The sequence below is a fragment of the Blautia hydrogenotrophica DSM 10507 genome (assembly GCF_034356035.1).
In the GTDB taxonomy this organism is placed as follows: Bacteria; Bacillota; Clostridia; order Lachnospirales; family Lachnospiraceae; genus Blautia_A; species Blautia_A hydrogenotrophica.
The window spans coordinates 2,524,378-2,581,762 of the sequence record NZ_CP136423.1 but is presented as its reverse complement, the minus strand read 5'-3'; the positions used below and the strand labels follow the sequence as shown (position 1 = coordinate 2,581,762).

Annotated in this window: 54 protein-coding genes, 1 tRNA gene and 1 riboswitch (1 of these 56 cut by a window edge); of the genes, 43 read left to right on the top strand and 12 right to left on the bottom strand. The window is 45.2% G+C overall.

What is annotated here, in order from left to right:
- Nucleotides 1-106 precede the first annotated feature (106 nt).
- From BLHYD_RS12340 to thiI, 5 genes are all read left to right on the top strand, one after another.
- Nucleotides 107-1,033 (top strand): AEC family transporter, encoded by a 927-nt coding sequence (locus tag BLHYD_RS12340; protein WP_021845550.1) that lies wholly within the window; start codon nt 107-109, stop codon nt 1,031-1,033.
- An 82-nt stretch (nt 1,034-1,115) separates the two neighbouring features.
- The gene (prmA, locus tag BLHYD_RS12335; protein WP_021845551.1) at nt 1,116-2,069 is read left to right on the top strand and encodes a 50S ribosomal protein L11 methyltransferase; all 954 of its coding nucleotides are present in this window, start codon (nt 1,116-1,118) and stop codon (nt 2,067-2,069) included.
- A gap of 4 nt (nt 2,070-2,073) precedes the next feature.
- Nucleotides 2,074-2,814 carry a 16S rRNA (uracil(1498)-N(3))-methyltransferase gene (locus BLHYD_RS12330; protein WP_005950711.1) on the top strand — a complete coding sequence of 247 codons (741 nt, stop codon included), beginning with the start codon at nt 2,074-2,076 and terminating at the stop codon, nt 2,812-2,814.
- A gap of 1 nt (nt 2,815) precedes the next feature.
- Nucleotides 2,816-3,970, top strand: a complete 1,155-nt coding sequence (locus tag BLHYD_RS12325; protein ID WP_005950713.1) for a cysteine desulfurase family protein — start codon at nt 2,816-2,818, stop codon at nt 3,968-3,970.
- Nucleotides 3,971-4,004: 34 nt separating this feature from the next.
- Nucleotides 4,005-5,183, top strand: a complete 1,179-nt coding sequence (gene thiI, locus BLHYD_RS12320; protein WP_021845554.1) for a tRNA uracil 4-sulfurtransferase ThiI — start codon at nt 4,005-4,007, stop codon at nt 5,181-5,183.
- A gap of 121 nt (nt 5,184-5,304) precedes the next feature.
- Here thiI and BLHYD_RS12315 read toward each other — a convergent pair whose 3' ends face one another.
- A complete protein-coding gene (locus BLHYD_RS12315) occupies nt 5,305-5,538 on the bottom strand; it encodes an HPr family phosphocarrier protein (RefSeq protein ID WP_005950717.1) in 234 nt (77 codons plus the stop codon).
- A gap of 155 nt (nt 5,539-5,693) precedes the next feature.
- Between BLHYD_RS12315 and mtaB the strand changes: the two genes are divergently transcribed.
- From mtaB to BLHYD_RS12270, 9 genes are all read left to right on the top strand, one after another.
- On the top strand, nt 5,694-7,019 hold the full coding sequence (gene mtaB, locus BLHYD_RS12310; protein WP_021845555.1) for a tRNA (N(6)-L-threonylcarbamoyladenosine(37)-C(2))-methylthiotransferase MtaB: 1,326 nt from the start codon (nt 5,694-5,696) through the stop codon (nt 7,017-7,019).
- Nucleotides 7,020-7,123: 104 nt separating this feature from the next.
- Nucleotides 7,124-7,393: an IreB family regulatory phosphoprotein gene (locus BLHYD_RS12305; RefSeq protein ID WP_005950721.1), complete on the top strand. Its 270-nt coding sequence runs from the start codon at nt 7,124-7,126 to the stop codon at nt 7,391-7,393.
- A gap of 3 nt (nt 7,394-7,396) precedes the next feature.
- Nucleotides 7,397-7,855: a Holliday junction resolvase RuvX gene (ruvX, locus tag BLHYD_RS12300; protein ID WP_005950723.1), complete on the top strand. Its 459-nt coding sequence runs from the start codon at nt 7,397-7,399 to the stop codon at nt 7,853-7,855.
- 30 nt (nt 7,856-7,885) lie between these two features.
- Complete coding sequence (locus tag BLHYD_RS12295) at nt 7,886-8,143, top strand: DUF1292 domain-containing protein (RefSeq protein WP_005950725.1); 258 nt, start codon at nt 7,886-7,888, stop codon at nt 8,141-8,143.
- A 599-nt stretch (nt 8,144-8,742) separates the two neighbouring features.
- Nucleotides 8,743-10,413, top strand: coding sequence for a ribonuclease J (locus BLHYD_RS12290; protein ID WP_040350840.1), 1,671 nt, complete (start codon nt 8,743-8,745; stop codon nt 10,411-10,413).
- A 6-nt stretch (nt 10,414-10,419) separates the two neighbouring features.
- A complete protein-coding gene (locus tag BLHYD_RS12285; RefSeq protein ID WP_005950730.1) occupies nt 10,420-10,758 on the top strand; it encodes a YlbF/YmcA family competence regulator in 339 nt (112 codons plus the stop codon).
- 19 nt (nt 10,759-10,777) lie between these two features.
- On the top strand, nt 10,778-11,191 hold the full coding sequence (locus BLHYD_RS12280) for an endolytic transglycosylase MltG (RefSeq protein ID WP_005950732.1): 414 nt from the start codon (nt 10,778-10,780) through the stop codon (nt 11,189-11,191).
- Nucleotides 11,188-11,829: an O-methyltransferase gene (locus BLHYD_RS12275; protein ID WP_005950733.1), complete on the top strand. Its 642-nt coding sequence runs from the start codon at nt 11,188-11,190 to the stop codon at nt 11,827-11,829. The genes BLHYD_RS12280 and BLHYD_RS12275 overlap by 4 nt, the downstream gene beginning before the upstream one ends.
- Before the next feature lie 9 nt (nt 11,830-11,838).
- Nucleotides 11,839-13,071 (top strand): peptidase U32 family protein, encoded by a 1,233-nt coding sequence (locus BLHYD_RS12270; protein WP_260784703.1) that lies wholly within the window; start codon nt 11,839-11,841, stop codon nt 13,069-13,071.
- Here BLHYD_RS12270 and sigK read toward each other — a convergent pair.
- Entirely contained in the window at nt 13,045-13,671 is a 627-nt protein-coding gene (sigK, locus tag BLHYD_RS12265) for an RNA polymerase sporulation sigma factor SigK (protein ID WP_040350763.1), read from the bottom strand. The genes BLHYD_RS12270 and sigK overlap by 27 nt on opposite strands.
- A gap of 293 nt (nt 13,672-13,964) precedes the next feature.
- Here sigK and BLHYD_RS12260 point away from each other — a divergent pair, with 293 nt between their 5' ends.
- The 3 genes from BLHYD_RS12260 to BLHYD_RS12250 all read left to right on the top strand — a co-directional run bounded on the left by BLHYD_RS12260 (nt 13,965) and on the right by BLHYD_RS12250 (nt 16,579).
- Entirely contained in the window at nt 13,965-14,453 is a 489-nt protein-coding gene (locus BLHYD_RS12260; protein WP_021845557.1) for an N-acetyltransferase, read from the top strand.
- 11 nt (nt 14,454-14,464) lie between these two features.
- On the top strand, nt 14,465-15,676 hold the full coding sequence (locus BLHYD_RS12255; protein ID WP_021845558.1) for a class I SAM-dependent rRNA methyltransferase: 1,212 nt from the start codon (nt 14,465-14,467) through the stop codon (nt 15,674-15,676).
- Nucleotides 15,677-16,060: 384 nt separating this feature from the next.
- Nucleotides 16,061-16,579, top strand: coding sequence for a CarD family transcriptional regulator (locus BLHYD_RS12250; RefSeq protein WP_005950743.1), 519 nt, complete (start codon nt 16,061-16,063; stop codon nt 16,577-16,579).
- 295 nt (nt 16,580-16,874) lie between these two features.
- Here BLHYD_RS12250 and BLHYD_RS12245 read toward each other — a convergent pair whose 3' ends face one another.
- Nucleotides 16,875-17,762 carry a LysR family transcriptional regulator gene (locus BLHYD_RS12245; protein ID WP_005950747.1) on the bottom strand — a complete coding sequence of 296 codons (888 nt, stop codon included), beginning with the start codon at nt 17,760-17,762 and terminating at the stop codon, nt 16,875-16,877.
- 257 nt (nt 17,763-18,019) lie between these two features.
- Here BLHYD_RS12245 and iorA point away from each other — a divergent pair, with 257 nt between their 5' ends.
- The 5 genes from iorA (at nt 18,020) to BLHYD_RS12220 (ending at nt 27,697) form a co-directional block, all read left to right on the top strand.
- Nucleotides 18,020-19,792, top strand: coding sequence for an indolepyruvate ferredoxin oxidoreductase subunit alpha (gene iorA, locus BLHYD_RS12240; protein ID WP_040350765.1), 1,773 nt, complete (start codon nt 18,020-18,022; stop codon nt 19,790-19,792).
- 1 nt (nt 19,793) lies between these two features.
- Complete coding sequence (locus BLHYD_RS12235) at nt 19,794-20,372, top strand: indolepyruvate oxidoreductase subunit beta (RefSeq protein WP_005950751.1); 579 nt, start codon at nt 19,794-19,796, stop codon at nt 20,370-20,372.
- Between the two features lie 192 nt (nt 20,373-20,564).
- On the top strand, nt 20,565-25,400 hold the full coding sequence (locus BLHYD_RS12230) for a nicotinate-nicotinamide nucleotide adenylyltransferase (RefSeq protein ID WP_021845562.1): 4,836 nt from the start codon (nt 20,565-20,567) through the stop codon (nt 25,398-25,400).
- 45 nt (nt 25,401-25,445) lie between these two features.
- Nucleotides 25,446-26,627, top strand: coding sequence for a Rossmann-fold NAD(P)-binding domain-containing protein (locus tag BLHYD_RS12225; protein ID WP_005950756.1), 1,182 nt, complete (start codon nt 25,446-25,448; stop codon nt 26,625-26,627).
- The gene (locus BLHYD_RS12220; protein WP_005950758.1) at nt 26,624-27,697 is read left to right on the top strand and encodes a flavodoxin family protein; all 1,074 of its coding nucleotides are present in this window, start codon (nt 26,624-26,626) and stop codon (nt 27,695-27,697) included. Before BLHYD_RS12225 ends, BLHYD_RS12220 begins: the two co-directional genes overlap by 4 nt.
- Nucleotides 27,698-27,714: 17 nt before the next feature.
- On the opposite strand, the gene nudC is transcribed toward BLHYD_RS12220, so the two are convergent.
- Nucleotides 27,715-28,557, bottom strand: a complete 843-nt coding sequence (nudC, locus tag BLHYD_RS12215; protein WP_021845563.1) for an NAD(+) diphosphatase — start codon at nt 28,555-28,557, stop codon at nt 27,715-27,717.
- Nucleotides 28,558-28,691: 134 nt separating this feature from the next.
- On the bottom strand, nt 28,692-28,916 hold the full coding sequence (locus tag BLHYD_RS12210) for a helix-turn-helix domain-containing protein (RefSeq protein ID WP_021845564.1): 225 nt from the start codon (nt 28,914-28,916) through the stop codon (nt 28,692-28,694).
- A gap of 103 nt (nt 28,917-29,019) precedes the next feature.
- Between BLHYD_RS12210 and BLHYD_RS12205 the strand changes: the two genes are divergently transcribed.
- From BLHYD_RS12205 to BLHYD_RS12150, 12 genes are all read left to right on the top strand, one after another.
- Complete coding sequence (locus BLHYD_RS12205; protein WP_005950765.1) at nt 29,020-29,187, top strand: hypothetical protein; 168 nt, start codon at nt 29,020-29,022, stop codon at nt 29,185-29,187.
- Between the two features lie 284 nt (nt 29,188-29,471).
- Nucleotides 29,472-30,995 (top strand): YifB family Mg chelatase-like AAA ATPase, encoded by a 1,524-nt coding sequence (locus BLHYD_RS12200; protein WP_172676845.1) that lies wholly within the window; start codon nt 29,472-29,474, stop codon nt 30,993-30,995.
- Nucleotides 30,996-31,010: 15 nt separating this feature from the next.
- Nucleotides 31,011-31,901, top strand: coding sequence for a DNA-processing protein DprA (gene dprA, locus BLHYD_RS12195; protein WP_005950770.1), 891 nt, complete (start codon nt 31,011-31,013; stop codon nt 31,899-31,901).
- Nucleotides 31,902-31,990: 89 nt separating this feature from the next.
- A complete protein-coding gene (gene topA / locus BLHYD_RS12190) occupies nt 31,991-34,075 on the top strand; it encodes a type I DNA topoisomerase (RefSeq protein ID WP_021845568.1) in 2,085 nt (694 codons plus the stop codon).
- 198 nt (nt 34,076-34,273) lie between these two features.
- Complete coding sequence (gene codY / locus BLHYD_RS12185; protein WP_005950775.1) at nt 34,274-35,062, top strand: GTP-sensing pleiotropic transcriptional regulator CodY; 789 nt, start codon at nt 34,274-34,276, stop codon at nt 35,060-35,062.
- Between the two features lie 406 nt (nt 35,063-35,468).
- On the top strand, nt 35,469-35,753 hold the full coding sequence (gene groES / locus BLHYD_RS12180) for a co-chaperone GroES (RefSeq protein WP_005950778.1): 285 nt from the start codon (nt 35,469-35,471) through the stop codon (nt 35,751-35,753).
- A 50-nt stretch (nt 35,754-35,803) separates the two neighbouring features.
- On the top strand, nt 35,804-37,426 hold the full coding sequence (gene groL, locus BLHYD_RS12175) for a chaperonin GroEL (RefSeq protein WP_005950780.1): 1,623 nt from the start codon (nt 35,804-35,806) through the stop codon (nt 37,424-37,426).
- Nucleotides 37,427-37,540: 114 nt separating this feature from the next.
- Nucleotides 37,541-38,047, top strand: a complete 507-nt coding sequence (locus BLHYD_RS12170; protein WP_005950782.1) for a DUF6106 family protein — start codon at nt 37,541-37,543, stop codon at nt 38,045-38,047.
- Between the two features lie 66 nt (nt 38,048-38,113).
- Nucleotides 38,114-39,568: an IMP dehydrogenase gene (gene guaB, locus BLHYD_RS12165; protein WP_005950784.1), complete on the top strand. Its 1,455-nt coding sequence runs from the start codon at nt 38,114-38,116 to the stop codon at nt 39,566-39,568.
- A 114-nt stretch (nt 39,569-39,682) separates the two neighbouring features.
- Complete coding sequence (locus BLHYD_RS12160) at nt 39,683-40,444, top strand: peptidoglycan recognition protein family protein (RefSeq protein ID WP_081447154.1); 762 nt, start codon at nt 39,683-39,685, stop codon at nt 40,442-40,444.
- Nucleotides 40,445-40,485: 41 nt separating this feature from the next.
- Nucleotides 40,486-40,565: riboswitch (ZMP/ZTP riboswitch) on the top strand.
- 40 nt (nt 40,566-40,605) lie between these two features.
- Nucleotides 40,606-41,319, top strand: a complete 714-nt coding sequence (locus BLHYD_RS12155) for an IMP cyclohydrolase (RefSeq protein WP_005950787.1) — start codon at nt 40,606-40,608, stop codon at nt 41,317-41,319.
- Nucleotides 41,320-41,331: 12 nt separating this feature from the next.
- Complete coding sequence (locus tag BLHYD_RS12150; RefSeq protein ID WP_005950789.1) at nt 41,332-42,510, top strand: phosphoribosylaminoimidazolecarboxamide formyltransferase; 1,179 nt, start codon at nt 41,332-41,334, stop codon at nt 42,508-42,510.
- A gap of 81 nt (nt 42,511-42,591) precedes the next feature.
- On the opposite strand, the gene BLHYD_RS12145 is transcribed toward BLHYD_RS12150, so the two are convergent.
- Genes BLHYD_RS12145 through BLHYD_RS12130 form a run of 4 tightly spaced genes read right to left on the bottom strand, consistent with a single transcriptional unit; the run spans nt 42,592 to nt 44,776 of the window.
- Nucleotides 42,592-42,912: a YbjQ family protein gene (locus tag BLHYD_RS12145; RefSeq protein WP_005950791.1), complete on the bottom strand. Its 321-nt coding sequence runs from the start codon at nt 42,910-42,912 to the stop codon at nt 42,592-42,594.
- Between the two features lie 18 nt (nt 42,913-42,930).
- The gene (locus BLHYD_RS12140) at nt 42,931-43,716 is read right to left on the bottom strand and encodes a hypothetical protein (RefSeq protein WP_005950793.1); all 786 of its coding nucleotides are present in this window, start codon (nt 43,714-43,716) and stop codon (nt 42,931-42,933) included.
- Complete coding sequence (locus tag BLHYD_RS12135; protein WP_005950794.1) at nt 43,710-44,408, bottom strand: ABC transporter ATP-binding protein; 699 nt, start codon at nt 44,406-44,408, stop codon at nt 43,710-43,712. Before BLHYD_RS12135 ends, BLHYD_RS12140 begins: the two co-directional genes overlap by 7 nt.
- The gene (locus tag BLHYD_RS12130; protein WP_005950795.1) at nt 44,405-44,776 is read right to left on the bottom strand and encodes a GntR family transcriptional regulator; all 372 of its coding nucleotides are present in this window, start codon (nt 44,774-44,776) and stop codon (nt 44,405-44,407) included. The genes BLHYD_RS12135 and BLHYD_RS12130 overlap by 4 nt, the downstream gene beginning before the upstream one ends.
- 213 nt (nt 44,777-44,989) lie before the next feature.
- On the opposite strand from BLHYD_RS12130, the gene pepF reads away from it, so the two are divergent.
- The 3 genes from pepF to BLHYD_RS12115 all read left to right on the top strand — a co-directional run bounded on the left by pepF (nt 44,990) and on the right by BLHYD_RS12115 (nt 47,886).
- Nucleotides 44,990-46,798: an oligoendopeptidase F gene (pepF, locus tag BLHYD_RS12125; RefSeq protein ID WP_005950797.1), complete on the top strand. Its 1,809-nt coding sequence runs from the start codon at nt 44,990-44,992 to the stop codon at nt 46,796-46,798.
- Nucleotides 46,799-46,842: 44 nt separating this feature from the next.
- Nucleotides 46,843-47,613 carry a lysozyme family protein gene (locus BLHYD_RS12120; protein WP_005950798.1) on the top strand — a complete coding sequence of 257 codons (771 nt, stop codon included), beginning with the start codon at nt 46,843-46,845 and terminating at the stop codon, nt 47,611-47,613.
- Nucleotides 47,614-47,813: 200 nt separating this feature from the next.
- Nucleotides 47,814-47,886 (top strand) — tRNA-Gly (locus tag BLHYD_RS12115).
- Between the two features lie 60 nt (nt 47,887-47,946).
- On the opposite strand, the gene BLHYD_RS12110 is transcribed toward BLHYD_RS12115, so the two are convergent.
- The 3 genes from BLHYD_RS12110 to BLHYD_RS12100 form a co-directional block, all read right to left on the bottom strand.
- Nucleotides 47,947-48,159 (bottom strand): hypothetical protein, encoded by a 213-nt coding sequence (locus tag BLHYD_RS12110; protein ID WP_005950799.1) that lies wholly within the window; start codon nt 48,157-48,159, stop codon nt 47,947-47,949.
- Between the two features lie 17 nt (nt 48,160-48,176).
- Complete coding sequence (locus BLHYD_RS12105) at nt 48,177-48,395, bottom strand: DUF378 domain-containing protein (RefSeq protein WP_021845575.1); 219 nt, start codon at nt 48,393-48,395, stop codon at nt 48,177-48,179.
- A gap of 99 nt (nt 48,396-48,494) precedes the next feature.
- Complete coding sequence (locus tag BLHYD_RS12100) at nt 48,495-49,616, bottom strand: DUF5067 domain-containing protein (RefSeq protein ID WP_050769914.1); 1,122 nt, start codon at nt 49,614-49,616, stop codon at nt 48,495-48,497.
- Between the two features lie 474 nt (nt 49,617-50,090).
- Between BLHYD_RS12100 and BLHYD_RS12095 the strand changes: the two genes are divergently transcribed.
- From BLHYD_RS12095 to BLHYD_RS12070, 6 genes are all read left to right on the top strand, one after another.
- On the top strand, nt 50,091-50,981 hold the full coding sequence (locus BLHYD_RS12095) for a DMT family transporter (protein WP_005950801.1): 891 nt from the start codon (nt 50,091-50,093) through the stop codon (nt 50,979-50,981).
- Nucleotides 50,978-51,940 carry an alpha/beta fold hydrolase gene (locus tag BLHYD_RS12090; protein WP_005950802.1) on the top strand — a complete coding sequence of 321 codons (963 nt, stop codon included), beginning with the start codon at nt 50,978-50,980 and terminating at the stop codon, nt 51,938-51,940. The genes BLHYD_RS12095 and BLHYD_RS12090 overlap by 4 nt, the downstream gene beginning before the upstream one ends.
- Nucleotides 51,941-51,990: 50 nt before the next feature.
- The gene (locus BLHYD_RS12085; RefSeq protein WP_260784736.1) at nt 51,991-52,119 is read left to right on the top strand and encodes a hypothetical protein; all 129 of its coding nucleotides are present in this window, start codon (nt 51,991-51,993) and stop codon (nt 52,117-52,119) included.
- A 287-nt stretch (nt 52,120-52,406) separates the two neighbouring features.
- A complete protein-coding gene (locus BLHYD_RS12080) occupies nt 52,407-54,395 on the top strand; it encodes a cell wall hydrolase (RefSeq protein WP_040350766.1) in 1,989 nt (662 codons plus the stop codon).
- Nucleotides 54,396-54,575: 180 nt separating this feature from the next.
- Complete coding sequence (locus tag BLHYD_RS12075) at nt 54,576-56,312, top strand: ABC transporter ATP-binding protein (RefSeq protein ID WP_005950807.1); 1,737 nt, start codon at nt 54,576-54,578, stop codon at nt 56,310-56,312.
- On the top strand, nt 56,309-57,385 hold the 5' portion of the coding sequence (locus BLHYD_RS12070; RefSeq protein ID WP_005950809.1) for an ABC transporter ATP-binding protein. 663 nt of this gene lie beyond the right edge of the window; the window shows 1,077 of its 1,740 coding nt (coding positions 1-1,077); its start codon is at nt 56,309-56,311; the stop codon falls past the right edge of the window. Before BLHYD_RS12075 ends, BLHYD_RS12070 begins: the two co-directional genes overlap by 4 nt.

Here is a 57,385-nt window from a genome sequence, read left to right as displayed (position 1 = left end):
TGGGTGAAATAAAAGAAAACTCTTTTCAACAGCCTGTGAATCGTGTATGATTAGTGGATGGAAATGTAGAGCTTTTAGGGAATTTGTGAAGAATAGGGAACGAAAGATGAGTGCGGGTGTAATATTTCAGCAGATGGTGGTTATTTTTTTATTGATTTTAGTAGGATATGTGTTGTTTAAATGGAAAATCCTCGCCTTTTCCTGTTCAGCAGACTTGTCGGCTTTGGTAGTTCAGCTTTGCAGCCCCGCCTTGATTATTGTCAGTGCTCTAGAGGGGTGCCATAACCTAAAACACGACCAGGTGATCTGGGGTTTTGTGCTGGTTGGTGGTTTGTATCTGCTGTTGATACTTTTAGGTCTAGTGATTCCAGGGCTTCTTCGCTCACCTGGCTGCCAGTTTCAGCAGTACAATATGATGACGGTTTTCGGGAACACAGGCTTTATCGGAATTCCGGTGGTCATGGCGGTTTTAGGCGCGGATGCAATGGTCTATGTGACGATTTTCAACATTTATTTTAACCTTCTGATCTACACGTACGGAATTTATCTGGTAAACAAAGATGGAGGAAAAGAACAGCAGAAGCTTTCTCCCCAAATTTTTTTGAATGTGGGCAATGTGTCCAATGTGATCGCCATCTTAATTTTTCTGTTAAAACCAGAGGTACCGATGATAGCACAAGAAACTGTGAATTATGTGGGAGACGCTACGGTATTTTTGAGTATGGTGATTGTGGGCGGTTTTCTTGCAAAAGCCCCACTCAGAGAAATATTTTCGGAGAAAAGGATCTATGTTTTTGTTTTGGCACGGCAGATTATCGTGCCAATATTATTGACGGTGGCACTGAAACCTTGGGTGACGGACCCGATGATGCTGGGAGCGTGTATGCTGATGGTGGCAATGCCTGTGGGGAATATGCCGCTTTTGATGGCAGAGCAGGCAGGAGTAGATGGGAAAATATTGTCTAAGGGAATTATTGTCACGACTTTAGGCTCTATGGTGACGGTACCGTTGGTGGCTCTATTTATGTCCTAGGAAGGACTCTGTCATGCTGATATGCGAAAGTTCTTGTGTGAAGAGTGGACAGGACTTTGGTGAAAATAAGGAGGAGAAAAAGATGAGATGGAATCGATTTCGAATTAAAACGAGGACAGAGGCGGAAGATATGGTGATCTGCGCTCTGGCTGAACTGGGAATTCAGGGTGTGGAAATTGAGGACAAGCAGCCTTTGACAGAAGAAGATAAACAACAGATGTTTGTGGACATTATGCCAGAAGGACCCAGAGACGATGGAATTGCGTATTTGAGTTTTTATCTGGAAGAGGAAGAAGACAAAGAGGAGATACTGGCGAAAGTGAGAGATGAGCTGAAAAATTTGTCTCAGTTTATGGATATCGGAGACGGAAGTATTGAAGAGTCTCAGACGGAGGACAAAGACTGGATCAATAATTGGAAGGAATACTTCCATCAGTTTTATGTGGATGATATTCTGATTACACCGTCTTGGGAGCCTGTGAAGGAAGAGGACAAAGACAGAATGGTTCTTCATATTGATCCGGGTACAGCCTTTGGGACCGGGATGCATGAGACGACGCAGCTTTGTATTCGTCAGTTGAAAAAGTATGTGAAAGCGTCTTCGAGGATGCTGGATGTAGGAACCGGAAGTGGAATTTTAGGGATTATCGGACTGAAATTAGGAGCTAAGCATGTGGTGGGAACGGATTTGGACCCATGTGCAGTGCCGGCGGTGGAAGACAATCTGCGGGCGAACGGTGTCTCGGCGGATAAATTCGATATGATGATTGGAAACATTATTGATGATGTTCAGGTACAGGATAAGGTAGGGTATGAGAAATATGATCTGGTGACGGCCAATATTCTGGCAGACGTCCTGGTGCCTTTGACTCCCGTGGTTGTAAAACACATGAAGCCGGGCGGTATTTATATCACATCGGGAATTTTGGATGTGAAGGAAGAGGAAGTGCGCCAGGCTGTGGAAAGGGCTGGGCTGAAGGTTGTGGAAGTGACTCGCCAGGGTGAGTGGGTCAGTGTGACTGCGAGAAAGGACTGAAAGGATGAAACGTTTTTTCGCGAAGCCGGAACAGATTGACGAGAGGGAGATTCACATTACCGGGGAGGACGTGAATCACATCCGCCAGGTACTCAGAATGAGAGAGGGCGAGGAACTCTGGGTCAGTGACGGGGAGAAAAAGGAGTATCACTGCCGAATCAAAGATTTTCAGCAGGATGAAATCTTGCTGGAAATCTTGTATGCGCAGGAGTCGGATTATGAGCTGCCCAGCCGAATTTACTTGTTTCAGGGACTGCCAAAGGGAGATAAGATGGAACTGATTATCCAAAAGGCTGTGGAACTGGGGGCTTTTGAGGTTATTCCCGTGGCGACTTCCAGATGTGTAGTGAAGCTGGACAAAAAGAAAGCGGCCAAAAAACAGGAGAGATGGCAGGAGATCGCCAGAAACGCTGCGAAGCAGTCTAGAAGACTGCTAGTACCCCAAATTCATCCGGTATGCAGTCTACGGGAAGCTTTGGACTACAGCGGAAGTTTGGATGTGAAGCTGCTTCCCTATGAGCTGGCAAAAGGGATGAGACAGACAAAAGAAACATTGGCCGGTATCAAAAGAGGACAGAGCATCGGTATTTTCATTGGACCGGAGGGCGGATTCGCCCCGGAAGAAGTCGAACAGGCCATGGCTGTGGGAGTAGAGCCGATTACCTTGGGAAAGAGGATTCTTCGCACGGAGACTGCGGGGATGACGGTTCTGTCTATTTTAATGTTTCAGTTGGAGGACGAATAAGATGGAAGCCTATTTGGATAATTCAGCTACGACACGGTGTTACGAGAGTGTTCGGGACATCGTGGTCAAGACAATGATGGAAGACTATGGAAACCCTTCTGCGATGCACCGAAAGGGTATGGAGGCCGAGCGGTACCTGAAAGAAGCGCAGGAGACGATTGCCAGGATTTTAAAGGTACAGCCAAGGGAGATCCTGTTTACTTCTGGAGGAACAGAGTCCAACAATCTGGCATTGGTGGGCACAGCTATGGCAAATCAAAGAAATGGAAGGCATCTGATTACTACGTCCGTGGAGCATGCAGCGGTGAGAGAGCCTGTGCGGCATCTGGAGGAACTGGGCTTTGAGGTGACTGTCCTGCCAGTGGACGAGACAGGAGTGGTGCGGATGGAAGCATTGGAAAAAGCCCTGAGAGAAGATACGATTTTGGTGTCCACCATGTATGTAAACAATGAGATTGGCTCTGTTCAGCCTGTGGAAGAAATCGCGGCCATGATCCATGAGAAAAATCCGAGAGCGCTCTATCATGTGGATGCGATTCAGGCATTTGGAAAATTCCAAATTTATCCCAAGAGACAGGGGATTGATCTGATGTCTGTCAGCGCCCATAAGTTCCATGGCCCCAAGGGAGTCGGCTTTTTGTATATTTCTGGTAAGGCGAAGGTACAGCCGCAGATTTTGGGCGGAGGTCAGCAGGGCGGAATGCGCTCAGGAACGGATAATGTGCCGGGAATTGCCGGTATGGAAGTGGCGGCCAGGGAGGTTTATAGCCGTCTGGAAGAGAACAGACAGTATATGTATAGCCTGAAAGAACATATGACAGAGGAGCTTTTGAACATGGAGCAGGTGGTTGTCAACGGAATGCCCTGCAAAAAGGGAGCTCCCCATATTATCAGCGCTAGTTTCTTGGGAGTCAGAAGCGAGGTATTGCTGCATGCGCTGGAAGAAAGGGGAATCTATGTGTCAGCAGGTTCTGCCTGTTCGACTCACAAGAAGACAAGCAGCTCTACGCTTACGGCTGTCGGAATGAAAAAAAGTCAGTTGGAGACAACGCTTCGGTTTAGTTTTTGTGAGACGACCACGGCAGAGGAAATCGACTACTGTATTCAAACTTTAAAGGAGCTATTGCCTGTGCTGAGGCGTTATTCCCGCCGTTAGAGAGATGAGTAAAAGGTAAAGGATGGAAGATAGAATGATAAATGCATTTTTGATAAAATACGCGGAGATTGCTCTGAAGGGGAAAAACCGGCATCTGTTTGAGGATGCCTTGATACGTCAGATGAGGCTAGCCTTGGAAAAGATCGAAGGGGAGTTCCAGGTGACAAAGGAGCAAGGGAGAGTGTATGTGCACTGTCATAGTGCTTATGATTTTGAGGAGGCTGTGGAAACGCTTCAGAAGGTTTTTGGGATTGTGGGAATCTGCCCTGTGGCTATCTATGAGGAGAAAGGCTTTGAACAGTTGTCACAGGATGTTCTGACTTACATGAAGGAACACCATCCAGGCTACTGTGGGACATTTAAGGTTCACACCCGCAGAGCGAAGAAGTCTTTCCCGATGGAATCCATGGAGGTGAATGCGGAACTGGGAGGCTGCATTCTGGATGCTTTTCCGGGTGCGTCGGTGGATGTCCATGAGCCGCAGCTGAATCTTTCGGTGGAAATCAGGGAAAGAATCTATGTCTATTCCCAGACCATTCCAGGACCAGGAGGAATGCCGGTGGGCACGAATGGGAAAGGGATGCTTCTGCTGTCAGGTGGAATCGACAGTCCTGTGGCTGGTTATATGATTGCTAAGAGGGGCGTGCAGATTGACGCAGTGTATTTTCATGCTCCGCCATATACCAGTGAGCGGGCAAAACAGAAGGTTGTGGATCTGGCGAGGCTGGTTGCGCGCTACAGCGGACCGATTAACCTTCATGTGGTAAACTTTACGGATATTCAGCTTTACATTTATGATCAGTGTCCCCATGAAGAACTGACGATTATCATGCGCCGTTATATGATGAGGATTGCGGAGCACTTTGCGCGTGAGAGAAAGTGTATGGGATTGATTACCGGGGAGAGTATCGGACAGGTAGCAAGTCAGACGATGCAGAGTCTGATGGCGACTAACGAAGTGTGTACGCTGCCGGTCTATCGTCCGGTGATTGGTTTTGACAAGCAGGAGATTGTGGAGATCGCACATAAGATTGATACCTTTGAGACATCCATCCAGCCGTTTGAGGACTGCTGTACAATTTTTGTGGCAAAGCACCCGGTGACAAAACCGAATCTGAAAATTATTCACAGATCGGAGACGAAATTGGAGGAAAAGATAGATTCTCTGATGGAAGAGGCGATTCGGACGACAGAAGTAATCACAGTGGAATAAAGCTGAGTTTGCCAAAATGGCTTTTGTGAAACGTTCGAACTGGACATAAAAAGACTGCCGCGCAATGAAAAACCCGTTTTGAGGTTTGATTGCACGACAGTTCCAAAAGACTCTGAGTGGTTTAAACGATATAGGATTTTACAACCTCCATTACAGTGTCCAGGCTGCTTCCATCAGTGTGAATGTTGAGATCGATCGGTTTGGAAAGATCCAGACTGAAGATACCCATGATAGATTTTGCGTCAATGACATATCTTCCGGATACCAGATCAAAGTCGCAGTCAAATTTGCTGATTTCATTTACAAATGCTTTCACTTTATCGATAGAGTTCAGTGAAATCTGTACTGTTTTCATAAATAGACCTCCCTAGTGTGATACTATAGTTTTCTTTCTTACTTACAGCCTTATCTTACAGTTTGAGTCTATAAAAGTCAAGGTGAAATCAGATAAAAAATAGCCGCATAATTAGTGAAATTGTATAAAGTTTGGACATGAAAAAGGAGTTTGATATGAGCAAGACGGTAGCTTTTCATAATCTTGGATGCAAAGTAAATGCCTACGAACTGGAAGCCATGCAGCAAATTCTCGAAAAAGCGGGATATCAAGTTGTACCATTTGCGCCGGGGGCCGACGTCTATATTATTAATACTTGTACGGTCACAAACATTGCAGACCGCAAATCCAGACAGATGCTGCACCGGGCAAAGAAGATGAATCCGGAAGCTGTGGTGGTGGCAGCTGGGTGCTATGTGCAAGCAGATCTGCCGCGACTGGAAAAAGATTCTGCGATTGATCTGATTGTCGGGAACAACAAAAAGAAAGACATAGTGTCCTTGTTGGAGGCATATGATAAGAGCAGGGGAAAACAAGAATGCGTGATTAATATCAATCAGACGAAAGAATACGAGGCTTTGGAGATAGAGACGACAGCAGAACATGTCAGAGCGTATATCAAGGTCCAGGACGGTTGTAATCAGTTTTGCACTTACTGTATTATCCCTTACACCAGAGGAAGGGTCCGCAGCAGGAGCAAGGATGAGGTACAAAAAGAAGTTGTCCGCCTTGCGAACAGAGGATACCATGAGGTGGTGCTGACGGGGATTCATCTGAGCTCCTATGGGGTGGATTTCAAGGAACAGCCGGACAGTCTGCTGGACTTGATTCGTGCGATTCATCAGGTGGATGGGATTACCCGGATACGTCTGAGTTCTCTGGAGCCGGGGGTCATTACCGAGGAGTTTGTGAAAGGGTTGGCAGAGCTTTGGAAGGTTTGTCCTCATTTTCATCTGTCTTTGCAAAGTGGATGCCAGACGACTCTGGAGAGAATGAATCGGCGCTATACAGCGCAGGAGTATCGGGAGAAATGTGAGCTTTTGCGCAGATATTACGAAAACCCTGCGCTTACGACCGATGTAATTGTAGGATTTCCGCAGGAGACAGAAGAAGAATTTGAGGAGTCTTATGAGTTTGTGAGAGACATAAGATTTTATGAGACTCACATTTTTAAGTTTTCCCGACGCAAAGGGACGAAGGCAGATAAGATGGACGGACAGGTTCCGGAGCAGGAGAAAGCTCGCAGGAGCGGATGTATGATAGCTCTAGGAGAGAGACGGGCGGAAGAATATGAGAAAAGTTTTCTGGGGAAAACGCTGGAGGTACTTTTGGAGGAAGAAATATCTGTGGATGGGCAGCTGTATCTGATCGGGCATTCCAGGGAATATATCAAGGCGGCCGTGCCCAGCGATGGAAGCTGGAAAGTCAATGACTGTGTGCAGATGGTTCCAGAGCGTTTTTTGAGCAGTCACCTGCTAGTTGGACAGGCAGTAAAGTTTTGATTGTAATTTATGGTAAGATATATTAAAATAAACTAAGGATGATAGTTTCAGTTGTGGGAGAAAGCCTTGACAGCTGAATAGAATATAAAAGAGGACGTGAGAAAATGGCTGAGAATCTTGGAAATACACAATATTTTAAAACAAAACCAGATGTGGAGCTTCATGTAAAAGAAGTTTTAGATTTGGTATATAACGCAATGGCTGAAAAAGGTTATAATCCTGTCAACCAGATTGTCGGGTATATTATGTCAGGAGATCCTACTTATATCACAAGTTATAAAGGAGCTCGCAGTATGATTATGAAAGTGGAGCGGGATGAGCTTGTGGAGGAACTGCTCACAGAATATATCAGAAATAGATCCTGGGAAAAGTGATCTATGAGGATATTGGGATTGGATTTTGGTTCGAAGACGGTAGGAGTGGCCGTAAGTGATCCGCTTGGCTTGACTGCTCAGGGGGTAGAGATTATTCGGCGCAAGTCTGAGAACAAATTGAGACAGACTTTAGCTAGAATTGAAGCTTTGATTCAGGAGTATGAGGTAGAGACCCTGGTTTTGGGGTTGCCGAAAAATATGAACAACACAATGGGAGACAGAGCCCAAAAGTCTTTGGAATTTAGGGACATGCTGGTGAGAAGGACAGGGTTACCTGTTGTGATGTGGGATGAGCGTCTTACGACCGTGGAGGCGAACCGTACACTTATGGAGAGCGGAGTTCGAAGAGAAAACCGCAAAGATTATGTGGACGAGTTGGCTGCTATTTTTATTTTGCAGGGGTATCTGGATGCACAGAGAATCCGCAAAGAAATGGAAGATGCCGGCGAGGAGAAAGTCTGAGAGATTTCCGGCAGAGGAAAGGTTAACGAGATGGAAAAGATTGAATTTCAGACAGAAGACGGAATACAGGAATTTTATGTGGAAGAACAGACCAGAATCAATGGATTTAACTATCTTTTGGTGTCAGATTCCGTGACAGAACAGGAGGCAGAGGCTTATATTCTGAAAGATGTATCAGAGCCTGAGAGTCAGGAAGCCTGTTATGTGATGGTCGAAGATGAACAAGAGCTGGAAGCTGTTATGAGAATTTTTGAGCAATCGATGGAAGATGTAGATATTAAAATGTAGCCGAGCTATGTTTTAGCATAAATTACGAAGAAATATAATTTGCATTTATTCTATATTTATAGGCATTGGAGTGTAGCTTAAAAAGCTGTGTATTGTCAGGAAAATAGGGGGATATTGTCTGCAGATGCTGTGAGTGGTGTTGCGGTGGCGCGCGAAGTGAGCTATGCCCCTCAAGATTGAGGGGATTGGGAAGTAGGAGTGAGCTCACCCACTTTGTGGGCACAGATTGGCAGGGTGTGTTTTGTGTGCCTTGAAAACAGAAAACTGTGGAAAATAAATCTGTCTGTGAGCGCAGTAAGAAAGGACAGATCTGAAAAAGAATGAGATGGCGGGAGAAGTCGAAAGAACGTGAGAGAAGGAGAGGCTTTCCTCAGCGAAGATAGAATATAGAATAATTGCACAACAACATGATGGAGGTGCAATGATTGAAAAAAGAAAACAGCAGTCAAACAGAAAATAAGGGTGTGAATCACGGAACAAAGCATACGGAAGGAACCAAAAAGACGGTGCAGAAGCGTTCTTCAGGAGCTAAGGGAAAAAGCAGTACGGGAAAGAAGCCTGCCAAGACAGCAAGCAGAAGTTCGGCAAAGCCTGCCGCTGTGCGTAAAGGAAAAAAATCAGCGTCTAAACTGAAAATTATCCCCTTGGGCGGGTTAGAACAGATCGGGATGAACATCACTGCATTTGAGTACGAGGAGAGTATTGTAGTGGTAGACTGCGGATTGTCTTTTCCAGAAGATGATATGTTGGGAATTGACTTGGTTATTCCGGATATCACGTATCTAAAAGACAATATTTCGAAAGTCAAAGGTTTCGTGATTACCCATGGACATGAAGATCATATTGGAGCTCTACCCTATGTGCTCAAAGAAGTAAATGTGCCGATCTATTCTACGAAGCTGACGCTGGGATTGATTACAAATAAACTAAAAGAACACAATCTGGTCAAGTCTACAAAGCTAAAAGAAGTGTGCCATGGACAAGTGATAAATCTGGGACATTTTTCCATTGAGTTTGTGAAGACCAATCACAGTATCCAGGATGCATCAGCGTTAGCGATCTATTCACCGGCAGGAATTGTGGTTCACACTGGTGATTTTAAAGTGGACTATACACCGGTATTCGGGGACGCCATAGATCTACAGCGTTTTGCAGAGATCGGAAAGAAGGGTGTGCTGGCTTTGATGTGTGACAGCACCAATGCGGAGCGAAGGGGCTTCACGATGTCGGAGCGGACAGTGGGACATGTCTTTGACAATTTGTTTAATGAGTATAAAGATACCAGGATTATTATAGCTACATTTGCGTCCAATGTGGACCGTGTGCAGCAGATAATAAACTCAGCTTATAAATTTGGCCGTAAGGTAGCGGTGGAAGGCCGCAGTATGGTGAACGTGATCACTACGGCGACAGAGCTGGGATACTTGAAAATTCCGGATAAGACACTGGTAGAGATTGACCAGATTAAGAATTATCCGGATGATCAGGTTGTACTGATTACAACGGGCAGCCAGGGAGAATCTATGGCAGCTTTGTCCAGGATGGCGGCTAGTATTCATAAAAAAGTGACGATTAAACCAAACGATACGATTATTTTTAGTTCCAATCCGATTCCAGGAAACGAAAAAGCGGTGTCTAAGGTGATTAATGAGCTCTCTCAAAAGGGGGCCAATGTGATTTTTCAGGATGCGCATGTGTCAGGACATGCATGTCAGGAAGAGATCAAACTGATCTATTCTCTCGTGCATCCTCACTATGCGATTCCTGTACACGGCGAGTACCGTCACTTGAAAGCGCAGGCGCAGATTGCGGAAAGCCTGGGAATTTCTAAAGACAATATATTTATCTTGGAGTCCGGGAATGTGCTGGAATTAGATATGGATAGCGCGAAAGTCACCGGAAAAGTTCAGACAGGGGCAATTTTGGTGGACGGTTTGGGCGTCGGAGACGTGGGCAATATTGTTTTGAGAGACCGTCAGCATTTGGCAGAAGACGGCATTATGATTGTGGTGATGACGCTAGAGAGACACAGCAATGTGGTTCTGGCCGGGCCGGATATTGTCTCGAGAGGCTTTGTATATGTGAGAGAATCCGAGGATCTAATGGGAGATGCCAGAAAGGTCGTGGAGGAAGCTTTGGATAATTGTCTGGAGCACCGTGTGTCTGACTGGAGCAAAATTAAAAATGAGGTCAAGGATGCTCTCGGGGATTTCCTGTGGAAACGCACAAAGAGAAGACCGATGATTTTACCGATTATTATGGAGGCGTAACAGCCGATGGATATTGTGGAGAGAAATGTACAGATACTGGTGTCAGTGATTAGACAGAGCTCTGTGTACAAAGAATACAAAAAACAAGAGGAAATATTGAGCAAGCAGCCGGAATTGAAAGACAGGGTGAATCGTTTCCGAGCAGGAAACTACCTGGCTCAGAGAGAGATGGAGAGGGAGCACCTGTTTGAAAAAATGGATGAGCTTGTCAAAGAGTCGGAGGAACTTCGAAAAATTCCAGAGGTAAACGCTTATCTGGATGCTGAGCTGGCCTTGTGTCGGCTGATACAGAAAATTACCAGGGAGTTGACCTGGGGGATTGGATTGGATATTCCAGCGTTATAAGCCGGTGAGGAGAAGACACATGAGAGTTTTAAAAAATAACGAAGGAAAAGCAACATCGGAGATGGCCGGAAGCGTACTGAGAATTCTTTTGTATGTGTGCGTCGTGTTTCTGATTATTTGGGCTGGGAAGACCGCGTACCACTTTGGGTATAGTATCTTTAATCAGCGGGCTATGAGTCCTGAAGATGGACAGGAAGTGACGGTGGTGATTAAGGAGGGAGCTTCCGCCTACCAGGTGGGAAAGACGCTTGAAAAGAAGGGGTTGATTGAAGACGCGAAGGTGTTTGTGTTCCAGGAGAAACTGTCCAATTACAGAGGGCAGATCAAAGCAGGCACCTATATACTGAGCACGGCTTACACACCAGATCGGATTTTGGCGGTTTTGTCCGGCCAGAGTGAGGAAGAAGACGAGGGAGGAACCGTTTCACAATGATTGATGAGAGGCTGACCACGTATATCAATTCTCTGGATACAGGAAATAAAGATTATCTGGAAGAACTAGAACAGTATGCCCATGAGACTTATGTTCCCGTGATACGGCGGGAGATGCAAAGTTTTTTGAAAGTATTGTTGGGTATCAAGCAGCCGGAAAAAATATTGGAGGTGGGGACTGCCATTGGCTTCTCCACACTTCTTATGTGTGAGTATGGCCCTGAAAAATGTCAGATTACCACGATAGAGAACTATGAGAAAAGAATTCCGATTGCGTTGGAGAATTTTAAAAAGTACGGGCGTTCTCACCAAATTACACTGCTTGCCGGGGATGCGAAAGATCTCTTGAAGACTTTGGATGAGTCTTATGATTTAATTTTTATGGACGCGGCAAAGGGGCAGTATATCCATTTTCTTCCTGAAATTATGAGGTTGCTGGCGCCGGGAGGGGTGCTGGTCTCTGACAACGTACTTCAGGACGGAGATATCATTGAGTCGAGATTTGCCGTGGAGCGGAGAAACCGTACGATTCACAAGAGAATGAGAGATTATCTGTTTGCGTTAAAACATGATCCTAAGCTGATGACATCGATTCTCCCTCTTGGGGATGGGGTCACTGTGAGCATAAAGATTGGATAAAGGAGAGTCATGAGAAAACCAGAATTGTTAGTGCCTGCCAGCAGTCTGGAGGTGCTTAAGATAGCAGTCATATTTGGTGCTGACGCCGTCTATATCGGCGGGGAAGCTTTTGGTCTGAGGGCGAAGGCGAAAAATTTTACCCGTGAAGAAATGAAAGAAGGGATTGCATTCGCTCATTCCCACCAGGTAAAAGTCTATGTGACCGTAAATATTTTAGCTCATAACCGAGATCTGGACGGGGTCAGGGCGTATCTGAAGGAGCTGAAGACCACTCGGCCGGATGGTTTGATTATTGCGGACCCGGGAATCTTTATGCTGGCAAAGGAAATCTGTCCTGAGCTGGAGCGCCATATCAGCACGCAGGCCAACAACACGAATTATGAGACCTACCGCTTTTGGTATCAGATGGGTGCGAAGAGGGTGGTGACAGCTAGAGAGCTGTCCCTAGAAGAGATTCGCCAGATTCGGGCTCATATACCGGAAGATATGGAAATTGAGACTTTCGTGCATGGGGCAATGTGTATCTCTTATTCCGGGCGGTGTTTATTGAGCAATTACCTGGTGGGAAGAGATGCCAACCAAGGAGCATGTACACATCCATGCCGCTGGAAATATTCACTTGTGGAAGAGACCAGACCAGGAGAGTATATGCCGGTGTATGAAAACGAGAGAGGAACCTATATTTTTAATTCTAAGGATTTGTGCATGATTGAACACATGGACGATCTGCTAGACGCGGGAGTGGATAGTCTGAAGATAGAGGGGCGAATGAAGACAGCTCTCTATGTGGCTACGGTGGCCAGAACCTATCGAAAGGCGATTGATGACTATCTGGAAAGTGCAAAGAAGTACCATGAAAATCTCCCCTGGTATCGGGAACAGATCTCCAATTGTACGTATCGGCAGTTTACCACTGGATTTTTTTATGGAAAACCAGATGAAAACGCGCAGATCTATGACAATAACACCTATGTGAAAGAGTACACCTATTTAGGCTTTGTGGAGGAGCTTACACCGGAAGGGATGGCTCAGATTACACAGAGGAATAAATTTTCAGTTGGAGAAAAGATTGAGGTTATGAAGCCAGACGGCAGAAACTTAGAGGTGACAGTCAGACGAATTCTCAATGAAGAGGGCGAGGAGGTGGAAAGCGCACCACATCCTCAGCAAAGGCTGTATGTGGATGTCGGTGTGACCTTCCAACCTTATGATATTCTAAGAAGACAAGAAGAGACGACGTAGTTTTAATAGTGCATTTTTTTCTATGCGAGACACGTAAGAGCGGCTGATGTTCAGCCGCTTTGCTATTTCCCTCTGTGTATATTCCTTTTCACCGAATAGTCCGAAGCGCAGTCGGATTACCTCATATTCTTTATGGGAAAGACAGGTGGACAAAAGGTGCATCGCCTTTTGAATGTCCTGTTTCACCGAATAATTTTCTACGACATCTTCCGGCGGACTCTCAATGATATCCAGAAGATTGATTTCATTTCCTTCTTTGTCAGTGCCAATTGGTTCGTACAAAGAAACATCCCGGGAATATTTTTTTCGAGCTCTCAGCATCATGAGGAGTTCATTGTCGATACATCTGGCGGCATAAGTGGACAGGCGGTTGGACTTTTTGCTGTCGAAAGTGGATACTGCCTTGATCAGTCCAATGGTTCCGATAGAGATCAAATCATCCAAGTCTTCCTCCAATCCTTGATATTTTTTTACCACATGAGCTACAAGTCTGAGGTTTCGCTCGATCAGAATATCTTTCGCTTTAAGATCCCCTTCTTGAAATTTTTTAAGGTAATATCTCTCTTCCTCCACCGTCAGGGGTTTTTGAAATGTTTTCAAAAAGTTCACCTCATAGGGGATTTCTATATAGTCTATGAGGCGGACAAGAAATTCGTGCTTTTCCAACTGATTTTGCAGGTTGTCTTTTTACTATATGAGTACACAGGCGTATGTGTCGGAGTGCGATGCATGGAGCAATCCGCAGGTTATACTTTTGAAGGTGCCGCCGACAAGCGGCATGAGGGTTTGCGCGATAAACCCGGTAAAGGACGGCCGTGCTTGAAAAATGAAATATTGACAAAAGAAGGAAACGTCCCTTATATTAAGTGAAGAAATGCGGGACAGGAGGGGAAATGGTGGTAATACGAAGAGCAAAGTCAGAAGAAGTTTCCAGGATTGAGGAAGTCTATGCACAGGCGAGACAATTTATGGAAAAAACTGGAAATCCAGATCAGTGGAAAAATGGATACCCTAACCAGAAACTTATTATGCAGGACATAGAGGCAGGACAGCTGTTCGTGTGCTTAGAGGGAGATAAGCTTTTGGGAGTTTTTGTCTTCTTTTTGGGAGGAGAACCCAGCTACGAGGAAATTCGGGAGGGAAGGTGGCTGAATGGGGAGCCTTATGGAACGATTCACCGGGTGGCCGTGGTAGACAAAGGCAGAGGTCTGATTCACGAATTTCTGGGATGGTGTTGGAAAAACTGCCAAAATCTCAGAATTGATACCCATGAGAAGAATCTGCCTATGCAAAGAGCGCTGGAGAAAAATGGTTTTCAAAGATGTGGTTATGTCACGGCGGAAGACGGAACAGAGAGAATTGCTTATCATAAGTGTGAGTGAGGAGAGAAAAAGTGGAAAAAAGACAACTGGCAATAGTGACATTGAAAAAAGGTGAGGGGAGAACGATCAAATCCGGGGGCGCCTGGATTTTCGACAACGAAATCGAATCGATTATGGGACATTTTGAGAATGGAGACATTGTTAGAGTTCAGGACTTCGACGGATATCCCATGGGAAAAGGCTTCATAAATCAGAATTCTAAGATTCGGGTTCGGATGATGACTAGACGGGAAGACGCAGTGATTGACAGGGAATTTCTGCGCATGAGAGTGAAGGATGCCTGGGAATACAGAAAACATACCGTGGATATTTCGAGCTGTAGGATTATTTTTGGCGAAGCGGACTTTTTGCCAGGACTGGTAGTGGACAAATTTTCAGATGTCCTGGTGGTGGAGTCTCTGGCTCTGGGAATAGACAGGATGAAAACAGAGATTTTAAATCTATTAAAAGAGGTGCTCGCTGAGGATGGAATTCAGATTCGGGGCATCTACGAGAGAAGTGATGCTAAGGTTCGCCTAAATGAAGGGATGGACAGAGTAAAAGGATTTTTAAGTGAGCCTTTTGACACGAATGTTCCGATCACGGAGAATGGGATTCGGTATCTTGTGGATGTAAAAGAAGGACAGAAGACAGGATTTTTCCTGGACCAAAAATACAATCGTTTGGCGATCCAAAGGCTGTGTCGGGATGCTAGAGTCTTAGACTGTTTTACTCACACGGGCTCCTTTGCTCTGAATGCGGCACTAGGCGGTGCAAGATCAGTACTTGGAGTAGATGCCTCAGAGTCAGGATGTGCGCGGGCCAGAGAAAATGCGAGACTCAATGGAATGGAAGACCGAGTGGAATTTCTTTGCGCAGATGTGTTTGAGCTGCTGCCTCAACTAGAACAGGAGGGGGAGAAGTTTGACGTGGTGATCTTAGATCCGCCGGCGTTCACGAAATCCAGAAATTCTGTCAAAAACGCGGTAAAAGGCTATCGGGAGATCAATCTAAGAGGGATGAAGTTGGTAAAACCAGGGGGATATCTGGCAACCTGTTCTTGTTCTCATTTTATGGATTATGAGCTGTTTACGAAGACGATTCATCAGGCTGCGAGAAGCGCCCACAGGCGCCTTCGCCAGGTAGAATATCGGACGCAGGCGGCAGATCATCCGATTTTATGGGCGGCAGAGGAGTCGTACTATCTGAAATTTTATATTTTCCAGGTGTGCGAGGAAAAATAAGGTTCAGGCAGAGAATCCTGCAGGCAAGCTTGCTCCGGATTTTTGTTTTATAATAGGAAAGACCTTGTCACGCTAATGCGTGAAAGTCCTTTCCCATTACATAAATGCTCCGCCAGGGATGCGCACGCTGCAATAAGGTAGTACACCGCAAGGCGGTGTTGCGGCGGCGTGCAAAGTGGGACTGCGCCCCTCAAAGATTGAGGGGATGGGGGAGTTGAAGTGGGCTTGCCCACTTTGTCCTTACCAGTCGCATGGTTGAATAGTTACCGAAAATAATAAAAAATTTAAATTTTTATTTGTGAATAGCATTATTGAGTGATAAAATAGAAATAGTTGGTAAAAATAAGATATAGGTAACGGATTATTTGGATTGGAGGAACCAAAATGTTTGAAAAAGGGGCTTGCATTGTGTATGGTAATACCGGAGTCTGCCGTGTGGAAGAAATTGGCCCTTTGTCTAATATCAGAGGGTCACACCCAGGAAAAATTTATTATAAGCTTTCTCCGATCCGCACAGGCGGAACCATCTACATTCCTGTGGACAGTGATATGTTCATGCGTCCAGTAATGACCCGGGAGGAGGCAGATGCGCTTATCTGGCGGATGCCCAAGATCTGTGAGCGGGTGTGCAGCAGCCGGGACCAGAGAGTATTAAATGAGCACTATAAAGCTTCTTTGCGGACCCATTCCTGTGAAGAGCTGGTGAGGCTGATCAAATCGGTTTATGTAAAAAACCGCAGGTTGATCAAGAATGGGAAGAAAGCGGGAAAGACAGACCTGGAGTATCGAAAGAAAGCAGAGATGCTTCTTTACGAGGAACTGGGAGTGGCTTTGGGAATTCCTTTTGAAGAGGTCAAAGAGTATATAGTAGAACAGGTGAAAAAGATGCAGAAGGAATTGTGACAAGACTGAAAGAAAGTTTTGGAGAGCTGTATGCAGGGGAGTGAGTGACTCGCCTGTGTACAGCTCTTTTCTGTATAATAGGAAATACCTCATCTTGCTGAAGCGCGAAAGCTATTTCTATTATACAAGCGCTCCGCTAAGGATGTGCACGCCGCAATAAAGTGGTGCACTGCAAAACGGTGTTGCGGTGGCGTGTAAAGCGGGACGCACTCTCCAAGATAGAGGAGATGGGGGAGTTGAAGAGGGCTTGCTCATTTTGCTCTGCAAGGAAAGACCTTTCTAGACCGCCTTTTTGTCACACTGCAGAGAGAAATTTTTGAATCGTAGGATTGTGATTTTGATTATGCCAAGCAATTACGATATCAAGAGAGGAAATCTCACCTGTGAGGGGAATCGCAGTGATATTTCCCAGGTTGTGAGCCAGAACATGGGCGTAGGAGGGCAAAATTGCAATCCCCAAGGAGGCGGCTACCATCAGAAGGATGGCTTCATAGTTGCTGGATTCCTGGACAATTGTCGGTACAAAGCCGGTCTGAACAAAGTAATCCAGAAGACATTTATTGTACCCGGACGGGTCGTTTCTGAGATCAGGAAAGATTAAGGGCTCATGATTTAAATCGGATAGGCTGCACTCCTTTTTGCGAACCAAAGGATGAGACGGGTGTAGAAATACCATCAAAGGGTAAGTGGCTAATGTATGGCTGGAGATGTTGAAATCTTCCAGATTGCCAGGGGCTATCCGAGAATTGAAAGCTACATCCAGTCGTATTTCTTGGAGAGCGCAGTAGAGATCGCTGGCGTCGGAACGAAAAATGGAGATGGAGATGTTGGGGTTTTGCGCGCGGAAACGATGCAGAGCTTCCGGCATATCAGAGTGCTCGTAGCCTTGGACGACGCCGATGCGCAGAGTGTCAGAAGAACCAGTGTAGGCTAGCTTGGTCTTGACAATGGCCTTTTGTGTTTTTTCCAGTATCTCCCTGGCTTCTGGGAGGAAGACGGCACCCGCAGAAGTCAGTTCTACTTTTCGTTTTGTGCGGCGAAAGAGAGGAACGCCCAGTTGAGATTCCAGGGATTTGATCTGCTGAGTGACTGCGGTCTGCGAGATATAAAAGACCTGGGCAGTTTTGGTGAAGCTTAAAGTTTCAGCTAGGGTTACGAAGTACTTTAGTTGTCGAAGATTCAAGATGACTCCTCCTATTTTTTATATTTTGAGCGGTAAGGTATTTATTACATTTGATTATAAAATAACTTTAGAAAAATGTGTAGAGGGAAATAAAAAACTGAGATAATTATGCAAAATTCACAATAAAATCATAGAATTTTTGATATTTATATAAATAAATAACATTTCCTTATAAGCTTATTAGAAAACAATATTGGATTTTTAGAGGTATTGTTGCTAAGATAAAACCAGATTATCAAAGTGAGGAGGAATATACATTGAAACAATTAATGACAGGCAATGAAGCGATTGCCAGGGGCGCGTGGGAGGCTGGTGTTCAGTTTGCATCCGCTTATCCAGGTACACCGAGTACCGAGATCCTGGAAAATATGTCAAAGTACGATGAAGTCTTCTCAGAATGGGCTCCCAATGAAAAAGTAGCTCTAGAGGCAGCGATTGGAGCTTCTTTTGCAGGTGGACGTGCCATGGCATCTATGAAGCATGTAGGTTTGAATGTGGCGGCAGACCCATTGTTTACCCTGTCTTATGTAGGTGTGACTGGGGGATTGATGGTGATTTCGGCCGATGACCCAGGTCTTCATTCTTCCCAGGACGAACAAGATAACCGTTATTATGCAAAGGCGGCTAAGATTCCGATGCTAGAGCCGTCAGACTCTCAAGAATGTAAGGATTTTGTGAAAGCGGCGTTTGAGATCAGTGAGAAGTATGATGCGCCTGTTTTAATGCGTATGACGACCCGTGTCTGTCACAGTAAATCCATCGTGGAGATGGGAGACAGAGTGGAAGTACCGTTTATTCCTTATGAGAAAAAAATGAAATACGATCCAATCCCGGCTGTCTCTAAAATTTTACATAGACATGTGGAAGAGAGAATGACAGCTCTGGAAAAATTCTCCAATGAGACAGAGCTAAACCGTGTAGAATACCATGACAAGAAAATTGGAATTGTCACAGCTGGCGTATCCTATCAGTATGCAAGAGAAGTCTTCGGAGACAATGCCTCTTATCTGAAATTAGGGTTTACGCATCCTCTTCCGATGGATAAGATCCGGGCATTTGCAAAAGAAGTCGAAACTCTGTACGTGATTGAAGAGCTGGATCCATTTATGGAAGAGCAGATCAAGGCGGCAGGCATCGAATGCGTTGGAAAAGAGAAGTTGCCGCTGATGTATGAGCTGAATCCGGATATTGTTCGCAAAGAGCTGCTGAACGAGGAAAGCGAGACGATTGAAATTAACCCGGAAGAGATTGCGAAGCGTCCTCCGACTTTATGTGCGGGATGTCCCCACCGAGGCTTTTTATATCAGCTGTCTAAGGAAAAGAGGGCGATTGCAGTCAGTGATATCGGTTGTTATGCGCTAAGCGGTATGGACCCTTTGAACTGTAAGGACATCGCCATCTGTATGGGAGGCGGATTCTCAGTGGCCCATGGAGCTCAGCTGATGTTTGACAAAGCACAGACAGGAAAGAAATGCTTTGGTATGATGGGGGATTCCACCTTCTTCCACTCGGGGATGACGAGCCTTTTGGATGCAATCTATAATAACAGCAATGTGGTTTTGACAGTGATGGATAACCGCATCACGGGAATGACCGGGCATCAGGAAAACCCTGGCACAGGATATAATATCAAAGGGGAGCCAGCAAATGCCACCGATATAGAAGCTGTGGTCAAGGCGCTAGGCTGCAAGCATGTGAAGGTAGTGAACCCGCTGAAGCTGGACGAAGTGAAGGAAGCGATCGAGTGGGGAATCAATGTGGAAGGTCCGGCAGTGATTATCACCCGCTGGCCATGTGTTCTGAAGAAACTTTCTGCTGAGGACAAAGCGGAGTTTGGAAATTATAAGGCGACGAATGTAGTTGACCATGAGAAATGTATCGGCTGTAAGAGATGTATTAAGACTGGTTGTCCAGCTTTGGCCTATGACAAGAAGACGAAGAAAGTAAGTATTGACAAAGGGCAGTGCGTGGCCTGCGATGTCTGTGCACAGGTTTGTCCGAAAGGTGCAATCGGAAGGGAGGAAAAATAAGATGTCTGAGAATAAAAATATTCTGTTATGCGGTGTGGGCGGACAGGGAACCATCCTGGCGAGTAAAATCCTTTCCTATGCTCTGGTGGAAGCCGGTTATGACGTGAAAATGTCTGAGATTCATGGAATGTCTCAGAGAGGAGGAAGCGTGACGACTCAGGTGCGCTATGGAAAGAAGGTATATTCACCGATTATCGGACAAGGGTCTGCGGATATATTGGTCTCTTTTGAGGCAATGGAAGCGTATCGCTATCTGGAAATATTGAATCCAAAGGGATTTGCGGTGGTCAATGATTTTCACATGGAGACTGCTACGACTCTGTCGGGAAAAGAGGAGTATCCAGAGAATATCATCGAGAAAGTGAAGGAAAAAGCGACCACGAAAGTTTTGAACGCGGCAAAAATCGCGGCGGATTTGGGAAATCCGAAAGCTATGAACGTGGTACTTTTGGGGGCTCTGATTAAGATTATGAAGCTGGAAGAGCTAGATTGGGATGCAGCTTTGGCAGCCTGTGTGAAACCTGCATTCTTGGAACTGAATAAAAAGGCTTTGGCAGCAGGCATGGAGGCTGTTGCATAGAAATATGAAGATGAAACCGCTGTATTTGTCTGGACTTATGGAGGGGCTAAGTTCAGAGAATACAGCGGTTTTCCTATGTGAAAAAAACTTCCCTCTTATGGTTAAAGATGGTAATATATACTTAATGGCTATGTGCGCGAATAGAAAAAGGCGCAGCGAGGAAAAGATCATGTGACAATGGGAGGAGAAAATATGACTCCGAAAGTGATAAGCGAGGTATTTCGAAATTTACAGGAACAGCTTCTGAAAAAAACAGTTTTGAAGCGGATGAGACTTACAAAGAAAAGAATGCAGGCACTTCTGAAGAATGAGATATTTCGGGCAAGGCTAGGAGAAGTCCTGGAGGGACGGAAGGTCGCTTGTGAAGACATTTTGATTTTATGTCAGGACATTATGGAGGAGCTGTCTCCAAAGACCCCAAAAGAGGGATGGCTCTCCTATATCTATTTTTATGTGCGCAAGGGGTTGTTTCCAGAATGCTGTCAGGCGATACCGAATCCAGAGTATGAATCCGCCGCGATTTTTTATCTGGAGGTGCTTCACCATCTGTTTTTGTACGAAAAAAAATGGCAACCTTTTGAGAGAACCCGGGATTTTGTGTTTCCAGACAATGTGGGTGACAGTCATTATACGGAGGAATATGACCGATTTCGCAAGTGTTTTCGAGAGCAATATGTCTATGAACTGATGCGTATTGGAAAGGAGATTATGCCTTTTGACTTACTGGCTCATGTGGCAGGCGTTCATTACGTGGCGATGCATGTGGCGAGACAGCTCTTTGAGGCGGGAGTTCCCATTGATCTGAGGCTGATCTCAGGAGCGGCTGCCTGTCACGATATCGGAAAATATGGATGTAAAGATTCGGAGGTACGCAGGATTCCCTATCTGCATTATTACTATACCGATGTGTGGTGCCGCAGAAACAACCTCCCGACGATCGGACACGTGGCGGCGAATCATTCTACTTGGGACTTGGAGCTGGAGGACTTGCAGGTGGAGGCCCTGGTTCTGATTTATGCGGATTTCCGCGTGAAAACTAAGGCCCGGGTCAATGGAAAGGAAGTTATGGGGTTTTATAGCCTACAGGACTCTTTTCAGGTGATTTTGGATAAACTGGACAATGTGGATAAGAAAAAAGAAGATCGCTATCGCCATGTGTATGCAAAGCTGAAAGACTTTGAGGATTACATGGAGTCGCTGGGAGTGAATGTGGATTTTTCCACCGATCAGCGAAAACAGGTGGAGAGAAAAGACCGAGTTCTATTAGATATGACAGAGACGGTCAATGCACTGAAACATATGACGTTTGCCCATAATATCAGCCTGATGCACAAGCTGAGCCATGAGATTTCTTTTGGAACTGTCCTAGAGGCGGCTAGAAGTGCAAAAAACTGGAAAAACAGCCGAGCTTACATCAATATTTTCGAAGAGTATTTTACCTATATGACCCAAAAACAAAAAAATGTGACGCTGCAATTTCTCTATGAGCTTTTGATGCACCGGGAAGGAGATATCCGAAGGCAGGCGGCTGATCTGATGGGAAATATTATCGTAAATTATGATGAGGATTATCGAAAAGAACTGCCGGAGGGAGTTCAGGCGGACAACTCAGAGATCAATAGTATTCAGCTGTGGGAGCGGTATTTGGAGATGATTATTCAGCCGGACCATAAAGTGACGGAGAGACACCGCCGTTGGATTGGCTATGCATTGAGAAGGGTTGTGGACTCTGTTCTGAGCCGGTGCAAGATAGAAGATCAGGAGGCGTATCTTCACGGTTTTCTTCGATTTTACCGGGTAAGGGAGATGTCGGACGCTGAGACGTTCATACTGTTGGACACGATGCCAGTTCTGCCCGTAAAATGGTTGAGTGATGCAGATTTGACACAGCTTTTAAACTTTGCGGGAGCTTGTATCGAAAGGCCAGTGCTGGAAATTCATGTGGCTGTGTTGCGTTTTCTGAAGTATTTGACTGGCAGCCTGCCCAGGAGAGAGGATTTAGCTGATTTGGTGGGTGAAATGCTGAGTAGGCTTCAGCTTTGGGGAAAAACGGGACTGAAATATAAGGCGATGGTTGTGTTGGACAACTGGCAGCTAGAGAACTGGAAAGCACACTGGAATTTTGAGGACTTGTATGAGGAAGATGCGTTCTCGGATATTCTTTTGGAAAATCTAAAGGCGGCCACCCCCTGGATTGTCAAGGCCGTGAATATTGAGTACCTGTTTATGAGAGCAAAGATGGGTGGGAATGTGTCTATTTTGCAGTTGGCGACTCATTTTTCCAATCTTTTGAAGGTTAGCGAACAGGTGACAGTAAGGCACCGGGCAGGGGAAGCTCTTGTGAGTCTGGCACCTTTGTTGACAAAAGATCAGAGGAATGAAGTCTCCATTGAGCTGATTAAGGGGTTAGAGATTGGAGAATACGAGTTTTCTAAGTATATTCCTCAGTATCTGGGCAGATTTGTTTTGTATCTGGAGCCAGATGAGTTGGACGAATTTTTGTTGGAAATTAAGAGGCTGCTGATCAGCATCAATGAGAGAGTAAGCTGTGTAGCTTTAGACACCGTGTCAATCATGGTACAAAGATACAATGAATACCGCCAGCGCTTTCAGGAACCGACGGACCGTTTTCTGAAACGCAGAAAGACCATGTTGGGATTCCTGTTGAGTGGCCTTGCAAATTACCGGGACGCAGTCAGTCAGGAAGCGGTTCTGGTTATTGGACACTCGTTTTTTGAGGAAGAGGTTTTAAGCCTTGAGGAGAAGAAGGATATTTTTCAAATTATCGGTAAAAAATTTGTGGCACTGTTGGAAAATCGGGAGACTTCAGAATTGGCCTTTTTTAACAATGCAGCTTCCTTGAACAATCTCTATCGGTTTATTGGAAATTATCTGTTTTACTATAAAGAGTTTTCTTTTGAAGAGCCCAAGAAGATTGCGTTTTTCCCAGGAACCTACGACCCATTCTCTCTGGGACATAAGGAGATTGCCAGAATGATCAGAGACCTGGGCTTTACAGTCTACCTGGCGCTGGATGAATTTTCCTGGTCTAAAAAGACTCAGCCTCATATGATTCGAAGAGAGATCATTACCATGTCGGTGGCCGATGAGGAGAATATCTACGTATTTCCAGACGATCGGCCAGTGAATATAGCGACTCCCAGTGATCTTCTGAAACTACGGCAGCTTTTTCAGGGAAAAGAAGTCTACATGGTAGCGGGAAGTGATGTGGTGGAAAACGCTTCCTCCTATCAAGTGCCCTGTGTGGAAAATTCGATTCAGACTTTTCCTCATATTTTGATTATGAGAGGGAAGACGAGAGGAACTAGTGAATTGGAGGCAAAGATCAAGGCCCCGATTTACTATCTGAAATTGAATGAGAGGTTAGAGGACATCAGTTCCACCAAGATTCGTGAAAACATTGATGACAACCGGGATATCTCTTCCCTTGTAGACCCGGTGGTGCAAAATTATATTTATGAGAATAACCTGTATTTGCGGGAACCACAATACAAGCAGATTCTGAGGGGAAGGGCTGTCCGTGTGGAAGTCTTTGAGGATCCTACGAAGAGCATTGAGGAGGAGATCTTTAAAGTGTTGGAGGGCAGACCGGAGGAAGAAGAGTTCCAGCGTGCCTCAAAAGTGGACAATATTCGTTATACTGTGGTGAGAGACAGAGAACAGTCTGATAAGATTGTGGGAGTGGCCGCGTTTCATGGAATTGCAACCACGAATTTGTATAAGGAATTCCAAAGTATAGAAGTTGTGGACCACATTCGAGAACACACTTCCGGAAGAATTGTCCTAGTAGCCGCTGTCTTTTTCTCGAGTCAAACCCACATTCGGGATGTAGATCAGCTATTGGCGACGGAGACGTTGGCGTTCTGTATGCAAAAAGATTACACTTATGCGGTGTTTAGTCCTTATCGTGGTTATATTCATGAAAGGACGAAAGGAACGTTAAAGAGGCAGGGCTTTCAGCTTTTGGATAACAAGATGTCCAAAAGACCTGTGTATGTGGTCGACATGAAGGCGCCTATTGTGATTTTCCAAAATCTCGAGACAGTTTTAAAAGCGCCGTTTGACCAAAATCCTAGAGTGCTGGATACCCTACAGCAGACGCACTGTCGGCTGCAGCTGGCGATGACGAAGCTGTATCCAGGGCAGTTGGTCCTTTCTTTCCAGTCAGAAATTATGTACCATCGTCTGATGGAGAGAATTACCAGAGCAAATCAGGTTTCCAGTGAAGTCACAAAAGTGCGCAGATTAGGGCCTTCCATGTGTGTGCCATTCGGAAAAATTTTGAGAGGAAATGCAGTGCCGAATACGGTTACCAAGGTACTGCACACAGAGAAGACCTTTGAGCCGGAGGTGACGGGATTTTCCATCACAGAATATCCCAATTATTCTCCGCTGGCTACGCAGGTGAGGACGATTAAGTCTTTTAACCGTCCTGTGATTTTGGTGGATGATCTGCTGCATAAAGGGTATAGGATAAAAGAGCTGAACCCGCTTTTTGAACAAGAGAATGTGAAAATTGACCGGATTATTGTAGGACTTTTGTCGGGCCGTGGGAAAGATCTGATGGAGATTCAGAATCGAAAAGTGGAGAGTGTATATTTTATTCCGTCCATAAAAGCGTGGTTCGTGGAATCTTCGATCTATCCGTTTATCGGAGGAGATAGTATCAAATCAGAATCAGAGAATAAGGCGACTCTGTTAAATTCCATCAATTTGATACTACCTTATGTAATGCCGGGATTTATTTATGGCGTGTCCAATGATGCGATCTATGATTTGTCAATGACTTGTCTGGAGAATTCCAGAGATATTTTGAGGGTCTTGGAGGAAGAATATCAGACGGTGTTTGAGAGAAATTTGACTTTGAATCGTCTGGGAGAAGTGATTCTGTCTCCGTGCTGCCCTGACCGGGGAGATCATTTGAGCTATGATTACCATGTAGCCCCATCCATCTATGTGGAAAATGATATTGTCCGGTTGATTCGTCTGAAAGAGCTGATTAAATGACAGCTTCAGACTTTGTGTATATTTTGGGAAAAGGGAAGTGTGAAAATGAGAGAAAAAGTAAATTCTGACGTGGTAATTGAGGTACAACGAGACCCAAGAACTTCAAAAGGGAGGTTTGTGGTCTCTCATCCTGGAATGCTGCAAGGAGAAGAGGGACTGCATTGGCTAGACAGTGGCAGGCTGAGTCAGGAGAAAACAAATCAGGGGCTGATAGAGGCCATTTACCGGGGAGAGGTAATTGGACAGAATACTTCCTGGTTGGATGATGTTGCCTGGGAGAAGAGAGATCTCTATTGGAGAGAATGGATGAAAAAAAAGAAAGTGGTGCACCTGTTGGCATTGGGGGACGTGGGAGGAACTGTGCTCATTGGGTTGAAACTGCTAGGAGCGGACTGCATACAGGAAATTGGTATCTGCGATTTGGATGAGAAAGTATGTAGACGTTGGGAGTGTGAAATGAACCAGACGGCCTTTCCCTGGGATTATGATCGACTGCCACCAGTGAAAGTAGTGGATACCCAGAAGTTGTTTGACTGTGATCTCTTTGTATTCTGTGCATCAAAAGGGATTCCACCGGTAGGGGCTAAGGTGGAGGATGTTCGTATGGCTCAATTCGAAGCAAACCGTACAATTGTGGAAAGTTTTGCGAGGATGGCACGGCTACGAAACTTCCAGGGAGTTTTTGCGGTGGTTTCCGATCCTGTGGATCCACTTTGTAAGGCAGCGTTTTTAGCTTCCAATGAGGATGAAAATGGGAAGTTTGACAAGAAAGGTCTGCTTCCAGAGCAAATCCAGGGTTATGGATTGGGAGTGATGAACGCGAGAGCAGCGTATTACGCAAAACAGGAGGAGCGGTTTGCCGATTTTCTGACTGAGGGCAGGGCTTATGGTCCCCATGGGCAGGATTTGGTGATTGCGAACAGCATAGAAAATTATGATGATGAACGTTCTGTGGAGTTGACGAAGATGGCTGTGGAAGCGAATCTGCGCACCAGGGAACTGGGATTTAAGCCATACATTGCACCGGCACTCTCATCCGCAGCAATCTCTTTGATTCTTACGATGAAAGGAGAATGGCATTACAGTTCGAATTTCCTGGGTGGAGTCTACATGGGAAGCAGAAACCGCTATACGATGCAGGGGCTGGAGATTGAATCTCTACCGCTTCCCCAGAAGCTGTATAAGAGGCTGACGCGGGCATATGAGGGACTGGGGGCAATCTTATGAGCGAATTGGTTCTGGTGCGTCCCCGGTGTAACGACAAGTGCAGAACGATGAGACTACAGGAAGTTTTAGAGTATGCGCTAAGAGGAAGAGATTATCGATTGGTTGAACGGTTAGAGGACTTTAAGGGCCTTCAAAATCAAAGAATTATCTTTGCCGTCTCCCAGGGAATATCTGGGATCAATTTGGAATATTTTCGATTTCTGAAGGTGCTTCGTCTGAATCATCAGATGTTAAAAGGGGCCGTGGGAGGAATTATCGTGGACGGTGAGAGTGAGCTTTATACAAAGTCCATTGCCAGAGATTTTGTCTTCACGGCCAATCAGTGTGGATGTACTTTTCCAGGCAGACCTCTGGTGGAAGGAACCGGTTCCCTGCAAAACTTCAACATTCAGGCGATGAATTTGGAGACTGATAATATGGGGGCTTATCTGAAAGCCTCCAGGGAATTGGTAGATACGGTGGCAGGATTCAGCCAAAAGCCAAAGAAGAGGCCTAAGATTTTAATGCTGCACGCCAGCAATTTTCGGACGTCAAATACGGTAAATTTCTGGCAGATGACAAAGGAAAATCTGAAAGGCTGTGAAATTGAAGAGATTTCGCTGAGAAACGGCTCGATACAGGACTGTGCGGGTTGTCCTTATAAGATGTGTATGCATTTTAGCAGGCGGTCTAACTGCTACTATGGCGGGGTGATTGTAGAACAGGTGTATCCAGCAGTGCAAAATTGCGATGCGCTGGTGCTGCTTTGTCCTAATTACAATGATGCTGTCAGTGCAAATCTGTCAGCCTTTATAAACAGGCTGACAGCTTTATTTCGGAAAAACCGCTTTTCGGAGAAAAATTTGTTTGCTGTTATTATTTCCGGATACAGTGGCGGAGATCTGGTAGCAGAACAGCTAATTTCAGGCCTCAATATGAATAAGAGTTTTATTCTCCCCTCTCAGTTCGCATTTTTGGAGACTGCAAATGATCCGGAGAGTATTCTGGAAGTGGAGAACATTCAGGAGAAAGCCAGAGAGTTCGCCAAACATATCATGAACACTTTAAAAGCAGTTCCAGATGAACCGTAAAAGTTTTTTCATCCGAATTAGAACGGAAGTTCTTTGTTTTTGAATTTCAGTATCATCTCTCTGGTCAAGCTGATGTCATATTGTTCCAGAATGATTTCGTCTCGGGTGAACCATTGAGCAGTGGCTAGCTCTGAGTGGTCAATGCGAATCTCGTCACTGCCATCTACTTCACAGAAAAATCCCATGAGAAGGCTGTCACTGAAGGACCAGGGCTGACTCTTATAGAAACGAAGGTTTTTAACTTTCAGACCGACTTCTTCCATGACTTCTCTGTGGACGGTTCCTTCTATGGTCTCGCCGATTTCAGAGAAGCCGGCGATCAGCGCATAGCTTTTTACATCCCTGCCGGCGTAGGTGGACAGTAGAATTTTATCGCCGTTTAGGATTCCCACGATAACCGCGGGGCAGATTTTGGGATATTCGATGGTTTTGCACTTAGGGCAGTAGACCATACGTTCTTTGTCGCTGTGCTTCATAGGAGAGGCACAGCGGCCGCAGAAGCGGTGTGTGTCGTACCAATGGGAAAGCTGCATTCCAGTGATGCCGGCGAAAGCCAGGTGAGCAGGATGGGCGTTGCGCAGAACACGGATTGGCTGAAAACTGTAGCCTGATAAAGAAGAGGCGGTGGTGTCCGAAGCCAGAAAAAAGTGTTTTTGACTGATGGAAAACAGATAGCGACAAGAGATATGTAATTGCTCAGCTGACCAGGCAAGCTCTTTTATTTTGGGAAGTGAAAAGGAGGCTTCTTCCTGCCTCAGGAGGAGTTCCTGTTCACGGTAGATCAAAAGGTAGTCTTCAGGCTGAGGAGCACAGGGGGTATACTCATTGTGGTAAACGTAAGGTGCAATATCTTGTAACATAATTTTCACTCCTTAAATAGTTCATTGGTTATCTATACAGTTTACTACTTTTTGGGAGGACTGTCAGTGTTTTTTTTAAATTTGTTTTGTATGATTTAGACAAAAAATAAAACAGCTACTGCTGTTCTATTTCGTTATTTTTCGTCTTTTCTCCAGTGAGGGTTATCCGTTCTGCCGACCAGATAATCAATGCTGGTGTTGTAATAATTTGCCAGTCGTATCAACATCTCGACTGGGATGTTTCGGGTACCGTTTTCATAGTGAGAATAGGTACGAGGACTGATATGAAGGTATTCACTTAATTCTTTTTGTGTTAGATCTGCGTCTTCTCTCAGATTTTGAATACGTTGAAATTTCATAGATTTCCTTTTCCTTTGTTCTACTATTAAAATTATATCCAGAACAAAATGTACTATTGCAATTCGGAACAAAATGGGCTAAACTGAAAAAGGAGGAAGTTAAATGGAAAACGATGAATTCATCTGGAAGCTGTATCATATTCTGAATCGAACGAAGCAGTTGGATTTGGCTTCACTGGTTGTCGAGAAACATAAAAATCATATTTATGTGGAATTGATGAGCGGGGAAAAGTTCTGTTTGACGATCGAAGAGACCGACAAGGTATTCTAGGATAACGATTCTAAAATCAAATCATAGGGAGAGATTCTGCTCCCATTTTTTCGAGTTTAAATGAGCAGTGCCTGGAGAGGTGTACATAGTTTTGAGAGCAACCATGGGAGTCTGATTGCAGTGCTGGATGAATTTCTTGTATTAGGAAAGATCTGTCACGTTTCTGCGTGAAAGTCCTTTCCTATCGTACAAAATGCTTTGTGCGATACACACGCCGCAATCAGTGGTCTTGCTATTTCGGGGGATTACGGCGGCGTGTGTGCCGAAAGAGAAAGGAGAGAATAATGTTCAGTAGCGTGTTGTCGGCATCCATTCAGGGAATGGAGATCTGTCCGATTCAAGTAGAAGCAGATTTAAGCGACGGTCTGCCTTCCTTTTCCATGGTTGGATATGTGTCCTCTCAGGTGAAAGAAGCTCAGGAGAGAGTGAGAACAGCAATGAAAAACACAGGGCTTTCACTGCCGCCTAAGAGGATAACAGTCAATTTAGCACCAGCGGATATACGAAAAGAGGGGGCAGGGTATGACCTTCCCATAGCGGCTGCGATTTTGTCAGCAGCCGGTAGGATTCCCTGTGAGTCGCTTCAGGGAATCCTTATCATAGGCGAGGTCAGTCTGAGCGGGAAATGTAATCCTGTGATCGGTGTGTTGCCCGTTGTTCGCAAGGCAAGAGAGTTGGGATGCCATACCTGTATTCTTCCTTTTGAAAACCTACAGGAAGGTTCTATGGTTCCAGATATACGAGTGATTGGAGTAAGATCATTGGCTCAGATGAGAGACGTTTTGTTGGGAAAACAAAAGGGGGAGAGAGGAAAGTTTCATGGAGATATTACGAAAAGACAGAGATATTCTGCGGATTTTCGAGAAGTGCAGGGACAGGAAGGGGCAAAAAGGGCGGCGGAGATCGCAGCGAGTGGCTTTCACAATCTGCTTTTAATAGGAGCTCCAGGAACAGGAAAGTCTATGGTGGCCAAGAGGGTCCCGGGAATTATGCCGTTTCTCAGTGAGGCGGAAAGCTTGGAGGTATCTCAGATTTACAGCATAGCAGGACTTTTGTCAGAAGAGTTTCCTATGATGATGAGAAGACCTTTTCGAGCCCCTCACCACACAGCATCGGCGCAGGCATTGGCCGGCGGCGGAAAGAATCCAAAACCAGGAGAGGTGACTTTGGCACACAGGGGAGTGCTTTTTTTGGATGAAATGCCTGAGTTTTCAAAGAGGAGTTTAGAGATTCTAAGGCAGCCTCTGGAGGATGGATATATCAGGCTGTCTAGAGTCCACGGGACTTACTGCTTTCCAGCGGATTTTCTGTTGCTGGCTGCGATGAACCCATGTCCTTGCGGGTATTATCCGGATATGAACCGCTGTACCTGCAGTCCGGCAGAGATCGGTGGGTATCTGAAAAGAATTAGCCAGCCGCTGTTAGATAGAATTGATCTGTGTGCGGAGGCGGCTCCCATATCTTATCAGGCATTGTCTAGTCCAAGCGAGCAAGAGGGGTCTGCCCAGATTCGTCAGAGGGTGGAAAAGGCAGTGAGGATTCAAAAAGAGCGATATGAGGGGACAACTCTATGCTTTAACGCAGATCTGACCCCGAGAGGGATAGAGCAGTACTGTGAGGTTAGCTCACAGGGAAGAGAACTTTTGGGGAAAGCATATGACCGACTCAAAATCAGTGCCAGGGCCTATCACAGAATTTTAAAAGTGGCGCGGACAATCGCTGATTTAGAGGAATCGCGGATGATTCAGAGAGAACATTTGGAAGAAGCGATCGGCTATCGCAGTCTAGACAAAAAATATTGGAGATGAGAGGGGAGTATTTTTATGGAAGAAATTTATTACCTTGACATAGAATGTATTGAGCGTGGCAGTGAGAAATATCCGAGGCGTCTTCGGCAGTTGAGAGGGATGCCTAAAAAGCTCTATGTGAGAGGAGAGCTGCCAAGAGACGATCGTCCGACCATTGCCATCGTGGGAGCTAGGGCATGCAGTGCTTATGGAAGGCGTCAGGCATTTTTGTATGCGCAGGAGATGAGTAGGGCAGGAGTGCAGGTAATCAGCGGCTTGGCGGCAGGGATTGATGGAAGAGCTCACAGTGGGGCTTTGGAAGGAGGGACACCTACGTTTGCGGTTTTAGGGAGTGGTGTAGATATCTGCTATCCAAAACAGCACGATAGCTTATATCGCCAAGTCTGGCAGTCAGGGGGCCTGATCAGTGAGAAAAAGCCGGGAACGATGCCGCTGGGCTGTTATTTTCCGGCAAGAAACCGGATTATCAGTGGATTGGCTGATGTGGTGCTGGTTATAGAGGCGAGAGAAAAGAGCGGTTCGCTGATCACGGTAGATTTTGCGATGGAACAAGGAAAGAGTGTCTATGCGCTGCCAGGGCCTGTGGATTCTAGTCTCAGCCGCGGGTGTCATCAGCTCTTGGAACAGGGGGCAGGAGTTGCCGGGTCTCCTCAGAAAATACTGGAAGAGTGGGGGATTCAAAGAGAGACAAGGGAGGATTCAGCAAAAAAAAATAGTGTAAGACTTGCAAGAGATCTTAATTTGGTGTATAGTGGTTTGGATTTACAACCAAAAAATCTCCATGAGATTGTGGAATATACACATTTTTCGGTGACAAAGACTATAAATTGTTTGACGGAATTGGAATTGGAGGGCCTTGTAGAGCGGATTGGGCATAATTTTTTTGTAAAGAAAACAATTTTATAAAATTTTAAGAAATTGTAGAACTGTGAATCCAAACTGCATGGCTGAATAGTCACAAACATTTCAAAGTGGTGCAATATAGGAGAGGGAACATGGCGAAATATTTGGTGATTGTGGAATCACCCGCAAAAGTTAAGACGATTAAAAAATTTTTGGGAAGCAATTATGACGTACAGGCTTCTAACGGGCATGTAAGAGATCTACCGAAAAGTCAGATGGGAATTGATACAGAAAATGACTTTGAGTTGAAATATATCACGATCCGGGGAAAAGGGGAATTGCTGACAAAGCTGAGAAAAGCAGCGAAAAAAGCGGATAAAATTTATCTGGCGACGGACCCTGACCGGGAAGGGGAGGCGATATCCTGGCATTTGACACAAGCCTTAAAGGTTGACGACGAAAAAATGCAGAGGATTACCTTCAATGAGATCACAAAAACAGCGGTAAAATCTTCCATAAAACAGGCGCGCAGACTGAATATGAATCTGGTGGAGGCTCAGCAGGCCAGGAGGGTGCTGGACCGACTGGTGGGATACAGTATCAGTCCTCTGCTATGGGTGAAAGTAAAAAGAGGTCTGAGTGCAGGAAGAGTACAGTCGGTGGCTCTTAGAATTATCGGAGATCGGGAAGATGAAATCAATTCCTTCATCCCAGAAGAGTACTGGGATTTAGAAGGAGAGTTCCAGGTGGAAGGCGAGAAGAAACCGCTGATAGCCAAGTTTTATGGTACAAAGAAGAAGGTACAGATTCAGAATAAAGAACAGATGGATGAGATTCTGTCTGAGTTAGGACAGTGTTCCTACGAGGTAGCAGAGGTGAAAAAAGGGGAGCGGCACAAAAATGCACCGCTGCCGTTTACCACCAGTACATTGCAACAGGAAGCGGCCAAGACGCTGAATTTTTCTACTCAAAAGACCATGCGCTTGGCTCAACAGCTGTATGAAGGAATTGACATCAAGGGAAATGGCACAGTGGGCGTTATCACATACCTGCGTACAGATTCAACCCGAATTTCAGAAGAGGCGGACAAAGCAGCCAGAGAATATATTGACAGTGAGTATGGAAAAGAGTATGTGGCGGCAGTCCCGAAAACCTCTGGCAGCAAACAGAAGATTCAGGATGCCCATGAGGCAATTCGGCCCACAGATATTACCAGGACACCGTTGTCTTTAAAAGAATCACTCTCGAGGGACCAGTATCGTTTATATCAGTTGATTTGGAAGCGTTTTACGGCCAGTCGTATGAGCAGTGCAAAATATGAGACGACATCCGTTAAGATATCAGCAGGTAAGTACTATTTTACGGTTGCTGCCTCCAGAATTGTCTTTCAAGGCTTCCAGTCTGTGTACAGTCAGGAGGAAGACGTAAAGAAAAAGGAGAATGTTCTGGCTAAGAGTCTGACAAAAGGCATGCCGTTGAAGCTGCTGAAGCTTCAGCCGGAACAGCACTTTACTCAGCCGCCGGCACATTATACGGAAGCATCTTTGGTTAAGACCTTAGAAGAGTTAGGGATTGGAAGGCCTAGTACCTATGCGCCAACAATCACGACGATTATCAAACGACGGTATATCTCCAAAGAGAATAAGAATCTGTATATGACCGAGTTGGGAGAAGTGGTGAATAACATCATGAAACAGGCATTTCCCAGCATTGTGGATGTAAATTTTACAGCGACGATGGAGGGGCTTTTGGACTGTGTAGAAGCGGGCACAGTACAGTGGAAGACGGTTGTCAGAAACTTCTATCCGGATTTGAAAAAAGATGTGGAGATTGCGGAAAAAGAATTGGAGCAGGTGAAGATTGAAGATGAGGTCACAGATGTGATCTGTGAAGAATGTGGAAGAAATATGGTGATCAAATATGGACCCCATGGACGCTTTTTGGCCTGCCCTGGCTTTCCAGAGTGCCGGAATACAAAACCTTATTATGAAAAGATTGGAGTTCCCTGTCCTATATGTGGAAAAGACGTGGTTCTGAAAAAGACCAAGAAAGGACGTAAGTATTACGGATGTGAGGCAAATCCAGAGTGTGAATTTATGTCCTGGCAGAAACCTTCCAAAGAGAAATGCCCAAATTGCGGAAGCTATATGGTTGAGAAGGGCAATAAATTAGTGTGTAGTAATGAGACTTGTGGATTTGTGAAAAAGATCCAGGAGGAAGAACCGATAAAAGCGTGAAAATTCCTTAAAAAATGCTGTCTTCCAAAAAAAAGACAGCATTTTTTGATTTTTCATCCTGAGAAATCTATCAACTATTTAAAAATGCAAAAAAAAATGAAAAAATCTAAAAAAATAGGTTGATTTTAATATGTATACCATGGTAGTATAAATTAAGGAGTAAAACTGACAAAAAAATATTTTGAAAGGAGGACACCAATGAGCGTTCAATTATTAGACAAAACCAGAAAGATCAATAAGCTTTTGCATAACAGCAGTTCTAGTAAGGTTGTGTTCAATGATATTTGTCAGGTTCTGATGGAGACGTTAAGCTCTAATATTTTGGTCATCAGCAAAAAGGGAAAAGTATTGGGTGTCAGTTTATGTCCTGGAGTAGAGGAGTTAACTGAATTGATTGAAGATAAGGTAGGTGGCTATATTGACCACTTGTTAAACGAACGTTTTCTGGAAGTGTTGTCTACGAAAGAAAATGTAAATCTTCAGACATTGGGGTTTGAGGCTTCAGATATTCAGAGATATCAAGGGATTATCAATCCTATTGATATTGCAGGAGAGCGCCTGGGAACGGTATTTATGTACCGAAATGACAAATCTTACGACATTGAGGATATCATCGTCAGCGAATATGGGACAACCGTTGTAGGGCTGGAGATGATGAGATCCGTGCATGAGGAAAATGCAGAGGAAGATCGAAAACAGCAAGTAGTAAAATCGGCCTTTAACACACTGTCCTTTTCGGAACTGGAAGCGATCATCCATATTTTTGATGAGCTGGATGGAGATGAGGGAATACTGGTGGCCAGCAAAATTGCTGACAGAGTGGGCATCACCAGATCTGTTATTGTGAATGCTCTGCGCAAATTTGAGAGTGCGGGAGTGATTGAGTCCAGGTCTTCAGGGATGAAGGGCACATATATTAAGGTTCTCAACGAAGTAATTTTTGATGAGTTGGAAGAAATCAAGACACAGAGAGCCAAAAAAGCTTGAGTGATAAATAAAAAGAGAGATACTCCTATAGGACAAAATAAATGTATAAAAACCTGTATATCTGGGTGAGAATCAGATATACAGGTTTTTATGTTACGGTATAAGCTCCCGGACAGCGGCTGGTGAGCTTGCTTGCCGAGGCGCACAGACGTTGGAGGTGCCGCTGATAGGCGGTATGAGGGTTTGCGCGATAAGCCTGTCCTCTTTCAAAATGATAAAAATATAAAAGATGAGAAAATAAAAGAAAAAGTTAGAATTAATGAGAATATATGGTGAAATATAGGAATATACTAAGTTCTAAAGGGTTGCAGAAAACAGTGGAATTCACTAATATAAGGACAGTGATTAGCACTCGATCAAAATGAGTGCTAATAAAGAGAGTGAAAAATAGAAGGAGGCAATAGATATGAAGTTAGTACCATTGGGTGACAGAGTAGTATTGAAACAGTTAGAGGCAGAAGAGAAGACTCAGTCTGGTATTGTACTGCCAGGTCAGGCACAGGAGAAACCACAGCAGGCGGCAGTAGTTGCTGTAGGACCGGGTGGAGTCGTAGATGGAAAAGAAGTAAAGATGGAAGTAGCCGTGGACGATCAGGTAATTTACTCTAAATATGCAGGAACCGAAGTGAAGCTTGACGGTGAGGAGTATATTATTGTCAGACAGAGTGATATTTTAGCGGTTGTCAAATAAATTAAGAAGCAAGTAAGAAAATTCAGATATCAATCAGGAGGAATGCAATCATGGCAAAAGAAATTAAATTCGGGGCTGAGGCCAGAGCCGCATTGGAGCAGGGTGTGAATCAGCTGGCAGATACTGTAAGAGTTACACTGGGACCGAAAGGAAGAAATGTTGTACTGGACAAACCATACGGTGCTCCGCTGATCACCAACGATGGTGTCACTATCGCGAAAGAGATCGAGCTGGAAGACGGATTCGAGAATATGGGAGCTCAGCTGATCAAAGAAGTTGCCTCTAAGACCAATGATGTGGCAGGCGATGGGACCACGACAGCTACTGTTTTGGCCCAGGCTATGGTTAACGAAGGAATGAAGAATCTAGCAGCAGGCGCGAACCCAATCATTCTGAGAAAAGGAATGAAGAAAGCTACAGATACAGCTGTCGATGCGATTATGAAGATGAGCAAGACCATCAGCGGAAAAGCTCAGGTGGCCAATGTGGCAGCGATCTCTGCAAGCGATGAGGAAGTCGGAACTCTGGTGGCAGATGCTATGGAGAAGGTTTCCAAAGATGGTGTCATCACAGTAGAGGAATCTAAGACCATGCACACGGAGCTGGATTTAGTAGAAGGTATGCAGTTTGACAGAGGCTATATCTCTGCTTACATGTCCACAGATATGGAGAAAATGGAAGCAACCTTGGAGGACCCTTATATTCTGATCACAGATAAGAAGATCAGCAATATCCAGGAGCTGCTGCCTCTTCTGGAGAAAGTGGTTCAGGCGAACGCAAAACTTTTGATTATCGCAGAAGATGTGGAGGGTGAGGCACTCACTACTTTGATTGTAAACAAATTGAGAGGTACTTTCCAGGTAGCAGCTGTGAAAGCTCCGGGATATGGAGACAGAAGAAAAGAAATGCTTCAGGATATTGCAATTTTGACAGGCGGACAGGTGATATCTGAAGAGTTGGGCTTGGATCTGAAAGAGGCAGATCTTTCTCAGCTAGGCCGTGCGAAATCTGTCAAAGTCGCTAAAGAGAGTACAGTAATTGTAGATGGCTTAGGAGCAAAAGAGGACATTGCGAACAGAGTTGCACAGATTCGTGCTCAGATTGAGGAGACGAAGTCAGACTTTGACCGCGAGAAATTGCAGGAAAGACTGGCTAAGATGGCAGGTGGTGTTGCGGTAATCCGTGTAGGTGCTGCGACAGAGACTGAGATGAAAGAGGCAAAACTGCGCCTGGAAGACGCTTTGGCAGCAACCAAGGCAGCAGTAGAGGAAGGAATCATTGCAGGAGGTGGCTCTGCATATATCCATGCAGCGAAAGAAGTCGCTAAAATGGCTGCAGATCTGGAAGGCGATGAGAAGACCGGTGCGAACATTATTCTGAAGGCATTGGAGGCTCCGCTGTATCATATCGCTGCAAATGCCGGACTGGAAGGGTCTGTAATTATCAACAAAGTAAAAGAGTCTGAGCCGGGAACTGGATTTGACGCTTTGAATGAGAAGTATGTGGATATGATTGAGAGTGGAATTTTGGATCCAGTAAAGGTTACCAGAAGCGCTCTGCAGAATGCGACCAGTGTTGCGTCTACATTGTTGACCACAGAGTCTGTAGTATCTATTATCAAAGAAGATACTCCTGCAATGCCAGCAGGCAACCCAGGAATGGGAATGATGTAAGAGAGACGAAAAAACGATCTGGTCTGAAAAGCAGGTTTTTAGGGGATGTTGTTTTGCAACATTCCCTATTTTGTGTTACACTAGATAAAAGTTTGGAAATTTGGAGGAAAAAAGATGGGCGATTTATATGCGGAATGTCTGGTTAAGAAAGAAAAAACCGGAAAGGATACCTTGTTAAAAGCAGGCTCCATTGCAGCTGTGGTGATACTGGCGCTGTTTGTCGTCCTGGTGTCGCCTCTGTTTATGGTATTTGCGGTGGTGGCAGGGGTTCTGGTGTACTTTTTTGTCTTTCCCAAGACAGACATAGAATATGAATATCTCTATGTGAATGGGGAGTTGGACGTGGATGTAATTATGGCAAAGAGCAAGCGCAAAAAGGCAAAGACTCTGGAAATGAATCATGTGGACATCATGGCCCCCATTCGTTCTCATCGTTTGGACTATTACAATCACAATGGCAAGCTGAAGGTGCTGGACTATTCATCAGGAAATTCTGAAAGAAACAGGTATGCGATGATTGTGAAGCTGGACCAGCAGACCTGTAAAGTGATCTTAGAGCCGGATGAAACTATGCTTCAGATGATGAAAAAAAGTGCTCCGTCCAAAGTTTTTTTGGATTGACACCAGGGGGGATATTTGTTACACTAGGGAACAAAACATTAAGATGAAGAAAAGGGAGGAAAAACAATGGGCACTATCATCGGGGAAGGGATTACTTTTGATGACGTATTGTTAGTTCCTGCATACTCAAAAGTAATACCAAATCAGGTAGACGTTTCCACTTATTTGACGAAAAAGGTAAAATTGAACATTCCTATGATGAGCGCAGGAATGGACACTGTGACCGAACACCGCATGGCGATTGCAATGGCAAGGCAGGGTGGTATCGGAATCATACACAAGAATATGTCCATCGAAGCGCAGGCAGACGAAGTGGACAAGGTAAAACGTTCTGAGAATGGTGTAATTACAGATCCATTTTTCTTGTCACCCGAGCACACATTGAAAGATGCCAATGACCTTATGGCAAAATTCCGTATTTCAGGAGTTCCGATTACGGAAGGCAAAAAACTAGTGGGAATCATTACCAACCGTGATTTGAAATTTGAGGAGGATTTCTCAAAGAAAATTAAAGAGTCGATGACCTCAGAGGGACTGATTACGGCAAAAGAAGGCATCACTCTAGAAGAAGCGAAGAAGATACTGGCAAAGGCCAGGAAAGAGAAACTACCCATTGTTGATGATGAATATAACTTAAAAGGCTTAATTACAATTAAGGATATTGAAAAACAGATTAAATATCCACTTTCAGCAAAAGATGCGCAAGGACGTCTGCTCTGTGGGGCAGCTGTCGGAATTACTTCGAACGTACTGGCACGTGTGGAGGCTCTGGCAAAGGTGAATGTGGATGTGATCGTTGTAGACTCTGCCCATGGACATTCTGAGAACATTCTGCGTGCCGTTCGTGAGATCAAGGCCGCTTATCCGGAACTTCAACTGATTGCGGGAAATGTGGCGACCGGAGAGGCGACGAAAGCTCTGATCGAGGCAGGTGTGGACGCGGTAAAAGTGGGAATTGGTCCTGGTTCTATCTGTACTACACGTGTGGTTGCTGGAATTGGTGTGCCGCAGATCACAGCAGTTATGGACTGCTATGAGGTGGCGAAGGAGTATGGAATTCCGGTTATCGCAGACGGCGGAATCAAGTATTCCGGGGATATTACGAAGGCGATTGCGGCAGGCGCAAATGTCTGCATGATGGGAAGTATTTTCGCAGGTTGTGATGAGAGCCCAGGAACTTTTGAATTGTATCAGGGAAGGAAGTATAAGGTATACCGTGGAATGGGTTCCATCTCTGCGATGGAGAATGGCAGCAAAGACCGCTATTTCCAGGAAGACGCAAAGAAGCTGGTACCAGAAGGCGTGGAAGGCCGTGTGGCATATAAAGGCCACGTGGAAGACACGGTATATCAGTTGATGGGTGGTCTGCGCTCAGGTATGGGATATTGTGGAGCAGAGAATATCGAGAAATTAAAGACTACCGGAAAATTTGTAAAAATTTCCTCCGCGTCCTTGAAGGAGTCACATCCTCACGATATTCATATCACAAAGGAAGCTCCGAATTACAGCATTGAAGAGTAATTTGCTTTGAAATGAAAATGGGCTGTTACACAGTAATTGTGGGACAGCCCGCTTTGCGTTCAGCCGCTTAAGACGAAGGGGACAGGATTTCAGGGCAAAGAGGCGAGGATACCTATGACGAGACAGAGAAGAGCGACTGGCAGCAGAAATTCTGCCAGAAGAACTGCTTCGGTCCCCAAAGGCTATAGGCAGAGGAGACCGCAGAGAAAAAAACAAAAGAGAAAAGAAAACTACATATGGCTGGCAGTGGGGTGTCTAGTACTGCTTTTGCTTCTTTTCACAGGAGGGCGTCTGGTATTAAAATCTCTACAGGCTGAGAAGACGGCTAGAGCCTATCTGGACATGGAAGACCCTCTGAGAGGGGCTCCTCCGCTGGATGTGGAGCTGTTGACTGTGAATCCATATTCCAGGCCGGGAACGCCTCTAGAAGAGGTGAAGTATGTGGCGATTCACTACACTGCGAATCCAGGCTCTACAGCTAAGAATAACAGAGATTACTTTGAAGGGCTGAAAGACAATCATTCTAACGAGGTGAGTAGTCACTTTGTCGTAGGCTTGGAGGGGGAAATTGTACAGTGTATTCCTACGAACGAGATTTCCTATGCGACCAATTCCAGAAATGTGGATACTCTTTCTATTGAGTGCTGTCATTTAGATGAGACGGGAAAATTTAATGAAGCCACGTATCAGTCTTTGGTGGAATTGACAGCTTATCTGTGTAATCGTTTTGGGCTGGATATAGATCATGTGATTCGCCACTATGATGTGACGGGAAAAAACTGTCCGAAGTATTATGTGGAACATCCAGAAGCTTGGGAACAGTTAAAAAAAGATATTTCAGCAGAGATGGAGGCCAAGAGAAAAGAGTTGGAGTAATATTTAGGGCTTGTCAAATGGAGAAATATATTGTAGTATAATCATAACTGCATGACTGGCGGAAGTAGGAAAACTACAGGGAGTGCAGTGAAGTAGAATGTCGACCGCCTGGGCAACCGTTTGGTATACCCAGGCGGTTTTTGTGTAGAAAGGAGACCATTATGGAAATGCTATCGTTGGCTAAAGAGCTAAAAAGCAACTCTTATCCAGGACGTGGAATTATCCTGGGGCGTTCCAAAGATGGAACTAAGGCAGTGGCTGCCTATTTTATTATGGGTAGAAGTGAGAACAGCCGGAACCGAGTTTTTGTGGAGGAGGGAGAGGGAATTCGCACACAGGCATATGACCCCTCGAAGCTTACCGATCCTAGCTTGATTATCTACGCTCCGGTCCGAGTTTTGGGCAACAAGACGATTGTCACCAACGGCGATCAGACGGATACTATCTATGAGGGGATGGACCGCCAGATGACATTTGAGCAATCTCTGCGCAGCCGTGAATTTGAGCCCGATGCACCGAATTACACGCCGAGAATCTCAGGGGTGATGCATGTAGAGAACGGAAAATACAGCTACGCTCTGTCAATCTTAAAGAGCAACAACGGAAATCCCCAGGCCTGTGACCGTTTTACTTTTGCCTATGAGAACTGTGTGGCTGGAGAAGGGCGTTTTATCCATACCTACAAGTGTGATGGAAATCCTCTTTTGAGTTTTGAGGGCGAACCTAAGCTGGTGGAGATTCCAGATGATATGGAGGCGTTTACGGAGTTGATATGGGAAAACCTGAACGAAGACAATAAGGTTTCCCTGTTCGTACGCTATATCGATATCGAGACAGGCAAATATGAGACGAAAATTGTGAATAAGAATCAGTGAGGAGGGACAAAGATGAAAGAACTGGCATTAAAATATGGATGTAATCCGAATCAGAAGCCTTCCAGAATCTATATGGCCGATGGCAGTGAACTGCCGATCAAGGTGCTCTATGGAAAACCTGGATATATTAATTTTTTGGATGCCTTTAATGGATGGCAGCTGGTGAGGGAATTGAAAAAAGCTACGGGTTTTCCGGCGGCAACCTCCTTCAAACATGTGTCCCCAGCAGGAGCAGCCATTGGGCTTCCCCTTTCTGAGACACTGGCCAAGATTTACTGGGTGGATGATTTAGGAGAACTGTCTTCACTGGCCTGCGCTTATGCGAGGGCAAGAGGGGCAGACCGAATGTCGTCTTTCGGGGACTTTATCGCTCTTTCTGATGAGTGCGATAAGGACACGGCGATGCTGATTAAACGGGAGGTCAGCGATGGAGTGATCGCGCCGGGTTATACCCAGGAGGCCTTGGAGATACTTTCCCAGAAGAAAAAAGGCAATTATAACGTGATTCAGATTGACGCGGACTATGTGCCAGCTCCACTGGAACACAAGGAAGTATTCGGGGTGACTTTTGAGCAGGGAAGACAGGAGCTGCCCATTGACGATGAACTGTTGTCCAATGTAGTGACAGCGAAGAAGGAGCTGAGTGAGGAGGCTAAGAGAGATCTGAAAATCTCGCTGATTACTCTAAAATATACACAGTCCAATTCCGTGTGTTTTGTGAAAGATGGTCAGGCAATTGGAATCGGCGCTGGCCAGCAGTCTAGAGTACACTGTACCCGTCTGGCGGGCCAGAAGGCGGATAACTGGTTCCTTCGTCAGAGTCCTAAGGTTATGAATCTTCCTTTTAAGGACGATATCAAACGTGCAGAGAGGGACAATGCGATTGATGTGTATATTGGAGAAGAGTACATGGATGTCCTGGCCGATGGTGCGTGGGAGAAGGTATTCACAGAGAAGCCAGAAGTGTTTACGAGAGAGGAAAAGCGGCAGTGGCTGGATAAGATGACTGGCGTGACTTTGGGTTCAGATGCGTTCTTTCCATTCAGCGATAACATCGAACGGGCGCATAAGAGCGGTGTTCAGTATATTGCGCAGCCAGGAGGTTCGGTTAGAGATGATTTGGTCATTGAGACCTGCGATAAATATGGAATGGCTATGGCGTTTACGGGCATCCGCTTGTTTCACCACTAAAAGAATAATAAAAAAACAAATTGCCGGGTACCCGTTGTGGGTTTCCGGCAATTTGCTGTAAAAAATACTGCTTCAATTTTCTTATTTACCGTCAGTAAAACGAATCGCAGTTCCGTAGGCGAGAATCTCGGCAGCAGAGGAAGCGATAGAATTTGTGGTGTAGGATACTCCGATCACCGCGTCCGCTCCCATTTTTTCGGCACAGGCGATCAGGCGGTCTGTGGCGATCACGCGGGCCTTCTCCATCATCTCGCAATAAGAGGTGAGCTCTCCGCCTACCAGTGTCTTTAGGCCATTCATAAAGTCTTTGCCAAAATGTACGGTCTGGATGGTAGCGCCTTCTGCGAGGCCTAGTTCCTCATAAGTTCTTCCCTGAAGTACATGAGTCGTTGTAAGCAACATTTTAAATCATCCTTTCTGTTAATCCATTTCTAATTTTTTATCCAGCAATTTGACACATACAATATAATATATAATACCAATGATAATGCTGAGTATCAAGGAGAGAATAAGTATTCTGCCTAAGATCTGAGAGACTTCATAGAGCACCTCAGGGCTATTCGCGTCAGCGGATTCAGCGTTTCGAATGGTCTCATTGGTAAAAAAAGGAAACGCCAGTATCAGCCCTATCACCTGGTTGATCAGGTAGAGCAGAACGTAGCCTCCAATACATCCCATGACCCGGTGGCCGTGAAAAAGATTTCCAATGCCCACGGCGCAGTAGACGGACAGACAGGAGATAAAAAGTTCCAGGATTACAGTGGCTATTGTCAGCAGGAACAAATTTGCAGGGATGTATGCTGACACGGCCTGGCAAAATTCAAAGAGTTCATCGTTCAGAAAAATGAATACACATAGCAGAATTACGGCCGCATCGAGGAAGGACCAGAGTACTCCGCATAGATATTTGGAGAGGACATGGCAGTTCGCGGTGACTGGCAGCGTATTCGTCAGGTATCCCTCGTCTGTGTACAGATTGCGGTGATAGCGCATGCCAAGATAGACGATAGTGGCTAGGGCGACAGCTCCGATGGCTGTCAGAAGAGTCACCGTGTAAATAGAAGAGAATATGGTATCAAAAGGTTTTATATGCAGCAGAGACATGAAAAAATGTCCCAGCAAAGACAGTATCAGAACTGCGCCATGTATGGTCAGCAGAACTGGGGAAACTGCTTTTAAGTCATATTTTATCAATTTGCTTAACATTGAAATACCTCCCGGAATAATTCATCTACAGATTTTTGCTTGAGAAAACGAATGTCATCTACGGATTCATGCATGCGTATTTTTCCGTCTTTGATGAAAACTACCTCATCCAGAATGTTTTCCACATCGGCAATCAAATGTGTGGAGATTAAAATCGTCGCATTTTCGTCGTAATTGTTTAAGATGGTATTTAAGATATACTCACGGGCGGCGGGGTCCACTCCGGCAATAGGCTCATCCAGACAGTAGAGTTTTGCGCGGCGGCTCATCACCAGCACCAGCTGTACTTTTTCCCGGCTGCCTTTGGAGAGAGTTTTTATGCGGGCCTGGGTGGAAAGATTCAGCTTTTGGAGCATATTTTCGGCTCTGCCTCGGTCAAAATCTTCGTAGAAATCTGAAAAATAGTTAAGAATCTCGTAAATTTTCATATTGGGATTCAGATAAGTACGTTCCGGTAGATAGGCCACGATTGCTTTGGTTTTTACTCCAGGTTCCATGCCGTCTATCAAAAGTTGTCCGTCTGAGACTGTCAAGAGACGGTTGATCAGTTTTAAAATCGTCGTTTTTCCACTGCCGTTAGGCCCAAGCAGGCCGATAATTTTACCAGAATCTAATTTTAGATTTATGTGATCTAAGGCTTTCTTGGCTCCATAGGTCTTTGTGAGGTTTCGACACTCTAAAATGGTACTCATTTGGCATCCTCCTTTTGAATTTTTTCGATCAGAGACAGGATTTCTTGTCGGTGAAACCCCATCTGATTCATAGTACTGAGAAATTCCTTGATTCTGGCAGTCGCCAGGTCTTCTTTCATTTTTTCTATCATAGTGATGTCCTCCGTGATAAAACGTCCGCTGGTCCGCTGCGAATAGACCAATCCATTTCTTTCTAGTTCGGATAGGGCTTTTTGCATAGTGTTTGGATTGACAGCTGCCTCGGAAGCCAAATCTCGAACAGAAGGGAGACGATCTCCAGGATGGTAGCGCCCGGCGATAATATCTAATTGTACGTGTTCAACGATCTGTGCATATATGGGGAGGTTGGAGTTGAGTTTCCATGACATTTACAAAGCTCCTTTCATTTTTTAATTGTATTATTGTACTAAGTGATTAATACAATAATACATTCGAAAAAAGAAATTGTCAATAGGGTTTTCAAAAAAATGTTTTTGGGATATAATGCCCACAGAGTGGGAATGATATCTGCGCATAGTATCGCTTTTTTCGCGGTGCCTACGGCCTATGATAGATAAAAATATTGGAAAGAGAGGAATAGGATGAGCCAGAAGAATCAACTGCCAAAGAGATCAGAGATAGCAAAGAGTGATCAGTGGAGAATTCAAGATCTCTATGCAAATGAAAGTGAATGGGAGAGGGAGTATAAGGAGACGCAGCGAGGACTGGATGGCTATCAGAAATTTCAGGGAAGACTGGCAAAGAGCGCAAAAGTTCTTTTTGAGGCTTTGCAGGAACGGGACAGGATTCAGATGCTCTTGGAGCGGCTGTATGTCTATGCGAACCAGAGATATCATGAGGACACTGGGAACAGTGTGTATCAACAGTTGTCTGGACGGGCCCAGAATCTGATGGTAAAGGCTCAGGGAGCGTTTTCCTTTTTGGAACCTGAGCTGATGGAATTGACAGAGGAGCTTTTTGAAAGGTTTCTGGAAGAGAATGAAAAATTGCGGCTGTACAAAAGATATATGGAAGAAATTTTTCGAACCAGGAAACATGTGTTGTCAAAGGAAATGGAAGAGGTGATGGCTCAGGTCTCTCAGATTGCCAATGGACCGGAAAACATTTTTTCCATGTTTAACAATGCAGATCTTCGATTTGGAGCTGTGCAGGACGAAGAAGGAAATTCTGTGGAGCTGACTCACGGCAGATATGCGCAGTTTTTGGAGAGCAGCGACCGAAGTGTCAGAAAGGCAGCGTTTGAACGGCTTTATGGAACCTACGGACAGTTTCAGAATACGCTGGCAGCTACGTTTGAGGCAAACGTCAAGCAAGCGGGCTTTTTTGCGAAGATGAGAAACTACCCGTCTGCCCGGGCAGCCGCTCTAGATGGAGGCAATATACCGGTGGAAGTGTATGACCAGCTTCTGACGGCGGTACATCAGGCGCTCCCAGCCTTGCACCGGTACGTGGAGCTTCGCAGGCGTCTTTTGGGGGTGGATGTGCTGCACATGTATGACCTATACACTCCCTTGGTCTCATCGGAAAAAAAGAGATACTCTTTTGAACAGGCAAAAGCCATGGTCAAGGAAGGATTGGCCGCTTTGGGTGAAGACTACCAGGAATTGCTGCAAAAGGGGTTTGATGAAGGATGGATTGATGTCTATGAAAATCAAGGAAAACGCAGCGGAGCTTATTCCTGGGGGGCTTATGGAACCCATCCCTATGTCCTGCTGAACTATAATGGGACGCTGAATCATGTATTTACCCTGGCTCACGAGATGGGACATGCGCTGCACAGCTGGTATTCAGACCATGCACAGCCGTATCCTTATGCAGGATACCGAATCTTTGTGGCGGAAGTCGCATCCACCTGCAATGAATCTTTGCTGATTCATGATCTGATTGGAAAAGCCAGGGATGATTCAGAAAAAGCGTATTTGATTAATTATTTTTTGGAGCAGTTTCGGACCACGGTATACCGCCAGACGATGTTTGCGGAGTTTGAGAAGATTGTTCATGAAAAATGTGCGCTAGGAGAGAGTCTCACTGCAAATGTGCTCTGCGAAATCTATCGGGAATTAAATCGGGTTTATTTTGGAGAGGGAATGGAAATAGATGAGCAGATTGCACTGGAATGGGCCAGAATTCCCCATTTCTATACTCCATTTTATGTTTATCAGTATGCGACAGGATTTTCAGCGGCGATTGCAATCAGCCAGAAGATCATAGATGGGGAGCCGGAAATTGTGGAGAAGTATAAGAGATTTCTCAGCGGCGGCAGCTCTATGGACCCGGTGGAGCTTTTAAAAATCTGCGGAGTGGATATGACCAGCCCGCAGCCGGTGACAGAGGCTCTGAGAATGTTTGAGAGGTATTTAGAGGAGATGGAGTCGCTGACTCTAGGGTAAGGAGATGCAGCTTATGAGGCTGTCTTCTGCTAAGAGGAACATTTATGGACAGACATAAGAAAAAGGGTGCTGGAGCTTTGGGCAGGCCGCAAAAAAATGGCAATGTCTCCGGTGCGGCTGCCCGTTCAGCCGCAGCCAGAAGAAGGGCTCTTGCTGCACGCAGAAGAAGGGCAAGGGCTTTGAGAAGAAGGCGAATTTTGGCACTTTTAATCATGGGATTCTGTTTGATTTTGCTTGCAGTGGGATTGTTTTTTGGCGTCAGGGGAATCTTAAAAATCGCAGGCCAAGAGGGAGAAATTTCAAAAGAAAACGCTTTGAGCAGTGAATGCGAAGCGTATCGTCCGGTTGTAGAAAAACTTGCCGACAATTATGATATGGGAGAGTATGTGGATTTGATCTTGGCCGTGATGATGCAGGAAAGCTCAGGAAAACTAGTGGATGTGATGCAGTCTTCTGAGTGCAAATTTAATGAACGGTATCCCCGGGAGCCCAACGGAATCACGGACACAGAATATTCGTTACAGTGCGGAATCCAGGAACTGCGGGATAATTTACAGCAGGCAGGATGCAGCGGACCGGAGGACTTGGACCGGATAAAGATTGCGCTTCAGGCATATAATTTTGGCAGCGATTATTTAAACTATCTGAGCCGGGAGGGGCAGACCCAGTGGACCGAGGAGAATGCGCAGGCTTTTGCCAAATATGCGAGTAAGGAAAAAAAGCGGGGAGAGGACGATCCTTACCGGGAAAACGCAGGGCCTTGGGATTATGGGGATCAGTATTATCCGGAACATGTTCTGCGTTACTATCAATAATTTGTCGGACAACGGCCAGCAAATAGCGATGCTGTGAGCTGGCCGCAGTGTATGCAGCGGAATCTTTGCTTGTGATTAAGCGCCATATGCCTAATCGTTGTCCCAAATTTAAAAAATATGAATTTTTTGCTTGACTTTTTTTACAGGATTTAGTAATATAATCAGGCAAGGTTATTGAAGGCTTTGCAGAAAAAGAAAATGCGATAGTGGCGTAGTTGGTAACGCGCGACCTTGCCAAGGTCGAGACCGCGGGTTCGAGCCCCGTCTATCGCTCTGAGAAAAGGCTGTCACTTAGAATCTGTGACAGCCTTTTTGTGCGACATTCAAATGTCTCTAGTTTTCCATCTGATATGCAACCAATGCCAAGTTCCAGTAGCCTTGTTTGTTTAATTCCCGCTCAAATTCGTGAATTTTTTTCAGGCAGGCATCTGGCAGTTCGGCTACCTTATAACAGCAGCTTGCCTGGGCATCCTCTTCCCTGAGAATGTCAATCATTTGGTCCTGAGCGGCTTGGCAGGAAGGCGGAAGCTTCGGATCATAAGTCATATTTCGCACCTCCTGTATTAGTTAGATGAATTCGTCTCAGATTTCATGTTTCCGTAGAAAGAAATCAGGTATAGTCCGCAAAGTCCTACTAATGCGTAAATGATTCGTGAGAACCAGGACATCTTACCGAAGAGGAAAGACACCAAATTAAAATCTAAAAATCCGATCAATCCCCAGTTAACTGCTCCGATTATGGCAATGGTCAAAGCAAAATAACCTAAAAATTTATTCCCCATAATTCACCATCCTTTCTCGGATTTAGTATGTGAATTATGGGGAAAAATATACACTGCAAAGTCTTTCAAAAAGTAACGAACTGATGGTCAATGTTTCGACTATTGAAGCTTTAGAGTCTGTGTGTCCACATCTTCATTGAAGGAGTAAGCTTCAGAGAGTTCCAAGGTTACATCGGAGGTGTCCTTTAACTCAAAAGATTGGCAGACAGACACGGTGTTGCCGGCAGGGATTTCTGCCATGTAATTGTCCATGGCTTCATTGTCATCCACTGGGAATGCAGCTTCACAAGCCTCGTTGTTTTGAACGGCTCTCAAAGAGACGTTTACCATCGGCTGGGTAGCTTCGCTGCTGGTGTTAGTATAGTTATAATATACGAGCAGACATTGATTTCCACTGTAATCCTCCGCGAGTTCATGGCGGTCGTATTTTACAGTAAAGCGGTCGCAAGAGTAATCTAAAATTCCATCATCCGTACTGGTAGTCTGGGTATCGTCAGAAGAGTCAGCGTCTTGTGTCTGCGGCTCATCCGCTGTGGTTCCTTCAGACTCCATAGCGTTCAGCTCTTCTGTGGAGTTCTCAAGTTCTTCTGTGAAAGCGCCGAAATTGGCGGTAATTACATTGATGGTGTCTGTGTCAACTTTTGTGATTTTCCATTGCTTATCTACCTTTTTACAGGGATATTTCACTGTCGTTGTGGTAAGCTTGTCCGGGAGATTTTTAGCTTTCTCAGACAGGATGCCTACCAGAAGCTCTTCATTTTCTTTGGGGGTCATATCTCCGCCAGTGAAAAGCTGCTGCATACCGGAACGGAAGAATTCACTTATGGCTTCCTTGTAGGTCTCAGTTCCGTCGAAATAATTGATTTCCACGGTGACAGTCGCCTTGTCTTTGTGAAAATCAAGACCTGTGATCTTGTATTCTAGCTTTTGATTCACAGCCTGAAAAAATGGTTGGTAAGCTTCAGAGTTCAGTTTGTTTTCTTCCAAGCCTTCTAGTTTGTTGCCTTGAACACAGGATGACATGCCATCTAGATTAAATGCCTTTGCGTAGTCCAAGAAGCGTGAAACTGCCTTTTTAGGCTGTTCTCTCAGCAGCAGGTAATAGCCGGCACAGCCTAAAAGTACCAAGAGCAAGAGCAAAATCAGTGCGACAATGGGAGCGCGGGACTTCTTTTTTACCGCAACTTCTGTATTTTCTAAGGTTGTTGGTTGCTTTCTCATAGTATCCTCCATTCTGTGTGTACTTTTAAAAGCACGTTTTTCAGCACAAACAGGTAAGTTCGTGATTGTAGATAATCCATTCCATTATATCAGATTTATAAGCTTAGAGCAAATGAAATCCAGCGATTTTACTTTTTGATCGTAACAGTTTCAGCCATACAGTGTAAGAGAAGCATAAAACATACTGGTACGTTATTGCAAACGTACATCTGAGTTGAGAGTCTTTTCATGAGTAAAACGGTGGCATCAGCCACGATAAGCACGCAGTATGGTTTTGCAAATGTCGCTGGCTGAACTGTTACTTTCAGTCGGGAGTATCTGAGATTTCTGCGTTTGGAATCTTGTCACATGAGAGTTGGGAAAGATGTCGAAATTTGAGATTTACTATGAGGTAGAGAAGAAGTATAATAATTCTAGTGTTTTACTTTCCTGTTCATTGAGGGGGAAGCTAGGAAAAGAATGAAGAGAGGCTAGATGAGAATGAATCAGAAATACAAGGGCATTATCTATATCATCATCTCTGCTTTTTGTTTTGCGTTGATGAATATGTTTGTACATTTGGCGGGAGACCTGCCTTCTGTGCAGAAAAGCTTTTTTAGAAACTTAGTAGCATTTTTCTTTGCGGTCATAATCATGGCTAGGAAAAGGATTTGGTTTTCTGGGAAAAAAGAGAATATTGCTCCGCTTTTTTACCGTGCGATTTTTGGGACCGTTGGAATTCTGTGCAATTACTATGCGGTAGACCATCTAGTGCTGGCGGATGCTTCTATGCTGAATAAAATGTCTCCGTTTTTTGCGGTGATATTCAGTTATTTAATTTTGAAAGAACGAGTGAAGCCGGTGCAGGCGCTGGCTGTGGGTGGAGCTTTCATAGGAAGTCTATTTATCATAAAACCTACTGTGGTGGGAATGGATTTGTTTCCGGCTGTGATTGGTCTGCTGGGTGGCTTGGGTGCTGGAATTGCCTATACTTTTGTCCGCTATCTAGGGGAAAGAGGCGAGAAAGGGCCATTTATCGTGTGCTTTTTCTCGGGATTTTCCTGTTTGGTAACGCTGCCGTTTCTGCTTTTTGACTATCACTATATGAGTCTGTCGCAGATTGGAATTTTGCTGCTGGCAGGTCTATCGGCTGCCGGAGGACAATTTTCCATCACAGCGGCTTATTGCTGTGCCCCGGCTCGGGAAATCTCAGTTTATGACTATTCTCAGATTATATTTTCAGCGACTTTAGGGCTGATCATATTTGGACAGATCCCGGACTGGTTAAGCTGGGTAGGATACCTGGTGATCTGTTCTATGGCTGTGATGATGTTTTTGTACAATCAGAAAAATGACAGAGTTTTGAAAAAGGAGGGAGAGAATTGAGCAGTCAGAAGTTAGAAGACATAAAGTCTCAGTATGATGGCCTAAAGCTGTCTTTACTGACAGTGACGCCGAAAGAAGGAAAAGAGTTACATGGCGTAATCCAGTTGGTACACGGTATGTGTGAGTACAAGGAGAGGTATCTGCCATTTATGAAATTCATGGCGAAGCATGGGTACATCTGCGTGATTCATGACAACCGAGGGCATGGGAAAAGCGTGAAAAACGTGGAAGATTTAGGATATATGTATAGGGGAAAAGCCAGAGCTTTTGTGGAAGACATTCATCAGATTACCTTGTTGATACGGGAGCGCTATCCTAGACTTCCAGTGATTTTGTTTGGACATAGCATGGGATCTTTGGCAGTGAGGGCTTATCTAAAAAAATACGATTCCTTGATCGACATGCTGATTGTATGCGGTTCTCCAAGCAAGAATCCCGGGGTAATTTTGGGTAGAATGATTGCCGTGGTACAAGGTAAGCTTCAGGGAGAACGGCATAGAAGTAAGTTGCTAGAGGCGTTGTCTTTCGGAAGCTTTGCGGCTAGATTTCCAAAAGAGACGCGCAAGCATGCCTGGATTTGCACAGATCAGTTGGTGGTAAAAGAGTACGAAGACTCCAGGCTATGCGGATTTACGTTTACTGTGGATGGCTATCGTACGCTGTTTCAGCTAATGGAAGAGGCCTACAGCGGTCACGGATGGCAGTGTACAAAACCGCGGCTGCCGATTTTGTTTCTCGGTGGTGCACAGGACCCTTGTATCGGGAATCCACGGAAATTTGCAGCCGCGATTCGGCAGCTTCGTTCTCAGGGTTACCAAAATGTGAGAGGGAAGCTATACCCGGGGCTGCGCCATGAAATACTCAATGAACCGTGCAAAAAGGAAATTTACAAAGATATCGCCGTATATATCCGCAGACAGGAGCAGGAGATTTGGCCTGTACGAGACGGCCAAGAATAAAATCAGTGAAAATGGCAGATACTCAGAAAAAAGAGTAAGGAGAACAAAAATTGAGTAAAAAGTGGATATTCTTTTTTCTGATTTTGGCCTGCCTATCTTTGGTGGCGGGGTGTGGAGAACAAGAAGAGACTCAACCAAAAGGGGAACTTGTCATGGTGGAGACTCTTTTTACTGTATAAGCTCCCGGACAGCGCCTGGTAAGCTTGCTTGGCGAGACGAACAGACATTGGACGGGGCAACAGGTATGAGCATGCAGGTGTATGCGCCGGAGTGCGAATGCCTGTCAGAATTGCCGGAGTGCGATGCACGGAGCAATTCGCAGCTTATACTTTTTGGAGACGCCGCTGACAGGCGGCATGAGGGATTATACTGTAAGGTCGATATCCGGTCGATGATTGCATTTTTGAGCGTCAGACGTTATAATGAAAGTGTTACTAGACAAAAAGAATAGAATATGGAGAGTACAATGAAGAACAGAATTACACTATGTCTGCTCTCTGCTGTTCTGTCCGTCAGCCTTGTGATGCCATCAGTGGTCTGGGCATCGGGAGAAGATACAAGCGATTTTCAATCTTTGGAGGGAGAGTTCGATTTAGAAGAATCCTTCGAAGAGACACAGGAAGAGACTGGACAGGAAGAGACTCAGGAACCGGAGCCGACCCAGGAGCCGGAGCCGACCCAAGAGCCGACCCAAGAGCCGGACCTGGAGCCGGAGTTTTCTCAGCCGGCCGAGGAGACTGAAGAACCGGCGCAAGAAGGCTTCACCGAGAAGGAGCCTGCAGCGACAGAGTCGCCTGAGTCGTCTGAGGCATTGAGCACTACACAAGGGGAATGGAAAGAAGAAGATGGAAAGTTCTGGTACGATAATGGAGGAGGACAGCGCACAAAATCAGATTTTCAAAAGATAGGGAAGTACCGGTATTACTTTGATGAGGAAGGTTATTTGGCGACTGGCTGGCAAAACATTGAGGGAAATCTGTATTATTTTAAGGCGACAGGTGGCTACGGACTCCGCGGCCGTATGTTCACTGGCGTTCAGAATATCAATTCTCGTACATTCTGTTTTAATAGTTCCGGGGTACTTCAGACTGGCTGGCAGAAAATTGACGGAAAATCATATTACTTTCAGATGTCAGGAAATGCAGGTACCTTGGGGCGGATGCTCACCGGCTGGTTGAAATATGGCGGAGAGATCTACTATTTAAAGCAGACTGGAGAAAAGGGCGTCAAAGGAAAGATGTTCACTGGAAAACAGAGAATTTCAGGACATACATATTATTTTAACTCTGAAGGAAAGCTTCAGACTGGTTGGCAGAAGATCGGCAGCAACAATTATTATTTTAAAGCAAGCGGAACCTATGGAGTTCGCGGCCGTATGTTCACCGGCGTTCAGAATATCAATTCTCGTACGTTCTATTTTAATAGTTCTGGAGTAATGCAGATTGGCTGGCAAAAGATCAGCGGAAAATATTTTTATTTTCAGATGTCAGGAAATGCAGGTACCTTAGGTCGAATGATTACCGGTTGGCTGAAATATGGCGGAGAGATCTACTATCTGAAAAAGTACGGAGAAAAAGGAGTCAAAGGTCGGCGGCTAACTGGTTGGAATCAGATTGATAAACAGGTCTATTATTTCAGCAGTTCGGGAAAACTTCAGACTGGTTGGCAAAAAATTGGTTCCCGCACTTTTTATTTTAAGGCAACCGGAACCTACGGTGTGCGTGGGAAGATGTTTACTGGATGGGTGACCATTGGAGGAAACAAATACTATTTTAAGCGTACCGGAGATTTTGGTACGAAAGGAATGCGTTTTCAGGGTGGCTATAAGACAATAGATGGGAAACGCTATTATTTTGATTCCAATGGTGTGTATCGTGAGAATCCAGATAATGACGGCTATGTTACAGATCCTGTGACAGGGGTGAGGTACCGAGTAGAATCCCAGTACTATACAGACCCGCAGATTGGAAGTGGTTCCGATCAGGTGACAGAGGAGGAATTTATGGCGGCGCTGCTTTACACGGAGGCAGGGGACCAGGGACTAGAAGGGCAGATTATGGTTGCGATGACAATCTATAATCGGATGATGAACAATTCTTTCCCATCGACGATGAGGCTGGTAGTCTATGCCAAATCTCAATTTGAGGTGGTCAGCAATGGGCGTTTAACGGATTTACTAGAGGGAATTCGTGATAACGAAAAAAGTGCACTCGACAAAATCAACAACTATGACAGCATGGAAGCAGCGAAGAAAGCGGCCGTCATTTATGAGAATTATAAGAGCGGAAAGACCAGCAAGAGAATTATTCCCGGGGTGAGCTCCTTGAAAAATAAGGATTTTGACTATGTGTATTTTATGACACACGATGCTTTTAACGGTTTAGGATTGGACCCGAGTAAGTGTGGTGTGTTTAAGTACAAAGATCATACCTTCTTCCGCAAATGGGCTTATTAAGAAGGAGCCATTGCAAAATAGATGAATCAGCATCTATGGAGCAATGGCTCTTTTCCTATCCCTTGAATTTGCATAAAGATTTTGTTATGATGATACCCGGAGTTTAAGTATTTGGGATAAAATGACAAAAAACTCAGAAGCTGACTGCATGGAAAATTTAACTGAGAGTTGGGAGAAGCTATGAGAAGATTGCTTATTTATTTGAAAGGTTATTATCGGGAGGCTGTTTTGGCCCCTTTGTTTAAAATGCTGGAAGCTAGTTTTGAGCTGGCGGTGCCTCTGGTCATGGCGAATATTATTGATGTGGGAATTGGAAACCAGGATGAGAGCTATATATGGAAAATGTGTGCAGTGATGATTTTGTTGGGAGTGGTGGGACTGCTGTGTTCTGTCACTGCCCAGTACTTTTCAGCGCGAGCAGCTATGGGATTCAGTACCGCTTTGAGGCACAGTCTGTTTTCACACATTCAGACTTTTTCTTATAGGGAACTAGATCTTTTGGGAACTCCTACCTTGATTACCAGAATTACGAATGATGTAAATCAGGCCCAGACGGGGGTGAATTTGGTTTTACGGCTGTTTCTGAGATCACCGTTTATTGTCGTAGGAGCCGTGATTATGGCTTTTACGATTGATGTAAAGATTGCGTTGATTTTTGTGATCGCGGTGCCGTTAATTTCTCTGGTCATCTATTTGATTATGAGACTGACGTTTCCGATCTATAAGAAGGTCCAGAGCTATTTGGATAGGATTTCCCGGATCACTCGAGAGAATCATGTGGGAGCCAGGGTTGTGAGAGCTTTTTGCAGGCAGAAAGAAGAGTCGTCCGATTTCATGCAGACCAATGATCTGTACACGAAGATTCAGATCGCGGCGGGGAAAATTTCAGCTCTGCTGAATCCGGCTACCTATGTGATTATGAACCTGGCGATCGTAGCGATCTTGTGGTCGGGCAGCGCGCAGGTGGATGCAGGCAGGATTACCCAAGGTGAGGTCGTGGCCTTGGTGAATTATATGACACAGATTTTAGTGGCGCTTTTGGCTTTGGCAAATTTGATTGTGGCGGTCACGAAAGCTACGGCGTCTGGGGCGCGTCTCAACGAGATTTTTGATACGCAGACGACTCTGATTGAAAAAGAGAGTCAGGAGCAGCATCCAAAAGCCAGTGAGAACAGAGTGGTCTTCGAGAAAGTGACTTTCACTTACGCTGGTGCAGGGGCTCCAGCACTAGAGGACATCTCATTTGTAGCTAAGTCAGGGGAGACGATCGGGATAATTGGTGGTACGGGAAGCGGAAAGACCACTTTGATTCACCTGATTCCTAGATTTTACGATATCCAAAAAGGCGAGATTTTAGTGGATAAAATCCCGGTGGATAGATATCCGTTTTGGCAGCTTCGTGAGAAAGTAGGGATGGTGCCGCAGCATGCGGTTTTGTTCAAGGGAACCGTACGTGAGAATATGCGGTGGGGAAAATCAGATGCCACAGATGAGGAGATCTGGGAGGCACTTAAAATTGCCCAGGCTAAAGAATTTGTCGAGAACAGGCCGGGAGGATTGGATAGCCAGATCTCCCAGGGAGGAGCTAATCTCTCAGGCGGTCAGAGGCAAAGGTTGACCATCGCCAGGGCGCTGGTGGGGCAGCCGGAGATATTGATTATGGACGACAGCGCCTCCGCGTTAGATTTTGCCACAGACGCGGCTTTGCGCCAAGCGATAAAAGAAAAGACGAAGGGGATGACAGTCTTTCTCGTGTCACAAAGAGCGGCATCCATCAGGCAAGCTGACCGTATTCTGGTGTTAGATGACGGGCGACTGGTGGGAAGTGGAACACATTTGGAGCTTTTGGAGAACTGTCCTGTGTATGAGGAAATCTGTCTGTCACAGTTGTCGGAGCAGGAGGTGAGAAGAGTATGAGAGACAGAGCTACAATCAAAAAAGTACTGCGGTTTATTCGGCCTCACGGCGGGTTAGTTGCATTGATGCTATTGCTGGCAGCCGTAACAGTAGCCTCTACCTTATACGCACCGATTCTCATCGGAAAAGCAGTAGACCAGATCGTGGGACCAGGGCAGATTTACGTCCTAAAACTGAGCCGGATTTTGGTTCAGCTAGGTGTGGTAATCGCGGTCACTGCGGTGGCGCAGTGGCTGATGAACCTTCTGACAAACCAGGTGACTTACCGGGTGGTTCAGGATGTGCGGGCTCAGGCTTTTTTGCATCTTCAGAAGGTTCCGGTTAGCTATATTGACCAGAATCAACCAGGAGATATTCTGAGTAGAATCGTAAACGATGTGAGTCAGTTTTCAGACGGATTGTTAATGGGATTTACACAACTTTTTACAGGCATTGTGACGATCTTAGGTACGATAGGATTTATGCTTTCCATAAACGTAAAAATTGCGTTGTTAGTGGTTTTGTTGACCCCGGTTTCTCTTTTTGTGGCCAGCTTTATTGCCAGTCGAACGTATCAGATGTTCCGTCTTCAATCGGAGAAGCGGGCAGAGATGACTTCCCTTGTGGAAGAGTTAGTGGGAAATCAGAAAGTGGTTCAGGCATTCTCCTATGAGAGAACCGCTATGGAACGATTTGACTCCATCAATGGGCAACTTCAGATCTGTGGTGTGCGGGCTTTGTTTTTTTCATCCATCACGAATCCTTGTACGCGCTTTGTAAATGGTCTGGTGTACGCGGGTGTCGGCATCTTTGGGGCATTTACAGTGATTCAACAGGGGATGACGGTAGGACAGCTTACCAGTTTCCTCAACTATGCGAATCAGTACACGAAACCATTTAATGAGATTTCCGGTGTAGTGACGGAGCTAGAGAATGCCATAGCCTGTGCGCGGAGAATTTTTGAGTTCATGGAGACTCCTGTAGAGGAACCAGACCAGAAAGATGCGGTGGTGCTTCAGAAGGTGGACGGAAGTCTGGAGGTGGAGAATGTCTCTTTCTCCTATCGGAAGGATACGCCTCTTTTGCAGGATATC

Bases quoted from the DNA above. Each gene is read 5' to 3' on its own strand.
- BLHYD_RS12100 (WP_050769914.1), bottom strand. From the start codon at position 49,616: ATGAGAAAGCAACCAACAACCTTAGAAAATACAGAAGTTGCGGTAAAA.
- BLHYD_RS12080 (WP_040350766.1), top strand. From the start codon at position 52,407: ATGAAGAACAGAATTACACTATGTCTGCTCTCTGCTGTTCTGTCCGTC.
- BLHYD_RS12330 (WP_005950711.1), top strand. From the start codon at position 2,074: ATGAAACGTTTTTTCGCGAAGCCGGAACAGATTGACGAGAGGGAGATT.
- mtaB (WP_021845555.1), top strand. From the start codon at position 5,694: ATGAGCAAGACGGTAGCTTTTCATAATCTTGGATGCAAAGTAAATGCC.
- dprA (WP_005950770.1), top strand. From the start codon at position 31,011: ATGGAAGAAATTTATTACCTTGACATAGAATGTATTGAGCGTGGCAGT.
- BLHYD_RS12170 (WP_005950782.1), top strand. From the start codon at position 37,541: ATGGGCGATTTATATGCGGAATGTCTGGTTAAGAAAGAAAAAACCGGA.
- BLHYD_RS12275 (WP_005950733.1), top strand. From the start codon at position 11,188: ATGATTGATGAGAGGCTGACCACGTATATCAATTCTCTGGATACAGGA.
- BLHYD_RS12280 (WP_005950732.1), top strand. From the start codon at position 10,778: ATGAGAGTTTTAAAAAATAACGAAGGAAAAGCAACATCGGAGATGGCC.
- BLHYD_RS12225 (WP_005950756.1), top strand. From the start codon at position 25,446: ATGAGAGAAAAAGTAAATTCTGACGTGGTAATTGAGGTACAACGAGAC.
- nudC (WP_021845563.1), bottom strand. From the start codon at position 28,557: ATGTTACAAGATATTGCACCTTACGTTTACCACAATGAGTATACCCCC.
- BLHYD_RS12075 (WP_005950807.1), top strand. From the start codon at position 54,576: ATGAGAAGATTGCTTATTTATTTGAAAGGTTATTATCGGGAGGCTGTT.
- BLHYD_RS12285 (WP_005950730.1), top strand. From the start codon at position 10,420: ATGGATATTGTGGAGAGAAATGTACAGATACTGGTGTCAGTGATTAGA.
- thiI (WP_021845554.1), top strand. From the start codon at position 4,005: ATGATAAATGCATTTTTGATAAAATACGCGGAGATTGCTCTGAAGGGG.
- guaB (WP_005950784.1), top strand. From the start codon at position 38,114: ATGGGCACTATCATCGGGGAAGGGATTACTTTTGATGACGTATTGTTA.
- BLHYD_RS12305 (WP_005950721.1), top strand. From the start codon at position 7,124: ATGGCTGAGAATCTTGGAAATACACAATATTTTAAAACAAAACCAGAT.
- BLHYD_RS12145 (WP_005950791.1), bottom strand. From the start codon at position 42,912: ATGTTGCTTACAACGACTCATGTACTTCAGGGAAGAACTTATGAGGAA.
- BLHYD_RS12210 (WP_021845564.1), bottom strand. From the start codon at position 28,916: ATGAAATTTCAACGTATTCAAAATCTGAGAGAAGACGCAGATCTAACA.
- BLHYD_RS12250 (WP_005950743.1), top strand. From the start codon at position 16,061: ATGTTTGAAAAAGGGGCTTGCATTGTGTATGGTAATACCGGAGTCTGC.
- BLHYD_RS12130 (WP_005950795.1), bottom strand. From the start codon at position 44,776: ATGTCATGGAAACTCAACTCCAACCTCCCCATATATGCACAGATCGTT.
- BLHYD_RS12135 (WP_005950794.1), bottom strand. From the start codon at position 44,408: ATGAGTACCATTTTAGAGTGTCGAAACCTCACAAAGACCTATGGAGCC.
- BLHYD_RS12315 (WP_005950717.1), bottom strand. From the start codon at position 5,538: ATGAAAACAGTACAGATTTCACTGAACTCTATCGATAAAGTGAAAGCA.
- BLHYD_RS12295 (WP_005950725.1), top strand. From the start codon at position 7,886: ATGGAAAAGATTGAATTTCAGACAGAAGACGGAATACAGGAATTTTAT.
- BLHYD_RS12120 (WP_005950798.1), top strand. From the start codon at position 46,843: ATGGACAGACATAAGAAAAAGGGTGCTGGAGCTTTGGGCAGGCCGCAA.
- BLHYD_RS12205 (WP_005950765.1), top strand. From the start codon at position 29,020: ATGGAAAACGATGAATTCATCTGGAAGCTGTATCATATTCTGAATCGA.
- BLHYD_RS12110 (WP_005950799.1), bottom strand. From the start codon at position 48,159: ATGACTTATGATCCGAAGCTTCCGCCTTCCTGCCAAGCCGCTCAGGAC.
- BLHYD_RS12220 (WP_005950758.1), top strand. From the start codon at position 26,624: ATGAGCGAATTGGTTCTGGTGCGTCCCCGGTGTAACGACAAGTGCAGA.
- BLHYD_RS12270 (WP_260784703.1), top strand. From the start codon at position 11,839: ATGAGAAAACCAGAATTGTTAGTGCCTGCCAGCAGTCTGGAGGTGCTT.
- BLHYD_RS12155 (WP_005950787.1), top strand. From the start codon at position 40,606: ATGGAAATGCTATCGTTGGCTAAAGAGCTAAAAAGCAACTCTTATCCA.
- codY (WP_005950775.1), top strand. From the start codon at position 34,274: ATGAGCGTTCAATTATTAGACAAAACCAGAAAGATCAATAAGCTTTTG.
- BLHYD_RS12160 (WP_081447154.1), top strand. From the start codon at position 39,683: ATGACGAGACAGAGAAGAGCGACTGGCAGCAGAAATTCTGCCAGAAGA.
- BLHYD_RS12200 (WP_172676845.1), top strand. From the start codon at position 29,472: ATGTTCAGTAGCGTGTTGTCGGCATCCATTCAGGGAATGGAGATCTGT.
- BLHYD_RS12340 (WP_021845550.1), top strand. From the start codon at position 107: ATGAGTGCGGGTGTAATATTTCAGCAGATGGTGGTTATTTTTTTATTG.
- BLHYD_RS12260 (WP_021845557.1), top strand. From the start codon at position 13,965: ATGGTGGTAATACGAAGAGCAAAGTCAGAAGAAGTTTCCAGGATTGAG.
- topA (WP_021845568.1), top strand. From the start codon at position 31,991: ATGGCGAAATATTTGGTGATTGTGGAATCACCCGCAAAAGTTAAGACG.
- prmA (WP_021845551.1), top strand. From the start codon at position 1,116: ATGAGATGGAATCGATTTCGAATTAAAACGAGGACAGAGGCGGAAGAT.
- BLHYD_RS12095 (WP_005950801.1), top strand. From the start codon at position 50,091: ATGAGAATGAATCAGAAATACAAGGGCATTATCTATATCATCATCTCT.
- BLHYD_RS12235 (WP_005950751.1), top strand. From the start codon at position 19,794: ATGTCTGAGAATAAAAATATTCTGTTATGCGGTGTGGGCGGACAGGGA.
- BLHYD_RS12140 (WP_005950793.1), bottom strand. From the start codon at position 43,716: ATGTTAAGCAAATTGATAAAATATGACTTAAAAGCAGTTTCCCCAGTT.
- groES (WP_005950778.1), top strand. From the start codon at position 35,469: ATGAAGTTAGTACCATTGGGTGACAGAGTAGTATTGAAACAGTTAGAG.
- BLHYD_RS12150 (WP_005950789.1), top strand. From the start codon at position 41,332: ATGAAAGAACTGGCATTAAAATATGGATGTAATCCGAATCAGAAGCCT.
- BLHYD_RS12325 (WP_005950713.1), top strand. From the start codon at position 2,816: ATGGAAGCCTATTTGGATAATTCAGCTACGACACGGTGTTACGAGAGT.
- BLHYD_RS12230 (WP_021845562.1), top strand. From the start codon at position 20,565: ATGACTCCGAAAGTGATAAGCGAGGTATTTCGAAATTTACAGGAACAG.
- pepF (WP_005950797.1), top strand. From the start codon at position 44,990: ATGAGCCAGAAGAATCAACTGCCAAAGAGATCAGAGATAGCAAAGAGT.
- ruvX (WP_005950723.1), top strand. From the start codon at position 7,397: ATGAGGATATTGGGATTGGATTTTGGTTCGAAGACGGTAGGAGTGGCC.
- groL (WP_005950780.1), top strand. From the start codon at position 35,804: ATGGCAAAAGAAATTAAATTCGGGGCTGAGGCCAGAGCCGCATTGGAG.
- BLHYD_RS12105 (WP_021845575.1), bottom strand. From the start codon at position 48,395: ATGGGGAATAAATTTTTAGGTTATTTTGCTTTGACCATTGCCATAATC.